Origin of the sequence: Escherichia sp. E14S1 (assembly GCF_004211995.1) — a bacterium.
Lineage (GTDB): Bacteria > Pseudomonadota > Gammaproteobacteria > Enterobacterales > Enterobacteriaceae > Escherichia.
The window spans coordinates 57,672-115,342 of record NZ_RHJQ01000008.1; the positions used below are offsets into that span (position 1 = coordinate 57,672).

Here is a 57,671-nt window from a genome sequence, read left to right on the forward strand (position 1 = left end):
CCTCGGAAAAAATGTTCGACAGGATAATCGCCGCCTATGGACGTGGACTGGCGAAAGTGCTGAATCATCCGTGGCTGACCTTAAGCGTGGCGCTCAGCACGCTGCTGCTTAGCGTTCTATTGTGGGTGTTCATTCCGAAAGGCTTCTTCCCGGTGCAGGACAACGGCATTATTCAGGGCACCCTGCAGGCGCCGCAATCCAGCTCCTTTGCCAATATGGCCCAGCGGCAACGCCAGGTCGCGGATGTGATTTTGCAGGATCCGGCAGTGCAAAGTTTGACCTCATTTGTTGGCGTTGATGGCACTAACCCGTCGCTGAACAGTGCGCGTTTACAGATCAACCTCAAACCGTTGGATGAACGTGATGATCGGGTGCAAAAAGTCATCGCCCGTCTGCAAACGGCGGTAGATAAAGTGCCGGGCGTCGATCTCTTCCTGCAACCAACGCAGGACCTGACCATCGATACTCAGGTCAGCCGCACCCAGTACCAGTTTACCTTGCAGGCCACGTCACTGGATGCGCTCAGTACCTGGGGGCCGCAGCTCATGGAAAAACTCCAGCAGCTGCCACAGCTTTCTGATGTCTCCAGCGACTGGCAGGACAAAGGGCTGGTGGCGTATGTCAATGTTGATCGCGACAGCGCCAGCCGTCTGGGGATCAGCATGGCGGACGTCGATAACGCCTTGTATAACGCGTTTGGTCAGCGACTGATTTCCACTATTTATACTCAGGCTAACCAGTATCGCGTGGTGCTGGAGCACAACACCGAAAATACTCCTGGGCTTGCGGCGCTGGATACTATTCGCCTGACCAGCAGCGACGGTGGCGTAGTGCCGCTAAGCTCAATTGCCAAAATTGAGCAGCGTTTTGCCCCGCTCTCCATCAACCATCTGGATCAGTTCCCGGTAACGACCATCTCCTTTAACGTGCCGGATAACTATTCGTTGGGCGATGCGGTGCAGGCGATTACGGACACCGAAAAGACGCTGAATCTGCCAGTGGATATCACCACGCAGTTCCAGGGCAGCACCCTCGCCTTCCAGTCGGCGCTGGGCAGCACTGTCTGGCTGATTGTCGCAGCGGTGGTGGCGATGTATATCGTGCTCGGCATTCTGTACGAGAGCTTTATTCACCCCATCACTATTCTCTCGACGCTACCCACCGCAGGGGTCGGCGCATTGCTGGCGTTAATGATTGCCGGTAGCGAACTGGATGTGATTGCGATTATCGGCATTATTTTGCTGATCGGTATCGTGAAGAAGAACGCCATCATGATGATCGACTTCGCGCTGGCTGCCGAGCGCGAGCAAGGCATGTCGCCGCGCGATGCTATTTACCAGGCTTGTCTGTTGCGTTTTCGTCCGATCCTGATGACCACCCTGGCGGCACTGCTTGGCGCGTTGCCGCTGATGTTGAGTACCGGGGTCGGCGCGGAACTGCGTCGTCCGTTAGGCATCGGTATGGTCGGCGGTCTGGTTGTCAGCCAGGTGCTGACGCTGTTTACCACGCCGGTGATTTATCTGCTGTTCGACCGCCTGGCATTGTGGACCAAAAGCCGCTTTGCCCATCATGAAGAGGAGGCGTAAGTGAAGTTTTTTGCCCTCTTCATTTACCGCCCGGTGGCGACGATTTTACTGTCGGTTGCCATTACCCTGTGCGGCATTCTGGGCTTCCGTATGCTGCCGGTCGCCCCGCTGCCGCAGGTTGATTTTCCGGTGATTATGGTCAGCGCCTCGCTGCCCGGTGCATCGCCAGAGACAATGGCGTCTTCCATTGCCACGCCGCTGGAACGTTCGCTTGGGCGCATTGCCGGAGTCAGTGAAATGACCTCCAGCAGTTCGCTCGGCAGCACACGCATTATTTTGCAGTTTGATTTTGACCGGGATATCAACGGCGCGGCGCGTGATGTGCAGGCGGCGATCAACGCCGCGCAAAGTTTGCTGCCCAGCGGGATGCCAAGCCGTCCGACCTATCGCAAAGCGAACCCGTCGGATGCGCCAATTATGATCCTGACGCTAACCTCCGATACTTATTCGCAAGGTGAACTGTACGATTTCGCCTCAACACAGCTTGCCCCGACGATTGCGCAAATCGACGGTGTCGGTGATGTCGATGTCGGTGGCAGCTCGCTGCCCGCCGTGCGCGTCGGGCTGAATCCGCAGGCGCTGTTTAATCAGGGCGTCTCGCTGGACGATGTACGCTCCGCCATCAGCAATGCCAACGTGCGTAAACCGCAGGGGGCGCTGGAAGATGGGACTCACCGCTGGCAGATCCAGACCAATGATGAACTGAAAACCGCCGCTGAATATCAGCCGCTGATTATTCATTACAACAACGGCGGCGCGGTTCGTCTGGGCGATGTGGCGACGGTGACGGATTCAGTGCAGGATGTGCGCAACGCCGGGATGACCAACGCCAAACCGGCTATTTTGCTGATGATCCGCAAACTGCCAGAAGCCAATATTATCCAGACGGTAGACAGTATCCGGGCGAAATTACCGGAGTTGCAGGAAACCATTCCGGCGGCAATTGATCTGCAAATTGCCCAGGATCGCTCCCCCACCATTCGCGCCTCGCTGGAAGAAGTCGAGCAAACGCTAATTATCTCGGTGGCGCTGGTGATTCTGGTGGTGTTTTTATTCCTGCGCTCGGGTCGCGCCACTATTATTCCCGCCGTTGCGGTGCCGGTTTCGCTGATTGGTACGTTTGCGGCGATGTACCTGTGCGGATTCAGTCTCAATAACCTTTCGTTAATGGCGCTCACCATTGCTACTGGTTTCGTGGTGGATGACGCCATCGTGGTGCTGGAAAACATTGCCCGTCATCTGGAAGCGGGGATGAAACCGCTACAGGCCGCGCTACAAGGTACTCGCGAAGTCGGTTTTACGGTGCTGTCGATGAGTCTGTCACTGGTGGCGGTGTTCCTGCCGCTGCTGTTGATGGGCGGATTGCCGGGTCGCCTGTTACGCGAGTTTGCCGTGACGCTTTCTGTCGCCATTGGTATTTCGTTGCTGGTTTCCCTGACGCTAACGCCGATGATGTGCGGCTGGATGCTGAAAGCGAGCAAGCCGCGTGAGCAAAAGCGACTGCGTGGTTTTGGTCGCATGTTGGTAGCCCTGCAACAAGGCTACGGCAAGTCGCTGAAATGGGTGCTCAATCATACCCGTCTGGTGGGCGTGGTGCTGCTTGGCACCATTGCGCTGAATATCTGGCTATATATCTCGATTCCGAAAACCTTCTTCCCTGAGCAGGACACCGGCGTGTTGATGGGCGGGATTCAGGCGGATCAGAGTATTTCGTTTCAGGCGATGCGCGGCAAATTGCAGGATTTCATGAAAATTATCCGTGACGATCCGGCAGTGGATAATGTCACCGGATTTACCGGCGGTTCGCGAGTGAACAGCGGGATGATGTTTATCACCCTCAAGCCACGCGACGAACGCAGCGAAACGGCGCAGCAAATTATCGACCGTTTGCGCGTGAAGCTTGCAAAAGAGCCAGGAGCGAATCTGTTCCTGATGGCGGTACAGGATATTCGCGTTGGCGGACGTCAGTCGAACGCCAGTTACCAGTACACGTTGCTGTCCGACGACCTGGCGGCACTGCGCGAATGGGAGCCGAAAATTCGCAAAAAACTGGCAACGTTGCCGGAACTGGCGGACGTGAACTCCGACCAGCAGGACAACGGCGCGGAGATGAATCTGGTTTACGACCGCGACACCATGGCGCGGCTGGGAATCGACGTGCAGGCTGCCAACAGCCTGCTGAATAACGCCTTCGGTCAGCGACAAATCTCGACCATTTACCAGCCGATGAACCAGTATAAAGTGGTTATGGAAGTTGATCCGCGCTATACCCAGGACATCAGTGCGCTGGAAAAAATGTTCGTCATTAATAACGAAGGCAAAGCGATCCCGCTGTCGTATTTCGCTAAATGGCAACCGGCGAACGCGCCATTGTCGGTGAATCATCAGGGATTATCGGCAGCCTCGACCATCTCATTCAACCTGCCGACCGGGAAATCGCTCTCGGACGCCAGTGCGGCAATCGACCGCGCAATGACCCAGCTTGGTGTGCCTTCGACGGTGCGCGGCAGTTTTGCCGGAACAGCGCAGGTGTTCCAGGAGACGATGAACTCGCAAGTGATCCTGATTATCGCAGCGATCGCCACGGTGTATATCGTACTAGGGATGCTGTATGAGAGTTACGTACATCCGCTGACGATTCTCTCCACATTGCCTTCGGCGGGCGTCGGGGCGCTGCTGGCGCTGGAGCTGTTCAATGCCCCGTTCAGCCTAATCGCCCTGATAGGGATCATGCTATTAATCGGCATCGTGAAGAAAAACGCCATTATGATGGTCGATTTTGCGCTTGAAGCCCAACGCCACGGTAACCTGACGCCGCAGGAAGCTATTTTCCAGGCCTGTCTGCTGCGTTTTCGCCCGATTATGATGACCACCCTGGCAGCACTGTTTGGCGCGCTGCCGCTGGTATTGTCGGGCGGTGACGGCTCGGAGCTGCGTCAACCCCTGGGGATCACCATTGTCGGCGGTCTGGTAATGAGTCAGCTCCTGACGCTGTATACCACGCCGGTGGTATATCTCTTTTTCGACCGTCTGCGGCTGCGTTTTTCGCGTAAACCTAAACAAACGGTAACCGAGTAAATGACAGATCTTCCCGACAGCACCCGCTGGCAATTGTGGATTGTGGCTTTCGGCTTCTTTATGCAGTCGCTGGACACCACCATCGTTAACACCGCCCTTCCCTCAATGGCGCAAAGCCTCGGGGAAAGCCCGCTGCATATGCACATGGTCATTGTCTCTTATGTGCTGACCGTGGCGGTGATGCTACCCGCCAGCGGCTGGCTGGCGGATAAAATCGGCGTGCGCAATATTTTCTTTACCGCCATCGTGCTGTTTACTCTCGGTTCACTGTTTTGCGCGCTTTCCGGCACGCTGAACGAACTGTTGCTGGCACGCGCGTTACAGGGCGTTGGCGGTGCGATGATGGTGCCGGTCGGCAGGTTGACGGTGATGAAAATCGTACCGCGCGAGCAATATATGGCGGCGATGACCTTTGTCACATTGCCCGGTCAGGTCGGTCCGCTGCTCGGTCCGGCGCTCGGCGGTCTGCTGGTGGAGTACGCGTCGTGGCACTGGATCTTTTTGATCAACATTCCGGTGGGGATTATCGGCGCGATCGCCACACTGATGTTAATGCCGAACTATACCATGCAGACGCGGCGCTTCGATCTCTCCGGCTTTTTATTGCTGGCGGTTGGCATGGCGGTATTAACCCTGGCGCTGGACGGCAGTAAAGGTACAGGTTTATCGCCGCTGGCGATTGCTGGCCTGGTCGCAATTGGCATGGTGGCACTGGTGCTTTATCTGCTGCACGCCAGAAATAACCACCGCGCCCTGTTCAGTCTGAAACTGTTCCGCACTCGTACCTTTTCGCTGGGCCTGGCGGGGAGCTTTGCCGGACGTATTGGCAGTGGCATGTTGCCCTTTATGACACCGGTTTTCCTGCAAATTGGCCTCGGTTTCTCGCCGTTTCATGCCGGACTGATGATGATCCCGATGGTGCTTGGCAGCATGGGAATGAAGCGAATTGTGGTACAGGTGGTGAATCGCTTTGGTTATCGTCGGGTACTGGTAGCGACCACGCTGGGTCTGTCGCTGGTCACCCTGTTGTTTATGACTACCGCTCTGTTGGGCTGGTACTACGTTTTGCCGTTCGTCCTGTTTTTACAAGGGATGGTCAACTCGACCCGTTTCTCCTCCATGAACACCCTGACGCTGAAAGATCTCCCGGACAATCTGGCGAGCAGCGGCAACAGTCTGCTGTCGATGATTATGCAATTGTCGATGAGTATCGGCGTCACCATCGCCGGGCTGTTGCTGGGACTTTTTGGTTCGCAGCATGTCAGCGTCGACAGCGGCACCACACAAACTGTCTTTATGTACACCTGGCTTAGTATGGCGTTTCTTATCGCCCTTCCGGCGTTCATCTTTGCCAGAGTGCCGAACGATACGCATCAAAATATAGCTATTTCGCGGCGCAAAAGGAGCACTGAATGAAGTTCTGGCGGCCCGGCATTACCGGCAAACTGTTTCTGGCGATCTTCGCCACCTGCATCGTCTTGCTGATCACGATGCACTGGGCGGTACGTATTAGTTTTGAGCGTGGTTTTATTGATTACATCAAGCATGGCAATGAGCAACGGCTGCAAATGCTTGGCGACGCGCTTGGCGAGCAATACGCCCAGCACGGTAACTGGCGTTTTCTGCGTAATAACGATCGCTTCGTATTTCAGATCCTGCGTTCGCTTGAACACGATAGCAACGACGATAAGCCCGGCCCCGGTATACCACCACACGGCTGGCGTACCCAGTTCTGGGTGGTCGATCAAAATAACAAAGTGCTGGTTGGCCCACGCGCACCCATTCCACCGGACGGTCCACGGCGGCCCATTCTGGTCAATGGTGTGGAAGTCGGCGCGGTGATCGCTTCCCCCGTTGAACGCCTGACGCGCAATACCGATATCAATTTTGATAAGCAACAGCGGCAAACCAGCTGGCTGATTGTGGCTTTATCTACTTTATTGGCGGCGCTGGCGACATTTCCACTGGCACGCGGTTTGCTGGCACCGGTAAAACGGTTAGTTGACGGCACGCACAAACTGGCGGCGGGCGATTTCACCACTCGCGTGACGCCCACCAGCGAAGATGAACTGGGGAAACTGGCACAAGACTTCAACCAGCTTGCCAGCACGCTGGAGAAAAACCAGCAAATGCGCCGCGATTTTATGGCCGATATTTCTCACGAACTGCGTACGCCATTAGCGGTGCTGCGCGGTGAACTGGAAGCCATTCAGGATGGCGTGCGTAAATTCACGCCGGAGACGGTGGCGTCTTTACAGGCGGAGGTCGGCACACTGACCAAACTGGTTGACGATCTCCATCAGTTGTCGATGTCTGATGAGGGCGCTCTCGCCTACCAAAAAGCACCGGTAGATTTGATCCCACTGCTGGAAGTGGCGGGCGGCGCATTTCGCGAACGATTCGCCAGCCGTGGCCTGAAACTGCAATTTTCCCTGCCAGACAGCATTACCGTATTTGGCGATCGCGACCGTTTAATGCAGTTGTTCAATAATTTACTGGAAAACAGCCTGCGCTACACCGACAGCGGCGGCAGCCTGCAAATCTCCGCAGAACAGCACGATAAAACGGTGCGCCTGACCTTTGCCGACAGCGCGCCGGGCGTCAGTGATGATCAGCTGCAAAAACTGTTTGAGCGTTTTTATCGCACCGAAGGTTCCCGCAACCGTGCCAGCGGCGGTTCCGGGCTGGGGCTGGCGATTTGCCTGAACATTGTTGAAGCGCATAATGGTCGCATTGTTGCCGCCCATTCGCCTTTTGGCGGGGTAAGCATTACAGTAGAGTTACCGCTGGAACGGGATTTACAGAGAGAAGTATGACCGAGTTACCTATCGACGAAAACACGCCGCGTATTTTGATCGTGGAAGATGAACCCAAGCTGGGGCAGTTGCTCATTGATTATCTGCGTGCCGCGAGCTACGCGCCAATACTTATCAGCCACGGCGATCAGGTACTGCCGTACGTGCGCCAGACGCCGCCGGATCTGATCCTGTTGGATCTGATGCTCCCAGGCACCGATGGTCTGACGCTGTGCCGGGAAATTCGTCGTTTTTCCGATGTCCCAATTGTGATGGTGACGGCGAAAATCGAAGAGATCGATCGCCTGCTGGGGCTGGAAATTGGTGCTGATGACTATATCTGCAAGCCGTACAGCCCGCGTGAAGTAGTGGCGCGCGTCAAAACCATTTTGCGCCGCTGCAAACCGCAGCGCGAGTTGCAGCAACAGGATGCCGAAAATCCGTTGATTATCGACGAAGGTCGTTTTCAGGCTTCATGGCGTGGCAAAATGCTTGACCTGACGCCTGCGGAATTTCGTCTGCTGAAAACGCTCTCCCATGAACCGGGTAAAGTATTCTCCCGCGAGCAATTGCTCAATCATCTTTACGACGACTACCGCGTGGTAACCGACCGAACTATCGACAGCCACATTAAAAACCTGCGCCGCAAACTGGAGTCTCTCGACGCCGAACAGTCATTTATCCGCGCCGTTTACGGCGTCGGTTACCGTTGGGAAGCTGACGCCTGCCGTATTGTTTAGCCTGTTCCTTTTAATGGCAGTCTCAAACTACAACGCGTACCGTTCCGTCGCCCACTGAGTATTATTACCCTCTCTGAAAAAGAGAGGGATAAAGCCGTGCTCGTATTCAGATTTCAGCATATTTATCAGTAATCTCCCCCATGCATTAGAGGGTATTCCCCTGATTGGCAACCACCTGAATATCACCCATACTTAAATCGTTACATACTGTTTTCGATACGCAATTTCAAGCAAGGAGTCAATATGGCTGGTTGGTTTGAACTTAATAAGAGCAGTGATAATCAGTTCCGTTTTGTGTTAAAAGCGGGAAACGGAGAAATCATTCTCACAAGCGAATTGTATGCCTCAAAAGCCTCTGCGGAAAAGGGCATCGCCTCGGTACAAAGCAACAGTCCGCAGGATGAACGCTATGAGAAAAAGACGGCGAGCAACGGCAAGTTTTATTTCAATCTGAAAGCGGCCAATCATCAGATAATTGGCTCCAGCCAGATGTATGCTACCGCTCAATCACGCGAAGTCGGAATTGCCTCTGTAAAAACCAATGGCGTAAGCCAGACGGTGAAAGATAAGACTTAATCATTGTGCCGGGCGCGGATGGCGCGCCCGGCTTTATTTCTAATAAACACTGACTTATTGATACTAAGGATCAATCCTCGCCATTAAAATAATGGGAGGATAAGTTTCATATTAGGTGAAAGAATTTTTGTTCTTCTTTTTGAACGCCACGTTATTTATTTCCTGCAAGTGCCGAAGAAATTATCATTATTCGCATCCTTACCAAAACCAGGACACGACCAGACATTTACACTGGAGCCAACCCCACCGATTGCGCTACAATGCCCGCCCTTAAAGTGGGGACACTCCCCTAACCGCTTCATCAGGTGAAGCGGATCTGACCTGTCATCAGAACGAGAGAATTATGTTTAAACCGGAACTCCTTTCCCCGGCGGGAACGCTGAAAAATATGCGTTACGCTTTCGCTTATGGCGCAGATGCTGTTTATGCGGGCCAGCCGCGTTACTCCCTGCGTGTGCGCAACAACGAATTCAACCACGAAAATCTTCAGCTCGGCATCAATGAAGCCCATGCGCTGGGGAAAAAGTTTTATGTCGTGGTCAACATTGCGCCGCACAACGCTAAGCTGAAAACCTTTATCCGTGACCTGAAACCGGTAGTGGAAATGGGGCCGGATGCGCTGATTATGTCCGATCCTGGGCTGATTATGCTGGTGCGTGAGCACTTCCCTGAAATGCCGATCCACCTTTCCGTGCAGGCTAACGCCGTAAACTGGGCGACGGTAAAATTCTGGCAGCAAATGGGCCTGACCCGCGTGATCCTCTCCCGTGAACTATCACTGGAAGAGATTGAAGAGATCCGCAATCAGGTGCCGAATATGGAGCTCGAAATCTTCGTTCACGGCGCACTGTGCATGGCCTACTCCGGTCGCTGCCTGCTCTCTGGCTATATCAACAAACGCGACCCGAACCAGGGCACCTGCACCAACGCCTGCCGCTGGGAGTACAACGTCCAGGAAGGTAAAGAAGATGACGTCGGCAACATCGTACACAAATACGAGCCGATTCCGGTGCAAAACGTTGAACCGACGCTGGGTATCGGCGCGCCAACCGACAAAGTGTTTATGATCGAAGAGGCCCAGCGTCCGGGCGAGTATATGACCGCGTTTGAAGACGAACACGGCACTTACATCATGAACTCGAAAGATCTGCGCGCTATCGCACACGTTGAACGCCTGACCAAAATGGGCGTGCATTCGCTGAAAATCGAAGGCCGCACCAAATCTTTCTACTATTGTGCACGCACCGCGCAGGTTTATCGTAAAGCTATCGATGATGCCGCTGCGGGCAAACCGTTCGACACCAGCCTGCTGGAGACGCTGGAAGGTCTGGCGCATCGCGGCTATACCGAAGGTTTCCTGCGTCGCCATACGCATGATGATTATCAGAACTACGAATACGGTTATTCCGTTTCTGACCGCCAGCAGTTTGTTGGTGAGTTTACCGGTGAGCGTAAAGGTGACCTCGCGGCGGTAGCGGTTAAAAACAAATTCTCCGTTGGCGACAGCCTTGAGCTGATGACTCCACAGGGCAATATCAACTTTACCCTTGAGCATATGGAAAACGCCAAAGGCGAAGCGATGCCGGTTGCGCCGGGCGATGGTTATACTGTGTGGATCCCAGTCCCGCAGGATCTCGAACTGAACTACGCGCTGCTGATGCGTAATTTCTCTGGGGAAACCACGCGTAACCCGCACGGCAAGTGATTAATTTCAAGTATTTTTCCCAGATAGAAAATTCTTAGAAACCGATCACATACAGCTGCATTTATTAAGGTTATCATCCGTTTCGCTGAAAAACATAACCCATAAAATGCTAGCTGTACCAGGAACCACCTCCTTAGCCTGTGTAATCTCCCTTACGCAGGCTTATTTTTTTGCACCACGACTTTCATCCTGTTCTGACTCCACCTTCTCTTTTCTGCTCTACACTTTCTAAAGATCAATAATAAAGGCATACGACGATGGCCGATTTTCCCGCCAGTTTGCTGATTCTTAACGGCAAAAGTGCTGACAATGAAACATTGCGCGAGGCGATTATGCTGTTGCGTGAGGAGGGAATAACGATCTATATACGGGTCACCTGGGAGAAAGGTGATGCCGCGCGTTTTGTGACTGAAGCGCGCCAACTCGGCGTCGCGACAGTGATAGCAGGCGGTGGTGATGGCACCATTAATGAAGTCTCCACGGCGTTGATTCAGTGTGAAGGCGATGACATTCCTGCTTTGGGGATTTTGCCGCTAGGTACAGCGAATGATTTCGCCACCAGCGTGGGGATCCCTGAGGCGCTGGATAAGGCGTTGAAACTGGCGATTGCCGGTAACGCTATTGCAATTGATATGGCGCAGGTTAACAGGCACACCTGTTTTATCAATATGGCAACGGGCGGGTTTGGTACGCGTATCACCACCGAAACACCGGAAAAATTAAAAGCCGCGCTGGGGGGAGTCTCTTACATCATTCATGGCTTAATGCGCATGGATACATTGCAACCGGACCGTTGTGAAATCCGCGGTGAAAACTTTCACTGGCAAGGTGACGCCCTGGTCATTGGTATTGGTAACGGGCGTCAGGCCGGTGGCGGTCAACAATTGTGTCCGAACGCGTTAATTAACGATGGCTTGCTGCAACTGCGCATTTTTACCGGAGATGAAATTCTTCCGGCCCTCGTATCAACATTAAAATCTGACGAAGATAACCCGAATGTTATCGAAGCCGCTTCGGCGTGGTTCGATATACAAGCACCACACGAAATTACGTTTAATCTTGATGGCGAACCGTTGAGTGGACAAAACTTTCATATTGAAACACTTCCGGCGGCGCTGCGTTGTCGATTACCACCGGATTGTCCGTTATTGCGTTAATCAAATTATTCTCTCTTGAATTAGGGAGTGTTAGTTATGCCGGATGCGGTGTGAGCGCCTTTGCTGTGCGTAGGCATGATAAGACGCTTCAGCGTCGCATCAGGCATAGGTTGCCGGATGCGGCGAGAACGCCTTATCCGTCCTACGGGGCTGTGCTGTTCGTATGAGGCGTATCAGGCGATAGTAATTTTGCTATCGAGATAAACGTCCTGCACGGCGTTAATCAGTTTCACGCCATCGGCCATCGATTTCTTGAACGCTTTACGTCCAAGAATCAGCCCCATTCCGCCTGCGCGTTTGTTGATAACCGCAGTACGCACCGCATCACTAAGGTCGGTTTCACCGCCTGCAGCACCGCCGGAGTTAATCAGCCCTGCACGCCCCATATAGCAGTTAGCTAACTGATAACGCACCAGATCAATAGGGTTTTCACTGGTCAGCTTGCTGTACACGCGATCGTCGGTATAACCGTAATTAATCGCTTTATAGCCGCCGTTATTTTCCGCCATTTTTTGTTTGACGATATCTGCACCGATGGTCGCCGCCAGATGGTTCGCCTGACCAGTCAGGTCGGCGGAAACATGGTAATCAACGCCATCTTTCTTAAAGGCGGAGTTACGCAAATAGGCCCACAGCACTGTCACCATGCCCAGCTCGTGCGCACGTTCAAAGGCCGCAGAAATTTCTTCAATCTGGCGACGTGACTCTTCCGAGCCAAAATAGATAGTCGCACCAACCGCCACCGCGCCCATGTTGAACGCCTGCTCCACGCTGGCATACAGCGTTTGATCGTAGGTGTTCGGGTAACTTAGTGTCTCGTTGTGATTAAGTTTGACGAGGAATGGAATGCGGTGCGCATAACGCCGCGATACCGACGCCAGCACGCCGTAAGTTGACGCCACACAGTTACAGCCCGCTTCGATCGCCAACTCCACAATGTTCTTCGGATCAAAGTAGAGCGGGTTAGCGGCAAATGAAGCTCCGGCAGAGTGCTCGACGCCCTGGTCAACCGGCAGAATAGAAAGGTATCCTGTGCCGGCCAGACGCCCGGTGTTGTAGAGCGTCTGCATATTACGTAACACCGCTGGCGGACGATTATTGTCAATCATCACGCGGTCTACGTAATCATGTCCGGGGAGATAAAGCTGGTCAGAAGGAATAGTCATACAACGGTGCTGTAAAAGGTTGTCGGCGTCTTTGCCAAGCAACTGCGCAATATCTGTCATTACTATGCTCCCGTAAATTCCGATTGGATATCGGCTATGGATTGTCCTGGCCCACCTTTTGCGGGCAATCATAATCCTGGTCGTTACGGGCTGGTTTTGCCATCTTTTGGATGTTTTTTCAGCGTTTTCTGTTGGCACGATTCATCAGAAAAAATGTTACAGCGGTCAAGCTTTCACCGCAAAGGTATTTAAAAGGTATTGTTAAGTGGTATTGTCAGCGCGTACCTTACATTACCTGTCATGAAGGAATTAAAAGATGAAAACAACAGCAAAGCTGTCGTTCATGATGTTTGTTGAATGGTTTATCTGGGGCGCGTGGTTTGTGCCATTGTGGCTGTGGCTAAGTAAAAGCGGTTTCAGTGCCGGAGAAATTGGCTGGTCCTATGCATGTACCGCCATTGCGGCGATCCTGTCGCCTATTCTGGTTGGCTCCATCACTGACCGCTTTTTCTCGGCGCAGAAAGTGCTGGCGGTATTGATGTTCGCCGGTGCGGTGCTGATGTATTTCGCCGCGCAACAGACCACCTTTGCCGGGTTCTTCCCGTTACTGCTGGCCTACTCGCTAACTTATATGCCGACCATTGCGCTGACTAACAGCATCGCGTTTGCCAACGTGCCGGATGTGGAGCGTGATTTTCCGCGCATTCGCGTACTGGGGACTATCGGCTGGATTGCCTCTGGCCTGGTCTGCGGATTCTTGCCTCAGATGCTGGGATATGACGATATCTCACCGACCAATATTCCGCTGTTAATTACCGCAGGAAGCTCCGCATTGCTCGGTGCGTTTGCCTTATTCCTGCCAGACACGCCGCCAAAAAGCACCGGCAAAATGGACATTAAAGTCATGCTCGGCCTGGATGCGCTGATTCTGCTGCGCGATAAAAATTTCCTCGTCTTTTTCTTCTGCTCATTCCTGTTTGCGATGCCACTGGCGTTCTATTACATCTTTGCCAACGGTTATCTGACTGAAGTCGGCATGAAAAACGCCACTGGCTGGATGACGCTCGGCCAGTTCTCTGAAATCTTCTTTATGCTGGCATTGCCGTTTTTCACCAAACGCTTTGGTATCAAAAAGGTATTATTGCTTGGTCTGGTCACCGCCGCGATCCGCTATGGCTTCTTTATTTATGGCAGCGCGGATGAATATTTTACCTACGCGTTACTGTTCCTCGGCATTTTGCTGCACGGCGTAAGCTACGATTTTTACTACGTTACCGCCTACATCTATGTCGATAAAAAAGCGCCCGTGCATATGCGTACCGCCGCGCAGGGGCTGATTACACTCTGCTGCCAGGGCTTCGGCAGTTTGCTCGGTTATCGTCTTGGCGGCGTGATGATGGAGAAGATGTTTGCTTATCAGGAACCGGTAAACGGGCTGACCTTCAACTGGGCCGGGATGTGGACTTTTGGCGCGGTGATGATTGCCATTATCGCCGTGCTGTTCATGATTTTTTTCCGCGAATCCGACAGCGAAATTACGGCTATCAAGGTCGATGATCGCGATATTGCGTTGACACAAGGGGAAGTTAAATGAAAACAGAACGTATTCTCGGTGCTCTTTACGGGCAGGCGTTAGGGGATGCGATGGGGATGCCCTCTGAGCTTTGGCCACGCAGCCGCGTTAAAGCACACTTTGGCTGGATTGACCGTTTTCTGCCTGGACCAAAGGAGAATAACGCGGCCTGTTATTTTAACCGCGCCGAATTCACCGACGATACCTCGATGGCGCTGTGTCTGGCGGATGCGTTGCTGGAACGTGAAGGCAAGATCGATCCGGATCTGATTGGGCGTAATATTCTCGACTGGGCGCTGCGTTTCGACGCCTTTAACAAAAACGTGCTTGGCCCAACCTCGAAGATTGCGCTTAACGCCATTCGCGACGGTAAACCCGTTGCTGAACTGGAAAACAACGGCGTGACTAACGGTGCGGCGATGCGCGTCTCACCATTGGGGTGTTTACTTCCGGCGCGTGATGTTGATTCCTTTATTGATGATGTGGCGCTAGCGTCCAGCCCGACCCATAAATCCGATCTGGCGATTGCGGGGGCGGTGGTTATTGCATGGGCGATTTCTCGTGCCATTGACGGCGAAAGCTGGTCAGCGATTGTTGATTCTCTACCCTCGATTGCGCGACATGCTCAACAAAAACGCATCACTACCTTCAGCGCCTCACTGGCGGCACGTCTGGAGATTGCGCTGAAAATTGTGCGCAATGCCGACGGCACCGAATCCGCCAGCGAACAGCTTTACCAGGTCGTTGGCGCAGGCACCAGCACCATTGAGTCCGTGCCATGCGCCATTGCGCTGGTTGAACTGGCACAAACCGACCCGAACCGTTGCGCCGTCCTGTGCGCTAACCTTGGCGGCGACACAGACACCATCGGTGCTATGGCGACGGCAATTTGCGGCGCGTTGCATGGCGTTAACGCTATCGATCCTGCATTAAAGGCGGAACTGGATGCGGTAAATCAGCTTGATTTCAACCGCTATGCCACAGCGCTGGCGAAATATCGTCAACAACGGGAGGCGGTATGAGCGGCGCTCGATTACACACGCTGCTGCCTGAATTAACCACGCGTCAGCCGGTTATGGTGATTGGCGCGGCGGTCATTGATGTGATCGCCGACGCTTACGCCCTGCCCTGGCGTGGGTGCGATATCGAACTGAAACAGCAGAGCGTTAACGTTGGCGGCTGCGCACTGAATATTGCCGTGGCGTTAAAGCGCCTCGGCATCGAAGCGGGTAATGCCCTGCCGCTCGGTCAGGGGGTGTGGGCGGAGATTATTCGCAACCGGATGGCGAAAGAGGGGTTAATCAGCCTGATCGATAACGCCGAAGGCGATAACGGATGGTGTCTGGCGCTGGTTGAGCCGGATGGCGAACGCACGTTTATGTCGTTCAGTGGTGTGGAAAATCAGTGGAATCGCCAATGGCTGGCGCGATTAACCGTTGCGCCTGGCAGCCTGCTCTATTTTTCCGGTTATCAACTGGCCTCGCCCTGCGGCGAATTGTTAGTGGAATGGCTGGAAGGGCTGAAAAACGTGACGCCGTTTATCGATTTTGGCCCACGTATTGGCGATATCCCGGATGCATTACTTGCGCGGATCATGGCCTGTCGACCTTTAGTGTCACTCAATCGTCAAGAGGCTGAGATTGCCGCCGAACGTTTTGCTTTATCCGCAGAGATAACAACGCTTGGCAAGCAATGGCAGGAGAAATTTGTCGCGCCGTTGATCGTCCGTCTCGATAAAGAAGGTGCTTGGTATTTCAGCAACAACGCTTCTGTCTGCGTTCCGGCATATCCAACGCAAGTTGTAGACACCATTGGCGCAGGTGATAGCCATGCAGGTGGCGTACTTGCCGGGCTGGCCTCTGGTCTGCCACTGGCGGATGCCGTATTACTGGGCAATGCAGTGGCGTCGTGGGTTGTCGGGCATCGGGGCGGTGATTGCGCGCCGACGCGCGAGGAACTACTCCTCGCACACAAAAACGTATAGATCGCTGCGACAGTGGCTGATGCTGTACTCAATAGGCCGTTGCTGTTGGTCAAGCGCCACTTGCTTGATCACCAGCACCGGTATTTTGCTATCTAACTGAATATGTGACTGAAACTCGGCATCCGGCATCCGGGCGCTAACGCGGGAACGCGTACGCTGTGGAAAAATATGCTGACTGCGGAAGTAGTCATAAAGAGAAATCCCGATGGCATCAACATCATGAATTAAATGCGCCGGAACCCACGATTCCTCAATGGATACCGCGTCTTCATCGACATAACGAATACGCTTCAATAAAAAGACATCACTGCCCGCTTCGACCGCCAGTTGCTGTGCGACTTCTTCAGGACATTTCACGACACGCTTGTTAACCCATAGCGTATCGGGCTTTTTCCCGCGCAGCACCACCTGTTGAGAAAATCCTCGCGCTTCTTTCAACGAGTATTCAAAGATGTTGTTGATCTGCGTGCCGTAGCCACGCGAACGCGTCACCACGCCCTCTTCTTCCAGCGCCTGCATCGCCTTGCGCACCGTAATACGTGAAACGCCGGTTAACTGACTTAAATCACGCTCGCCGGGTAAAATATTGCCATGTTCCAGCACCCCGCTGCGCACGGCATTTTTTACCGTTTCGGCAAACTTAATATAAAGCGGCGTGTTGTCCGCCGCTAAAATACGCTCATTCAGTTGAGCGATAAGCTGGGTATGCGCTTGTTCCATTTGTCTTTTTCCTGCCGGGGAGTCTGGTAGGAGTATATCACTGCTGGTTATTTAAGGCGTTTCTTTAATGCCATCAACGAAAGCCTGCAACTCCTCCGCCTTGCCATTAAACACATTAAAATCCACCGGACCATTAATGCCATCTACCTGTCCACGGTCGGAATGCTGCCAGAAGCGCCAGGCCATGCCGTCATTGTCCGGGCGACGTTGGTAGTAGTGCGCTACCCACCACGGATACTCATTGAAATACCCCGCCAGGTTCGTGTGATAAAACACGGCTCCGGAGTAAATAATCGGCTTTTTTCCCGTGCTTTTTTCGACCATTTTTAGCCACTGACTTACCCGCTTGCGTAATTCTTTTGCCGATAATTTTCCTCGCTCTTCTACGTCCAGCACGGCAGGGAAATCGCCGTGGGCAAAATCCACCGTTTGCAGAAATAATCTTGCCTGAACTGAAGCGGATACCGACGGAGAAAAATAGTGATACGCCCCACGCAGCAGGCCATTTTCACGGCTTCTTTGCCAGTTGCGCGAAAAATACGGGTCAACCAGCTTTTCACCTTCCGTAGCCTTAATAAAAGCAAACTGTAAGCGGATACCGTTGTCGCGCATTTTTGCGACACGCTGCCAGTCGATCCGCTCCTGCCAGCGTGAAACATCAATACCATGAATGGTGTAATTGGCAGGAATGCGAATAGCAAAAGATTTGACCGGGCGATAACCATAAAAGTGGATGTAGTCTTTAATCTGAATTGCTGTCGAATAGAAAAAATTCACCGTCTGACGGGGATGAATCGCAACGATGGAAATTAGCCCCAGAGCGCATATCAAAGCGGTGAATTTTTTTCGACTGGCGATTCTTAGCTGCATTGGTTTCATCCCTGAATTTCAGCGCGAAAAAGCTGAAAAATGCCAAAGCAGCTATACTACGGTGCTCACCACCAGGCGTGAAAGTGGTGAACCGGACCAATCCCGTGGCCAACTTCCAGCGTGTCTGCCTGCGCTAACGCCGCAGAAAGCCAGCTTTTTGCCTCCAGTACGGTGTCAGCCCAGTTTGTATGGCGCGGGCTTAGTGCAGCCAGCGCCGCAGAGAGCGTACAACCGGTGCCGTGGGTGTTTTTGGTCATAATACGCGGTGCGGTAAACCGTTGTTCACCTTCGCGGGTAAACAGCCAGTCCGGGCTTTGCTCGTCATCCAGATGACCGCCTTTCATCAGCACTGCACCGCAGCCCATCGCCAATAATTCACGTCCCTGTTCCAGCATTTCCTGTTCGTTACGCGCGTGTGGCGCATCGAGCAAGGCGGCAGCTTCGGGCAAGTTTGGCGTTATTAATGAAACCAGTGGCAATAATCGACCGCGCAGCGTGGCAACCGCCGAAGGTGAAAGCAGCGGATCGCCACTTTTTGCCAGCATAACGGTGTCGAGTACCACGTTTTGGATCTGATAACGTTGCAGCCGTTCTGCCACCGCTTCAACAATATCGGTTTCCGCCAACATACCAATTTTAGTGGTGTCGATTCGCACATCGCTGAACACCGAATCGAGCTGGGCGGCGACAAAATCAGGCTCAATGCGATACACCGACTGTACGCCACGGGTATTTTGCGCCACCAGTGCAGTAATAACTGAGCAACCATAAGCGCCAAGTGCCGAGAAGGTTTTAAGATCGGCCTGAATCCCCGCACCACCACTCGGATCAGTACCGGCAATCGTCAGAGCGTTAATTCGTTTCATGCCTGCACCTCCTGCGTCAGCTGCCAGAGCGCGTCAAGGAAATGTGGAACAAAACTACCCGGCCCCTCGCTTCTGGCGACTGCGCGTTCTCCCGCTTGTTTCATCCAGTGACAGGTAGATGCGACATTTTCCAGCGTATCACCCGGTAATGCACAACTGGCGGCGACGACTGCCGATAATGCACAGCCAGTTCCTACCACTTTGGTCATTAACGGATCGCCGCCGTGAATGCCAACGGTGCGACGACCATCGGTAACATAATCTACTTCGCCAGTGACCACGACGACTGCGCCAGTTTCCCGTGCCAGAGTTTGTGCGGCGGGCAACGCGTTAGCTGCGGCGTCAGTGGTATCCACTCCCCGTCCGCCATTAGCAATGCCAGCTAATGCCATGATTTCCGAAGCATTACCGCGTATCGCTGCCGGTTTAAAAGATAAAAGTTCATGACAAAAATGGCGGCGATAATCGAGCGCACCAACCGCAACCGGATCAAGCGTCCAGGGCGTTTGTGATCGTGTTGCCTGCTCAACGGCGGCACGCATCGCCTGCGCGCGTGGCTGCGTCAGTGTGCCAACGTTAATCAACAAGGCACTGGCGATGGCCGCAAACTGACTGGCCTCTTCGGCTTCGATAACCATCGCTGGCGATGCACCGAGTGCCAGCAAGGTATTGGCAGTAAAGGTTTGCACCACATCATTGGTCATGCAGTGTACAAGGGGGGAATGTTGGTAAAAGAGGTGTAACGCGTGCGCAGATTGCGCGGAACTCAGCAGGTCGACTTGCATAGTTTGCTCCTGCCATAACGTGAAGAAGCAATGACCTGATGGTCTGTGACTTCCCTACGCTGGCATTATCCAGATCAGGTGATACGGGTATTTCTCAGCCTTCACGCAGAAGGGCACCCCGAGTCGTTTGGTTGCGATGATAAATCGCAGAGGAGGATGGTAATGTCCAGCGCACGTGTTGTAAACGAGGAAAAACCGCAGTTTTACAATCGCGTTAATAAATTATTTGATATAAGAATCTAGCACCTTCAGAACGACATCCAGATCTTCTTCACGTTTTAGCTCATCCCCCTGGTGAACGATGTGTTCCGTCAGATGACCTTTAATCACTTCCCGCATCAGACCGTTTACCGCGCCACGGATAGCAGCAATCTGTTGTAAAACTGCAGCGCATTCATGCGGTTCGTCGAGCATTTTCTTGAGCGCCACGACCTGGCCCTGAATCTTACTGGCACGCGCTTTCAGTTTCTGTTTATCACGGATTGTATGAGACATGGCAACACCTGGTTAACAAGAACATGAAAAATCATAGCACTATTAATCTACTGGGGGGTAGTATCAGGTACTGGGGGGGAGTAGAATCAGATTGCCGAATTAATACTAAGAATTATTATCATGACCGAATTTACCACTCTTCTTCAGCAAGGAAACGCCTGGTTCTTCATCCCTAGCGCCATCTTACTTGGTGCGCTTCATGGCCTGGAACCAGGGCACTCAAAAACGATGATGGCGGCGTTTATCATCGCCATTAAAGGCACCATTAAACAGGCGGTGATGCTTGGACTGGCGGCAACCATTTCGCATACGGCAGTAGTCTGGTTGATTGCTTTTGGTGGGATGGTGATCAGCAAACGCTTTACTGCACAGTCAGCGGAGCCGTGGCTTCAGTTGATTTCCGCGGTGATCATTATTGGCACCGCTTTCTGGATGTTCTGGCGTACCTGGCGCGGCGAACGCAACTGGCTTGAGGATATGCACGGGCATGATCATGAGCATCATCGCGACCACGAACATCACCACGACCACGAACATCATCATCACGAACATGGTCAGAGTGACGAGTATCAGGATGCTCATGCGCTGGCCCATGCCAGTGACATTAAACGACGCTTTGATGGTAGAGAGGTCACCAACTGGCAAATTTTGCTGTTTGGCTTAACCGGCGGGCTTATCCCCTGCCCTGCGGCAATAACAGTGTTGTTGATTTGCATTCAGTTGAAAGCCCTCACATTGGGGGCAACTCTAGTCGTCAGTTTCAGCATCGGCCTGGCATTAACGCTGGTCACCGTAGGCGTTGGCGCAGCAATCAGTGTTCAGCAGGTTGCAAAACGCTGGAGCGGATTTAACACTCTCGCTAAACGCGCCCCCTATTTTTCCAGTCTGTTAATTGGTTTAGTCGGGTTGTATATGGGAGTGCATGGCTTTATGGGTATTATGAGATAAAACAAACACCTGGGCTTCGTTATCCCTTTAGCCCAGGATGATTCTTAAATCAGCTTATTCCGCTCACTTCTCGCTCAATGAGGATGCTTTTGCTGCATCCTTTCATTTACACTTTTTACGAAATCATGGGATCACTAACAAAATATCTCTTGTCGGTTATATTGTATGGCAGGAAAGATATGCGACTGATTTTACTGATCCCCAAAGTGGAGAGTATATGACCATAAAAAATAAGATGTTGCTGGGTGCGTTTTTGCTGGTAACCAGCGCAGCATGGGCCGCACCAGCCACCGCGGGTTCGACCAATGCCTCGGGAATTTCGAAATATGAGTTAAGCAGTTTCATTGCTGACTTCAAGCATTTCAAACCAGGTGACACCGTACCAGAAATGTACCGTACCGATGAGTACAACATTAAGCAGTGGCAGTTGCGTAACCTGCCCGCACCTGACGCCGGAACCCACTGGACCTATATGGGCGGTGCATATGTGCTGATCAATGATACCGACGGAAAAATCATTAAAGCCTACGACGGTGAGATTTTTTATCATCGCTAAAAAAAGCCCCCTCGGAGAGAGGGGGAAATGCAGACACCTTATTATTTTTTATTATTAGCCACTTGCTCGTCTTTCTTGTTATTAGTCGTATTTCACGTTGATTAATGCGGTTGCCTGCAGTGCGCCAGATTTAACTTTATTTTTATCATAAACATAGTAGCTGGCAGTTACCGGAATTGAGACCGTTGTATCTGTAATTTTTGACTTCGCCGCAATTTCTTTTAAATTTGTGTATCCTTTACTGCTGTCAGTGATATTTAAAAATGTGACTGGCGAACCATTACTTTCAAGAACAAATCCTACGCCATTATCTTTCGCACCTTTCAGTATCGTGTTGCTGCTGGTTAACAAGTCAGAACTTGATAAATACACCTGCATTTTCCGTGATGTTTGATTCTGTTGGCCTAATAAATTTTTACAACGCAGAACAATATTCCCTTTGTTACTGTTAATTGATGTTTTATTGCCAGCTGCTGGTAGTTGTGAAACAGGTATACTCTCTAAAGCAATTAATAAATCATCAGGTTTGCAGGTTGTGTTTAACGGGTTGTATGACAATGTCAGATTAAAGGAATAGACACCTGCATTTTGGGCCAAGGCATTTCTGTAGCTATTTACACATGCATCCCATGACTTCCCACCTAATAAACACAGTAAAAATTGTACTGCGGCACTCCCACGCGTTGTTGAGGAAGCACTGGATAATGTCGCGACTCCATTAATCATCACTGAACCGCCGCCCCCCGCAGAAACATTCACTTTTGCATTACTGGTCGCAGGTGTCACCGTTACCGAATAACCACTGGTGAAACTGGTCTGGTTATTTGACAACGTGATGTTGTTTTTGTTGGTCCATTCAAAATGTAAATTTAATTTAATGGTATCGTTATAAAGCGCAACAATAATATCCGACGGACTCATGGGAGTGATAGTATTTGTACTCACGCATGACGAATCATTAAAATTATGCTCATATGTCGCCGTTTGTGTTTGAGTAAGTGCAAAATCCCCCTGAACAACCAAATTGTGCTGCACGGATAGTTCACCATAACATGCCGCATAGCTCACGGGGATAACCATCATCATTAATATAAATAGCATTATACGAATTTTCATAGAACCACCTGACTATTACTGGCAAATATAATTTCTACTTTCATCAATCTCTTTACCGAAGGTGATTGTGCATGAAAGCCCTTGTTGCTTATCAATTGCCACATTAACCGATGGCGGTACGTCATTAGTGCGAATAAATATCTGACTTCCCTGGCCGACAACACCAATATTGTGACCGTGGATATCATTGACTTCATAACCAAACGTTAATGGTTGCCCATCCGCTCTTGACGCTTTTATAAACCAGGGCTTGCGCTGATCGGTATCAAAATTAACCAATACAACCGCGCCGCGATAAGGTGCGGCAATTTTCCGGTTACCGCGCAATTCTGCTTCGCTATCGCTTTGCGACACATCCAGCATCAGGTGATTTTCCCGATAAGGTGTCATTCCGTCGTATACCACCACTCCATTACGGTTTGTTGTGCGATATTTTTGCCCATTGACATAAGCATCTTTAATTCCTGGCGCCTTCATCACAGCAAACGTTTCGGAAAGACAGTTCGCCAGATTAACGCCACCCGACCAGGCGACAATGCCCCCTGAAACACTGGCTCCAGCCTGTCGATAAGTACTCGACTGACTATAGCTGCCATTCACTGTTGCCACCGGCGCGTTCCAGGTTAAATTCGCTCCAGCTGTCGTTTCATTTCCCTGGTGTTGATGGCTCAAGTTGATCCCATAGTTAAACTGATCGCGATTACCAACGGTTCCCGATAATCCGGTATTATTTGAGGAAAAACCCTGATCATCAAAGGTCGTTGAGTTAGACATATATATTTGCCGCCGCGACGTCGTAACGTCATCACCCCAGTCAAAGGGAATCGATATAAAAATATTAAAACGTTTCTCTTCGGCGTGGTTCTCGTCATACGCCTGACTTGCCGCGAGGGTATAGCTTATCCGCCGCCAGTTATTGGAATAACTCAGTTGATAATCTTTACTACTGCCACTGCGCCCCCAGTAATCACGCCATAAAGTACTTAATGACACAGATCCCCAGCCTTCTGGCAATGACTGACTCATATTGGCGGAAAAACTATTTTTGCGACCAAAATCATTCTGGTAATAATCGGCAATGTCATAGACATCGTTTTTATCACGACGATAATTATCTTTATTATTTGCCCACACATAATCGTTAAACGTGCGGTAATCACGCGACGAATAACGCCAGGCCGCCAGACCAAAACGCGTCGACGTTTGGCTCACAAATTTGTTGTAGGCAATTTGATAACTTTGCCCGTCAAACACATCACCATTGTCTTGTTTACTGTGCGATTTAGTTGCATCGACTGAAATTGCGCCAATGCGCGTGTTCCAACCTGTTCCGAGGGTAAACGCATAGTAATTATTAGCAACCATCGTGCCGCCATACAGCGTCAATAAATTATTAAAACCATACTGATAACCTGCCTGGACAAAATCACTTTGCTTGCTCGCACCTTCAATATGACTACGGCCCGCCGCAAAATCATATTTTGATACGCCAGGTTGCAGCATATTAGGTACTGCCGCATAAGGCACCAGATACGTAGTCACAGAACCATCGGCTTCCTTAACACTCACATCAAGATCCGCACCTCCGCCCGCTAACTGCAAATCACTAATCGAAAACGGGCCAGGTGGAACCTCTTTCTGATAAACGACAAAACCGTTCTGTTCAATAGTTACCAACGCGTTACTCTGGGCAATCCCCTGTACCCGAGGGGTAAAATTTTGCCTCGAGTTTGGCAACATCTGCATATCACGAAATAACCGAACCCCGCTGAAGCGAACGGAATCAAATATATCGGCTGACGTGTACATATCACCAATACGCAACGTACCGAGAATTTGAGAAAATCCACGTTCCAGATACAGTGTGTTGCTCTTCCACTCCCCTGGATTATTATCCGTTTTGCTAAAACTGGCATCAGAATGCAACTGCCATCCCAGCAAATTTAGCCCACTGTTAAAACGCACATAGGTACTCTTACTATTACCCGAGGCTTTATAGTCACTGTAATACTGACTTACGTAATAAGACGTATAAAACGCATTAATTCCCCGTTCCCAGTTTTCTGGCGGAACGTAACCATTTTCCAGTTCTTCGACCCAGGCTTGCGGGACAGCAAGATCCAAACGAAAAATTCCAATATCCCAGGCGTAGCTTCCACCCTGTACAAGTTGCTCAAATGTTAAACATTGTTTGTCGCGTGCGAAATTATCGCTATTTATACCTAACCGCTTTACAATTTCACGCGTCAGGCAAGTTTCATCTGGATTATCTTTTACGATAATCTCATATTTTCCACGCCATTGCTTATTGACATAAATATCAATGTCATACTGGCCGGGTAAAGGCTGATTATCATCAAGACGCAAATTTGTTACTTGCTCACCTTTCATTCCTCCCATCATAAAATGGGTGTCAAAGGTTTCTTCTGTTGCATGTGCTTCAATGCCGAGCAATAACGCGACTATTGCTGATGCAAGCGGGGTCATTCTCAACATAGGAAGCTCCTGCAATTAAATTTTGTCACTAATATAGTTGCCGTGATCATCGATAATGGTCAGTTGCCAACTATCCGTATTATTATTTTTTACACTGACATTCTGACTTTCTAGTGGTGCAATCATGATAGTTTCATAATTCACTTTGACGTTATTAGCTTTAACGTCAGAAATCGTTACCCAATTTGGCGAGTCATTTTTTATGACTACGTTATTACCGCTACGACTCACTCGCAGTTTTTTAAAAGTCGTTTTATTTACTGGGGCAACACCTGCAGGTCGGTAAAACAACTTGATTCTGTTTTGCATGGCAAATTTTAACGCATTCTTTCCTTCATCTTCTGGGCTATTCGGTGGAATATCCAGAACGTTTAGATAGAAAATACTCTCCTTATTAACAGGTAATTTATTAGGCATGATTTTAATTTTTATTTGTTGCCCAGAATTGGCCGCTACTTTCACTACTGGTGGCGTTAACATGAAAGGAACCTGGATCTTTTCTGGCGGCAGAGACGTGTCACCATCATCAATCCACGTCTGCACCAGCGAAGAGCGGTTTCCCTGATTCATCAGTTGTACCATGACTTCTTTCTGCTCTGCCGGGTAAATGATACGTGTCCCGAAAATAACCATTCCGGCATGCGCAGGAAATAACATAGAAGAGATGAGTAAAGATAATAATCCTTTCATCTTAATGCCTCTTATATTTATGCTGACCGCCATGAACATGGCGGCCATTTTAATTTGCTGAAAAAATAAGATGATTATTTTAAATGTTTAATCCTGGGCAACACGCATAACCAATGAAGAGTTAACAGTACCAGATGCAACACTACTGTCAGTCAACTTCAGATATTTTGCCTTAAACGGTATGGCATATTGTCCATCAGCAGTTTTATAACTTTCAATATTAAACGGTGCGGAAATATCCAGTACGTCACTACTATCACCCAAATAGAGATAGTATCCAACGGTGTCATTACTACTGGATATCGCCTTATCATTACCAAGAATTTTCTCGTTGGTGATCAGTGAAAGTTTTACGCCATCAATAGTCTTCGGACAAGAAATTTTCAGCATACTGCTGGTTACACCAACCGCGTTATCATAAGTTGAATATTTCGCTTTACCATCAAATACAGTGGTTGGTACAGTCGGCATATTAATACTGACTGAATCACCACCAGCGACAAATGTACATGGAGATTCAGCAATATTACCTTTAATGGTTAAAGTTCCGGTATCTACTTCAGCAGCGAAAATACCAGCACTCATAAATACAGAGGATAAGACAGCGGCAGCAATAATTGAATTTTTCATGATGCATTCCTTAATAAGTTTATTTTGTTTTGTTAAGAGTCTGTATCTCTTGGAAACAAATTTCTCACACCCAAAAGGTTGCCGCAATGTAAACATATTGTTTTGTTGATTTAAAACAAATTAACCAATGCAATATAATTACAACAAACAATTCGCTATAATAAACATTTTTGAAACTGATTAATTACCGCAAATAACATTTATTAAATAAATAAAAAAGCCAAAATCATTCACGGAAATGATTTTGGCTTTCTAAATATGCTTAACGCGGTGTTGCCAAATTAATCGTAACGATTTAACACGATTTTGCGTTTGTCATTATTACCCACTGCAACCACTTCTGTCGTAACGCCTTTTGCAGTAGAAGATGCACGATAGTTGGCTTCAACTCGTTGTAACAACCGCCCACAACGTTGCTGAAGATGATTATTAACAACATCCATACTGCATGTAGGGGAACTAATCCTGCCATTGATGGTTAATGTTGCAGTATCAGAAGAGAACGCGGGTGATGCTAGTCCATAAGCAAGAAAAAAAACTCCTGACAACCAATACTTATTCATTGAACGTTATCCCTGTAGTAAAGGTTATGCCGGGTAGATTGAGTGCATAACAAACTATAGCTGTACATCCGCTACACAGCCACGAGGGATGATAAAGAGACAGTGCTTGCACAATCAATCGCCTTTGTACAGTTTCGGACTAAGATCCACTGAATATTCGCAGCATTAAAAAAGGGGTTATTAAGGCTGCAAAAAAATTCACCGCATCAATTTAACATTGATGCGGTGAATGAAGAATAACCAGAAAGGTTAATACGCGTTATACGGCGCGAAAGGCAATCTCGCCAGGGATGACTTCGCCCTGCCAGTAGAGCTGGGCTGCAACACGGTCTGCCAGCTGGCGGTAGATAGCGGTAAATTCGCTCTCCGGACGGCTGATAACCGTTGGCGTGCCTTTATCGAGATCTTCACGTAAGGAGATGTGTAAAGGCATCTGCCCCAGCAGTTGCGTGTGGTATTTCTCTGCCAGTTTCTCTGCGCCGCCAGTGCCGAAAATCGGCTCGTGGTGACCACAGTTACTGCAAATATGTACACTCATGTTCTCGACAATACCGAGCACCGGAACTTCGACCTTTTCAAACATCACGATGCCTTTTTTGGCATCAATCAACGCGATATCCTGCGGCGTTGTTACCACTACTGCACCCGTCACCGGAATGTTCTGCGCCAGCGTCAGCTGAATGTCACCGGTTCCTGGCGGCATGTCGAGTACCAGATAGTCGAGATCCGGCCACAAGGTTTCCTGCAACATTTGCATTAAGGCCTTGCTCGCCATTGGGCCGCGCCACACCATCGCGTTATCGTCAGTGACCAGATAACCAATTGAATTGGTTGCCAGGCCATGAGACATAATCGGTGCCATGTGAGTACCATCCGGCGAGGTTGGACGCTGATTTTCCGCCCCCAGCATGGTTGGGATTGATGGGCCGTAGATATCGGCATCCAGAATACCCACTTTCGCCCCTTCTGCCGCCAGTGCCAGCGCCAGGTTTACCGCCGTGGAGGATTTACCCACGCCGCCCTTACCGGAACTGACTGCAATAATGTTCTTCACGCCATTAATACCCGGCTGATTCTTCACGCGTTTCAGAGTGGCGATGTTATGCGACAATTTCCAGTCGATAGCTTTCGCCCCGGTGATACGCAGCAATTCGGCGCTACATTGCTCTTTTAACTCTTCAAACGCACTATGCCAGACAAACGGCATAACCAGTTCCACATGCAACGTGTCGTCCATCCAGGCAACATGGTGCAACGCTTTTAGCGTAGTGAGGTTATGCTTGAGGGTTGGGTGCTGAAAATTGGCCAGTGTCCCGGCGACCATTGCGCGCAGGGCTTCTGGTGATTTGGCCTGGGATTGTTCGTTCATCCCGACTCCTTATTTATAAAGATAACTTATCGCTATTAGTTTACCTGAAGTTAACAGCTAAGTACTTACCTAATAATGCATCATAAGATGCTTGCACAGGACTTACGTAACCATGCCCCATTTGGTACTATCTAAGCCCTTTTCACTACAAAGAAGTAATGCCTACTATGACTCAAGTCGCGAAGAAAATTCTGGTAACGTGCGCACTGCCGTACGCCAACGGCTCAATCCACCTCGGCCATATGCTGGAGCACATCCAGGCTGATGTCTGGGTCCGTTACCAGCGAATGCGCGGCCACGAGGTCAACTTCATCTGCGCCGACGATGCCCACGGTACGCCAATCATGCTGAAAGCCCAGCAGCTTGGTATCACACCGGAGCAGATGATTGGCGAAATGAGTCAGGAGCATCAGACTGATTTCGCAGGCTTTAACATCAGCTATGACAACTATCACTCGACGCACAGCGAAGAGAACCGCCAGCTGTCAGAACTTATCTACTCTCGCCTGAAAGAAAACGGTTTTATTAAAAACCGCACCATCTCTCAGCTGTACGATCCGGAAAAAGGCATGTTCCTGCCGGACCGTTTTGTAAAAGGCACCTGCCCGAAATGTAAATCACCGGATCAATACGGCGATAACTGCGAAGTCTGCGGCGCAACATATAGCCCGACTGAATTGATCGAACCGAAATCGGTGGTTTCTGGCGCTACGCCGGTAATGCGTGATTCTGAACACTTCTTCTTTGATCTGCCCTCTTTCAGCGAAATGTTGCAGGCATGGACCCGCAGCGGCGCATTGCAGGAGCAGGTGGCAAACAAAATGCAGGAGTGGTTTGAATCCGGCCTGCAACAATGGGATATCTCTCGCGATGCGCCTTACTTCGGTTTTGAAATTCCGAACGCACCGGGCAAATACTTCTACGTCTGGCTGGACGCGCCGATTGGCTACATGGGTTCCTTCAAGAATCTGTGCGACAAACGCGGCGATACCGTAAGCTTCGATGAATACTGGAAGAAAGACTCCACCGCCGAGCTGTACCACTTCATCGGTAAAGATATCGTTTACTTCCACAGCCTGTTCTGGCCAGCCATGCTGGAAGGCAGCAACTTCCGTAAGCCGACCAACCTGTTTGTTCACGGCTATGTGACGGTGAACGGCGCGAAGATGTCCAAGTCTCGCGGCACCTTTATTAAAGCCAGCACCTGGCTGAATCATTTTGACGCTGACAGCCTGCGTTACTACTACACGGCAAAACTCTCTTCGCGCATTGATGATATCGACCTGAATCTGGAAGATTTTGTTCAGCGTGTGAATGCCGATATCGTGAACAAAGTGGTTAACCTGGCATCCCGTAACGCTGGCTTTATCAACAAGCGTTTTGACGGTGTGCTGGCAAGCGAACTGGCTGACCCGCAGCTGTATAAAACCTTCACTGATGCCGCTGAAGTGATTGGTGAAGCGTGGGAAAGCCGCGAATTTGGTAAAGCAGTGCGCGAAATCATGGCGCTGGCTGACCTGGCTAACCGCTATGTCGATGAACAGGCTCCGTGGGTAGTCGCAAAACAGGAAGGTCGCGATGCTGACCTGCAGGCGATTTGCTCAATGGGCATTAACCTGTTCCGTGTGCTGATGACATATCTGAAGCCGGTTCTGCCGAAACTGACTGAACGTGCAGAAGCATTCCTGAATACGGAACTGACCTGGGATGGTATCCAGCAACCGCTGCTGGGCCATAAAGTGAATCCGTTCAAGGCGCTGTATAACCGCATCGACATGAAACAGGTTGAAGCACTGGTGGAAGCATCCAAAGAGGAAGTAAAAGCCACTGCTGCACCAGTTACTGGCCCGCTGGCAGACGATCCGATTCAGGAAACCATCACCTTTGACGACTTCGCCAAAGTTGACCTGCGCGTGGCGCTGATTGAAAACGCAGAGTTTGTTGAAGGTTCTGACAAACTGCTGCGCCTGACGCTGGATCTCGGCGGCGAAAAACGTAATGTCTTCTCCGGCATTCGTTCTGCTTACCCGGATCCGCAGGCACTGATCGGGCGTCACACCATTATGGTGGCCAACCTGGCACCACGTAAAATGCGCTTTGGTATCTCAGAAGGCATGGTAATGGCTGCTGGTCCTGGCGGGAAAGATATCTTCCTGTTAAGCCCGGATGCTGGTGCTAAACCAGGCCATCAGGTGAAATAATCCCCCTTCAAGGCGCTGCATCGACAGCGCCTTTTCTTTATAAATTCCTAAAGTTGTTTTCTTGCGATTTTGTCTCTCTCTAACCCGCATAAATACTGGTAGCATCTGCATTCAACTGGATAAAATTACAGGGATGCAGAATGAGACACTTTATCTATCAGGACGAAAAATCACATAAATTTTGGGCGGTGGAGCAGCAAGGCAACGAGTTGCATATCAGTTGGGGCAAAGTCGGCACCAACGGGCAAAGCCAGGTAAAAAGTTTTGCTGATGCTGCTGCGGCGGCAAAAGCGGAACAGAAGCTGATCGCAGAGAAAACGAAAAAAGGCTATGTGGAAGGCGATTCGGCAAACGTATATATCCCTCCAGTCACCAAAGCCACTCCTGAAGTTAAAACTCCCCCTGTGAGTCAAAATAAACGCCCATGGCTGGCTGATGATGCAGTCATTCCGGTAACTGACGATATTAATCGATTTGCTTTTCCTCATCGCCGCAGGCCAAGAGAAATTAATTATCCGCGCAATAAAGGAGAGATATGGAAGCGTATTGCAGATAACACCAATGCATATGATTTAAAACAATACTACAGTTCTTATCCGGAAAACTGGAAGCAGGCGTTTGCCGAATTACAGTTGCGAATCCGGGATAATCTACAGACAGGGAGTGCGCAGTCTGACGCAGCATTACTCTGGCACTTTAGGAACTCTTACTCTGCAGATGAACTGGTCGATGACTTAGTCATTCGCTGTGGTCTGGAAAGTGCCGTTGAAATTGCCCTTCTCGCTCTTCAACTAAAATATAAATCAGTAAAAGGCGTCGTCACGACCATTATTCCTCCAGCTCACGAAGCAGAATCACTACCGAATTGGCACCAACGACTTTGTCATCATCTTTCACTCGCCTCAGAAGATGAGTGGCAACGCTGTGTAGATAAAGTACTCACCGCCATTCCAACGCTATCCCCGGCACGGCAACCTTTTGCGGCGTTACTGCTCCCTGAACGCCCAGATATTGCCAATGCTATGGCTCTACGCTATGCAGACCAAAACGTTCCGGCGATGACCTGGTTAAGACTGGTGGTAACCGATGACGCCGCTCTGACTACAGCAGAAAAATACGATTCCCCACCGTTATATCGTGATTTTCGCGCTTATCTGGCAATGTTGCTGGCAAATAATGGGGTGCGCGGTGTAAGTCGGATACTTCTTGAGTTAACAGAAGACCATTCTGACAATCCCACTTATCTCTTCGAGCGCATCAGCGAGACTGAAGATCTTGTCAAATGGCTATGGAAAACGAATCACCCGGATGCGATTCAAATTCTGATCCTCGGTGTAATTGGCAAGAAAAAGCACCTGGAATACTTAAGCAAAGCCTGTCAAAAGCATCCCGCTGCGGCTATTGCGGCTTATGCTACTTTGCTGGCAATACATGAAGATGCACAGTGGCGTAACGCACTTGTCAAACTGATTACCGCCACGCCAGAGTTAGTATGCGACGTCATTCCCTGGGTTAATGCTAAGGCGGCAGGCATCTTATCTGAATGTCGTCCTCAGTCAGTAGCTGAAGAATGTGAATATGCCACTGCGGATATGTTGCCACAATTGCTTGTTTCGCCCCCCTGGATGACCAAAGAGAAAAAGAAAAATACGCCGGGGTTTGATCTTCCTGTGCTCCCAGTTCCTTCTGTTTCGGATATCACTCCCGAGATTGCCAAAAGACTAACCCGTACATACCTTGTCACCCGCTTCCAGCAAATAGCCCAACAGCAGGCAACAAAACAAACATTGTTTACTGACCTGCCGCCGATGGAAAAAGCAAGCTGGGAGACTCACTTAGTCCCCCTTACGCCAGAACAGCAAATTCTGTGGCATCTTGGTTTTGACAAATGGCGGGAGAGCGGAGAAAAAACATACGAAAAAATTCCGGCGCTACAAAGTGCCGTTGATGCCCTGCTACGCTTCGATTTTCCAGCACTCAATGCTGAATTTGCGCAATACCATAACAGTGCTTACAAAAGCTGGAATCTCATTGCCCTCTGTTATCTACCTGGTCAACAGGCCATTTCTTTTCTTAACCAGATAGTCAAAGAAGATAACTACTCTGGTGAGGGAAATATTCTGGCAATTTTTGGTAGTGCCGCCATTCCTGCATTTATGACCTGCCTGCAACGTGATCCACGACGCCTGTGCTTCTTCACCTTTTTCCTTGGTGTCAATGACCTGGCCTTACCGATGGCGCAACAGCTACAGAAAAAAATGTCTTATGAAGATGCGCGAAACTGGCTAACTGATTACCCACGCCATGCCGCCGCCGGGCTACTGCCTGTGGCACTGGGCAAACAGGGAAAAGATCGTGATTGTGCTCGCCAGGCGCTCCGCCTGCTAGTGAAATTAAACCAGCGAGAAACGATTGAGGAAATCGCCCAGGGGTATAACCAACCTGATGTTTTAGCTACGCTGGCAACATTATTTGATAGCGACCCGCTGGAAGAATATCCCGCAAAAATCGCCCCACTGCCCGGCTTTTATCAGTTCACCTTATGGCGCAGACCTCGGCTTAAAAGTAACAACCTGCCTCTGCCAGATGACGCTATGCGCCACCTCGGCACAATGTTGAGCTTTCCACGCGACATTACCTCCTACGCTGGGCTGGCGATCATCAAAGAGACCTTCACCCGCGAATCACTGGCTGACTTTGGCTGGGATCTGTATACCGCCTGGACGGAGGCTGGCGCTCCCGCAAAAGAAAACTGGGCATTTACTTCGCTTGGGATTTTAGGCAATGACGACACCGCGCGTAAATTAACCCCGCTTATCCGTGCCTGGCCTGGGGAATCCCAGCATAAACGGGCGGTTTACGGGCTGGATGTGTTAGCCAGTATCGGTAGCGACATTGCGCTAATGTTGCTTAATGGCATTGCGCAAAAGATTAAATTCGTTGCATTACAGGAACATGCCCGCGAGAAAATCAACATAGTTGCTGAAAACCGTGGGCTGACTATGGCTGAACTGGAAGACCGCCTGGCACCGGATTTAGGGCTTGATATCAACGGCTCGCTGATACTGGATTTCGGCCCCCGCAAATTCACCATTGGTTTTGACGAAACCTTAAAACCTGTAGTGCGCGATGCAAACGGCAACGTCCTGAAAGATTTACCCAAACCAATTCAGAGCGATGATAAAACACTGGCAACTGACGCCGTTAACCTCTTTAAACAATTGAAGAAAGATGTGCGCGCCATTGCCAGCCAGCAGATTGATCGTCTGGAGCAGGCTATGTGCCAGCGCAGACGCTGGACGGCAGAGCAGTTCCGCCTGTTTCTGGTGGAGCATCCGCTGGTACGTCACTTAACCCGACGGCTGTTATGGGGGGTATATAGCGATGAAAACGCCCTTATGACATGTTTCCGCGTGGCAGAAGACAGCACTTACAGCGATGCGCAGGATGAGCTATTCACGCTGCCAGCAGGAAACATCGGTATTCCGCATGTGCTGGAAATCTCCCCTGAATCCGCCGCTGCATTCAGGCAAATATACATTGATTACGAACTGCTTCCCCCTTTCCAACAGCTTGATCGTGGTTGTTACCACCTTGCGGATAACGAGCGTGATGCCCATGAATTGTCACGCTGGGACGGACGTCTCTGCCAGGCCGGACGCATTGTCGGGCTGGAACGCAGAGGCTGGCAACGTCTGGAAGAAAGCGGCAGCATCTATGCGATGCGCAAATCTACCCCTTATGGCGCTCTCGAACTTGAAACAGAACCTTTTTCATTAATTTATGGCGAAACGGGGTATAGCGACCTGCTGCCTGTCGAAAGCGTAAAAATCACTGCCCCTTATGATCGCTATGGTAAACAATCCTCACCCACTTTCTCCGTGCTCGACGACATCACCGCCAGCGAGCTAATTAACGACATCGAATCACTGTTTGATTAAAAGGATTTAGCAATGAAAACCTATATTTATCAGGACGAAAAATCACATAAATTCTGGGCGGTGGAGCAGCAGGGAAACGAGCTGCATATTAGCTGGGGTAAAGTCGGCACCAACGGGCAAAGTCAGGTAAAAAGCTTTGCTGATGCTGCGGCGGCGGAAAAAGCGGAACTGAAGCTGATTGCGGAGAAGGTGAAGAAGGGATATGTAGAGCAAGTAGACTCTAACGCTCACTCACATGACGCCTCAGCAAAGAAAATCCTCGTCACAGAGGAAAAAACCTTAATAAATCATCAGGCTGCGACTAACGGTTTACCATGGCTGGCAGACAACGATCCCATTATTCTTCCCCCGAATATTGCCCGCTATGCACTCAGCCACCGCCTTTGGCCTGGGGAACCAGTAAAAGAACCGACCAAACCCGAGAAACAAAATTTAATTTCCCGGCTGGCAAATCGTACTTATCACTATTATAAAAATCTGACTTTCGATTACAGCTCATGCTCTGATGAATGGGCTGATGCGATTAACCAGGCAATTAGCTTAATTAATGCTCAAAAGCTGGAGGTACCTGCACGTGCTATGGCGGTGCTGACCTTACTGGAAATTTGTTTTTGTCAGAGCTGGAATGATGAAACCTCATCCGAGTTGCTGGATGAAATTGTAAGTACGTTCGGTATTGAATACGCGACTGAAACAGTCATCTTCTGGTGGCAAATTGATTTCGATTTTGACTATAAAGATGAACATTTAACTTTCTTTATTAATCATGCAGATAACAGCAAGGACAGTTATAGAAGGAATAGAGACAAGTTTAGTTTCCGTCTACGTAAACATTTATCGCTGGCTGATGAGGAAGTCTGGAATAACTGTATTGCAAAATTACTCGTTGCGTTACCAGATATATCACTCTATCGCCAGCCGTTAATTGCCATTTTAATGCCAGAAATACCCGAAGTGGCCCATGAGATCGTACACCGATTGCACCAGGTCGCAGATGTTCCACAACTGGAAATGTTGAAACTGGTTGCGACAGATGCCTTCACGCTCGAAATACTGGAAAACTATCAACATATTGATGTATTTAACATCTATGGTACCAGTTGGTCAGCTACAGTATTACGGGAACAAGGCATAGCGGCATTAGCTCGCCTGGTTCCCTATGCTCAACATGACAGTTGCGGCGATGTACTTACATGGGTCAATCATCCCCTGGCTGTTTCTGCCCTTATAGAAGCCGCCGATAATAATAAACGTTGTTATGAACGACTGATAAAAAGTGCCGAAAATTTTCCTTCTGCCACAATAGCAGCATTAGCCGAAGCATTAGTAAAAAAAGATGATAAACGCAAACATACATTGCTGGTTTCATTACTCAATGCAAATCCTTTATTGGCCGAAAAATTAGTCATGAGGTTATCGCCATACGCTGCGGACTTAGTGCAACAATGCCAGCAATTGCTGAATAGTCGCAATGAAGATTTTGCAAACTCAGAAATGCTACCAATGATATTAGTCTCGCCGCCCTGGGCAACGCCAAATAAAAATAACGACAACAGTCCTATGGGTAAATACCCGGCGAAAATACCCGCTTTGCCGTTGTTTTATCAACCCTCATTATGGACACGCCCGAAACTCAAAAATAGCAGCAAGGTACTTCCAGATAACGCCCTCCTCCACCTCGGTGAAATGCTCCGCTTCCCTCAGGAAGAGGCGCTGTATCCGGGATTATTGCAGGTGAAAGACGCCTGCACCGCCGACTCACTGGCGGGATTTTCCTGGGATATGTTTACCGCCTGGCAAGCCGCTGGCTCACCGTCGAAAGAGAGCTGGGCGTTCACTGCGTTAGGTGTTCTCGGCAACGATGACACCGCCCGCAGACTGACGCCATTAATCCGCGCCTGGCCTGGCGAATCCCAGCACAAACGCGCCACCGTTGGGTTGGATATTCTCGCAGCTATCGGCAGCGATATCGCCCTGATGCAGCTTAACGGCATCGCCCAGAAACTGAAATTCAAAGCATTACAGGAGCGGGCAAAAGAGAAAATTGCCGATATTGCCGAGAGCCGCGAGCTCACGGTCGCGGAGCTTGAAGATCGCTTAGCGCCCGATCTCGGTCTGGATGATAACGGTTCGCTGCTGCTGGATTTTGGCCCACGTCAGTTCACCGTCAGCTTTGATGAAACCTTAAAACCGTTTGTGCGCGATGTTTCCGGCAGCCGCCTGAAAGACTTACCTAAACCGAACAAAAGCGATGATGAAACGCGGGCGAACGAGACAGTTAACCGCTATAAGCTGCTGAAAAAAGACGCGCGTACCGTTGCTGCCCAGCAGGTGGCAAGGCTGGAATCCGCCATGTGCCTGCGCCGCCGCTGGTCGGCTGAAAACTTTCAGCTCTTCCTGGTTGAGCATCCACTGGTACGCCACTTAACCCGGCGTCTGATTTGGGGCGTTTATAGCACCGACAACCAGCTACTGGCTTGCTTTCGCGTGGCTGAAGATAACAGCTACAGCACCGCTGACGATGACCTTTTCACTTTGCCGGAAGGCGATATCTCTATTGGTATTCCTCACATTCTGGAGATATCACCGACGGATGCCGCCGCCTTTGGGCAGCTTTTTGCCGACTATGAACTGTTACCGCCGTTCCGCCAGCTTGACCGTAACAGTTACGCGCTGACAGAAGCCGAGCGCGATGCCAGCGAACTGACCCGCTGGGCAGGCAGAAAATGCCCGAGTGGTCGGGTCATGGGGCTGGCGAACAAAGGCTGGATAAAGGGCGAGCCGCAGGATGCTGGCTGGATCGGCTGGATGATCAAACCTCTGGGCCGCTGGTCGTTAATCATGGAAATCGATGAAGGTTTTGCGGTAGGCATGTCACCAGCCGAACTCAGTGCGGAGCAACTCTTAAGCAAACTGTGGCTATGGGATGGAAAAGCAGAGAATTATGGCTGGGGAAGTAATTCAACTCAGGAAGCGCAGTTCTCCGTACTCGATGACATCACCGCCAGCGAGTTCATTAACGATATTGAAGCTCTGTTTGAATAAGGAAAGCACATGAGCAAGGAACTACCGTGGCTGGCGGATAACGCACAACTGGAACTGAAATATAAAAAAGGCAAAACACCACTCAGCCATCGTCGCTGGCCGGGAGAACCGGTGCCTGTTATCACTGAAAGCCTCATCCAGACACTGGGTGATGAACTTCTGCTACGTGGAGGCAGCAAAGAAAATATTAACTGGCAATATGAGCACTGTTCAGCTGAGTGGCACGCCCCCATCAGACAAGCGATCGCGCTGCTCGGCGAGCATAAGCCGTCAGTATCTCCCTTTACAATGGCGGCACTTATCTGTATCGCAAACAATGACAGTGAGCAGTTGCTGGATGAAATCGTCCAAAAAGAAGGGCTGGAATATGCGACGGATGTGGTGATAGCCCATCAGAGTATTGCGCAGGGCTACCGTACTGATCCATCAATAGTGCATTTAATGACGGTGACTGATGACCAGAGTTATGGCTATCGCTCAGAAACCTATAACGAATTCGATCTGCGACTGCGTAAACACCTTTCCCTGGCGGAAGAAAGCTGCTGGCAACGTTGCGCGGATAAACTCATTGCCGCACTGCCAGGAATACCCAAAGTTCGCCGTCCTTTTATTGCGCTGGTGTTGCCGGAAAAACCAGAAATTGCTAATGAACTCGTAAGTGTTGAAAGCCAGTGGACTCATTTTCATTCTAAGGAATGGTTAAAAGTCGTAGCGACTGACCCTAAAGCGATAACGAAACTTGAACGTTTCTGGGTCCTGGACATCTTTTGCGATCGCGAAGCCAGCTACATGTCGCATGAAAACCGCTTCGGCTACGCGGCCTGCGCCGCCCTTTTGCGCGAACAAGGATTGGCAGCCGTTCCGCGCCTCGCGATGTATGCGCATAAAGAAGATTGCGGCAGCTTGCTGGTGCAAATTAACCATCCGCAGGTCATCCGCACTTTGCTACTAGTTGCCGATAAAAATAAACCCAGCCTGCAACGTGTTGCTAAATTTAGTAAAAATTTCCCCCATGCAACACTCGCCGCACTGGCAGAACTGCTGGCGTTAAAAGAACCACCTGCGCGCCCTGGTTATCCCACCATCGAAGACAAAAAGCTGCCTGCACAGCAAAAAGCTCGAGATGAATTCTGGCATACGCTGTTACAAACGCTGATGGCATCGCTGCCACAACTGGCAGAAGACGTCATGCCATGGTTAAGTATTCAAGCCCGGACAGTGCTGAATAGTTATTTATCGGCACAGCCCAAACCGGTTATTGATAGCACCGATAACAGCAATCTGCCTGAAATCCTCGTTTCACCACCGTGGCGTGGGAGGAAGAAAAAGACTTCCATAACTCACTTTTCGCTGCCTGATCTTACGCTTGCACCGCAAACGTACAGGTCGCCGAATAAACACTGGACGCCGGAACAGCAAGCTGCAATTGACCATTTTAGCGCCATGTCTTTTGACGAACGTCTTGCTAACAGAGGGGCGGATACCTTCTTGCGGGAATTAGGTTTTGACGTTCATAGCCTGAAATTTAATAAGTGTCTTCTTAAAGGACAGTTGGATGCCTTTGATGCTCAGCAACTGCAAGAATACACATCAATAGGACTATTGCGTACTTATCACGCGCATCAGGCCAAATCTAAACAGTACCGGGAAGAAGCCACCAAATCATTACTTGCACAAGATAGCATTGCATTGATGGGAGGGTGGCGAACTTTTCAGCACGGATTTTACTATGGTAATGAAAAGCGTTGGGGGATTTGGAATCTGTACCTTATCGCGCAGATGCCGCGCGAAATGACGGTATCGTGCTGGCAACAAATTGTTGAGGCTGATTTTCATTACACCGGGGTGGAATATCTGTTAAGTGTGCTGGGTACCGATGCTTTGCCTGGATTAAACACCGCCTTTGCACGACATCCAAAAGAGATATTTCCGCTGCTGATTCATTTCGGCGCAACAGAACTGGCGCTGCCCGTTGCCCGCGTCTGGCACCGTTTTGCGGGCCAGCGTAATCTGGCACGCCAGTGGATTTTACAATGGCCAGAGCATACGGCTACTGCACTCATCCCTCTTGTCTTCACCAAATCCAGCGACAACAGTGAAGCCGCATTACTTGCCCTGCGTTTACTTTACGAACAAGGATATGGCGAATTGCTGCAAACCGTGGCAAACCGCTGGCAGCGTACAGATGTATGGCCTGCCCTGGAGCAATTACTTAGACAGAGTCCAATAGAGATTTACCCGGCACGCATTCCAAAAGCTCCTGATTTCTGGCATCCGACAATGTGGTCCAGGCCACGACTTATCAAGAATAATCAGCCTGTTACTAATGACGCTCTGGAAATTATCGGCGAAATGCTGCGCTTTACCCAGGGTGGACGTTTTTATAGCGGGCTGGAACAACTGAAAACGTTCTGCCAGCCGCAAACGCTGGCCACTTTTGCCTGGGATCTCTTCACCGCATGGCAACAAGCGGGCGCCCCCGCAAAAGACAACTGGGCATTTCTGACGTTAAGTCTCTTTGGCGACGAAAGCACGGCACGAGATCTGACGACACAGATCCTCGCCTGGCCACAGGAAGGCAAATCTGCCCGTGCTATCAGTGGTCTGAATATACTTACCCTGATGAATAATGATATGGCGCTGATACAGCTACATCATATATCACAACGGGCGAAATCCCGCCCCTTACGTGATAACGCGGCGGAGTTCCTTCAGGTGGTCGCAGAAAATCGCGGGCTAAGCCAGGAAGAGTTAGCGGACAGATTAGTCCCATCACTGGGCCTTGATGATCCGCAGGCGTTGATTTTTGATTTTGGTCCCCGGCAGTTTACCGTTCGCTTCGATGAAAACCTCAACCCAGTTATCTACGATCAACAAAACGTTCGCCAGAAAAGTGTTCCCCGGTTGCGCGCCGATGACGACCAACTAAAAGCATCCGATGCACTGGCCCGACTAAAAGGACTAAAAAAAGATGCCACTCAGGTGAGCAAAAACCTGCTCCCACGTCTTGAAACGGCACTACGTACTACCCGACGCTGGTCGCTGACAGATTTTCATTCTCTCTTTGTTAATCATCCATTTACTCGCCTGGTTACCCAGCGACTGATATGGGGCGTTTATCTGGCAAATGAACCGCGTCGTTTACTCAACGCCTTTCGTGTGGCCGCAGAGGGGGAATTCTGCAATGCACAAGATGAGCCAATTGACCTGCCTGCCGATGCTCTGATTGGCATTGCCCACCCGTTAGAAATGACAGCAGAAATGCGCAGTGAATTTGCACAGCTTTTTGCCGATTACGAAATTATGCCGCCTTTTCGCCAGTTGGCGCGGCGCACGGTACTGCTCACACCTGACGAGTCAACCAGTAACAGCCTGACTCGCTGGGAAGGTAAATCCGCTACCGTTGGGCAACTTATGGGAATGCGATACAAAGGCTGGGAGTCAGGCTATGAGGACGCATTTGTCTATGACCTGGGCGCGTACCGGCTGGTCCTTAAGTTTTCACCCGGTTTTAACCACTACAATGTTGATAGCAAAGCGCTGATGAGCTTCCATTCTCTTCGGGTGTACCGTGACAATAAATCCGTCACTTTTGCCGAACTTGATGTGTTTGATTTGAGTGAGGCGTTAAGCGCACCCGACGTCATTTTCCATTAAAACACAGCGGGCAGTGATGCAGCTGCTCGTTATCGACACGACTTACCACCAGGAAAAGCGATGATCGTGCAAAAAGAGCTGGTCGCAATTTACGATTATGAGGTCCCTGTACCTGAAGATCCGTTTTCCTTCAGACTTGAGATCCATAAGTGCTCTGAATTATTTACAGGTTCCGTCTACCGGCAGGAGCGATTCGGGCTACGTCCAACATTTAATGATGCCGACCCGCTAATAAATGATGCGCTGATCTATATAAGAGATAAGTGTATTGGTGAGCGAAAATTACGGGGCGAATCACCAGAAACGGTAATAGCAATTTTTAATCGCGAACTACAGAATATATTCAAACAAGAAATAGAATAATATACTCTAAATAATTCGAGTTGCAGGAAGGCGATAAGCGAGTAAATCCCCAGGAGCTTACTAAAGTAAGTGACTGGAGTGAACGACAAATCCGCATGGAGCGGATTTGAACGCTACTTGTAGCGGCCCCGTAAGGGGTGAGGTCCATGGATGGGCCGAATAACCCGCAGTCGCAGCACATGCAACTTGAAGTATGACGAGTATAGCTTTATTAAAGGGGGAAACGGTATTCCCCCTTAAATGCGTTTCAATTTGCCCGTTACTTCAACAAATCAATCAACCGTAACAGAGCCACTAATAACTCCAGTACGGCAATGAGCACGGTTAACTTTTGTGTCAGCGTGTCCATCCGCTCTCCTTATTAAGGAGCGCAACACCAGTACCTTACCCTTACACTGCCTGTCGATACTGGTTTACGTATGTTGAGTCGCCATGTTGCACTCCGGATCAGGGCACCACCTGCGGCACCACTCGTCCGGTAGCCAGGACTTGAAATTGGTTCGATCCGGCGCAACTTCCCAACAGTCAGGATTATAAATCTCATTATCTTAATTGCAACACGGTCCAGAGGTGGTTATAATTCGTTCGTTGAGATGCCATGTTGCACTATCAGTAACTTAACATCAAAGTAGTAAATAAAAGAACCTGCCTCACCAGCAGGTTTTTTTATTTACTGTGATCTGCTTTCCAGATATTTTCCGCTCAAACAACTAATGCGGCAAACATTTATTTCGCGTAAAATATCGTTTATTTCATTAATACATTTCAGGGATGAATACATGTCACCGCAGAATAATCATCTGCAGCGTCCGCCTGCTGCTGTGTTATACGCCGTTGAACTGGCAAAATTAAAGCAAAATGATAACGCACCTTGCCCGCCCGGTTGGCAGTTAAGTTTGCCTGCAGCCCGTGCTTTTATCCTTGGCGACGAAGCGCAAAATATTAGCCGTAAAGTCGTGATTAGTCCCTCCGCTGTCGAACGTATGTTAGTCACTCTTGCCACCGGACGCGGTTTGATGTTGGTGGGAGAACCTGGCACCGCAAAATCGCTCCTGTCTGAATTACTGGCAACCGCTATTAGCGGCGATGCCGGGTTAACTATTCAGGGCGGCGCATCTACCACCGAAGATCAAATCAAGTACGGCTGGAACTACGCCCTGCTTATCAACCATGGCCCGTCAACGGAAGCGCTGGTCCCTGCCCCGCTTTACCAGGGAATGCGCGACGGCAAAATTGTCCGTTTTGAAGAGATAACGCGTACACCGCTGGAAGTACAAGACTGTCTGTTAGGTATGCTTTCTGACAGGGTGATGACGGTGCCGGAACTCACTGGTGAAGCCAGTCAGCTCTATGCGCGAGAAGGCTTTAATATTATTGCCACTGCCAATACCCGCGATCGCGGCGTCAATGAAATGAGTGCCGCGCTAAAGCGTCGCTTCGATTTTGAAACGGTTTTTCCGATTATGGATTTCGCCCAGGAGCTGGAGCTGGTCGCCAGTGCTTCGGCGCGTTTGCTGGCCCATAGCGGTATTCCGCATAAAGTGCCTGACGCGGTACTGGAGTTACTGGTACGCACTTTCCGCGACTTGCGTGCCAACGGCGAAAAGAAAACGTCAATGGATACACTAACAGCGATTATGTCCACTGCTGAAGCCGTGAACGTGGCCCACGCTGTGGGCGTCCGCGCCTGGTTTTTAGCGAATCGCGCGGGGGAGCCAGCCGACCTGGTGGACTGTATTGCCGGAACCATCGTCAAAGATAACGAAGAAGATCGCGCTCGTCTGCGCCGTTACTTCGAACAGCGTGTCGCCACACATAAAGAAGCTCACTGGCAGGCTTATTATCAAGCCCGCCACCGCCTGCCGTGAGGAAAGAGCATGAGCGAGCCGTTAATTGCCGGCATCCGGCATCATAGTCCGGCCTGCGCCCGGCTGGTGAAATCGTTAATCGAAAGCCAGCGCCCGAGATACGTGTTGATTGAAGGCCCGGCTGATTTTAATGACCGGGTAGACGAACTGTTTTTAGCCCACCAGCTTCCGGTAGCTATTTACAGTTATTGCCAGTATCAGGACGGTGCGGCCCCCGGGCGTGGTGCCTGGACGCCATTTGCTGAATTTTCGCCGGAGTGGCAGGCGCTACAAGCCGCACGTCGTATTCAGGCACAAACTTACTTCATTGATTTGCCTTGCTGGGCGCAAGGTGAAGAAGAGGACGATTCGCCTGATACGCAAGAGGAAAGCCAGACCTTGCTGCTGCGTGCCACCCGCATGGATAACAGCGACACCCTGTGGGATCGCTTGTTCGAAGATGAAAGCCAGCAAACTGCATTACCCTCTGCACTGGCGCGCTATTTTGCCCAACTGCGGGGCGACGCCTCCGGCGATGTGCTCAATCGTCAGCGCGAAGCCTTTATGGCCCGCTGGATTGGATGGGCGATGCAGCAAAACAATGGCGACGTGTTAGTCGTCTGCGGCGGCTGGCACGCTCCTGCACTGGCAAAAATGTGGCGAGAATGTCCGCAGGAAATTAACAAGCCAGAATTGCCCTCGCTGGCAGATGCCGTTACAGGTTGCTATCTCACGCCATACAGTGAAAAGCGCCTTGATGTGCTGGCTGGATACCTTTCCGGTATGCCTGCCCCGGTCTGGCAAAACTGGTGCTGGCAGTGGGGCTTGCGGCAGGCGGGAGAACAACTGCTAAAAACGGTTCTTACCCGTTTGCGCCAGCACCACTTGCCTGCTTCAACCGCTGATATGGCTGCCGCTCATCTGCATGCGATGGCACTGGCACAGTTGCGGGGTCATACACTACCGTTACGCACTGACTGGCTGGATGCTATAGCAGGATCGCTGATTAAAGAAGCCTTGAACGCGCCGTTGCCGTGGAGCTATCGCGGCGTTATTCATCCCGATACCGATCCGATTCTGGTTACGTTGATAGACATATTAGCGGGTGACGGATTCGGTAAACTGGCCCCCTCCACGCCACAACCGCCTCTGCCAAAAGATGTCACCTGCGAACTGGAACGTACCGGAATCACTCTTCCGACTGAGCTTACCTTAAATCGCTTTACCTCCGATGGGCTGGCACAAAGTCAGGTGTTACATCGGCTGGCAATACTGGAGATTCCCGGCATTGTGCGCCAGCAGGGAAGTACACTGACACTTGCAGGCAACGGTGAAGAACACTGGAAATTAACCCGCCCGCTTAGCCAACATGCGGCATTGATTGAGGCCGCCTGTTTTGGTGCCACACTCCAGGAAGCCGCACGCAATAAATTAGAAGCCAATATGCTGGAGGCGGGTGGAATCGGCAGTATCACCACATGTCTTAGCCAGGCGGCGTTAGCGGGTCTGGCGTCCTTCAGTCAACAATTACTGGAGCAACTCACATTATTAATCGCCCAGGAAAATCAATTTGCCGAAATGGGCCAGGCGCTGGAAGTGCTATATGCCTTATGGCGGCTGGATGAAATTAGCGGTATGCAAGGCGCGCAGATATTACAAACGACGTTATGCGCGGCTATCGATCGCACGCTGTGGCTGTGTGAATCTAACGGAAGACCGGATGAAAAGGAGTTTCACGCTCACCTGCATAGCTGGCAAGCGTTGTGTCATATCCTGCGCGATCTACATAGCGGTGTGCAACTCCCCGGCGTTTCTCTTTCTGCGGCGGTGACCTTACTGGAGCGCCGCAGTCAGGCGATTCATGCCCCGGCACTGGATCGCGGTGCGGCTCTTGGCGCACTGATTCGTCTGGAACATCCCAACGCCAGTGCCGAAGCGGCGTTGACGATGCTGACGCAGTTATCTCCGGCACAATCCGGCGAGGCGCTGCACGGTTTGCTGGCGCTGGCCCGCCATCAACTGGCCTGTCAGCCTGCATTTATCGCCGGTTTCAGCAGTCATTTAAATCAACTAAGTGACGCCGATTTTATCAACGCCCTGCCCGATTTACGCGCGGCGATGGCCTGGCTACCGCCACGAGAACGCGGGACGCTGGCGCATCAGGTGCTTGAGCATTATCAACTGGCGCAACTTCCCGTTTCGGCGCTGCAAATGCCGTTGCATTGCCCACCGCAAGCCATTGCACATCATCAACAACTCGAACAGCAGGCACTGGCATCGCTGCAACACTGGGGAGTTTTCCATGTCTGAACTGAACGATCTTCTGACCACCCGTGAGCTACAACGCTGGCGATTGATTCTTGGCGAAGCGGCAGAAACGACGCTTTGTGGACTGGATGACAACGCCCGACAAATAGACCACGCGCTGGAGTGGCTGTACGGGCGCGATCCTGAACGGATCCAGCGTGGTGAACGTTCCGGCGGATTAGGTGGCTCAAATCTCACCACGCCTGAGTGGATCAACAGTATTCACACGCTGTTTCCGCAACAGGTAATTGAGCGGCTGGAAAGCGATGCCGTGCTGCGCTACGGCATTGAAGATGTGGTGACGAATCTCGACGTGCTGGAACGTATGCAGCCTTCTGAAAGCCTGCTACGCGCCGTTTTGCACACCAAACATCTGATGAATCCTGAAGTGCTGGTTGCCGCCCGCCGGATAGTGCGCCAGGTTGTTGAAGAAATTATGGCGCGACTGGCAAAGGAAGTTCGTCAGGCTTTTTCTGGTGTCCGCGATCGCCGTCGCCGTTCATTTATTCCACTGGCGCGTAATTTCGATTTCAGAAGTACTCTGCGCGCCAACCTGCAACACTGGCACCCGCAACATGGCAAGTTGTATATCGAATCCCCCCGCTTTAACAGCCGTATTAAGCGCCACAGTGAACAATGGCAATTGGTCTTACTGGTTGATCAAAGCGGATCGATGGTCGATTCGGTGATCCACTCTGCGGTGATGGCGGCCTGTTTATGGCAGTTACCCGGCATTCGTACCCATCTGGTCGCTTTTGACACCAGCGTGGTTGATCTCACGGCAGACGTTGCCGATCCGGTAGAGTTATTAATGAAAGTACAATTAGGCGGTGGGACCAATATCGCCAGTGCCGTGGAGTATGGTCGGCAACTTATTGAACAACCAGCAAAAAGCGTCATTATTCTCGTGAGCGATTTTTATGAAGGGGGTTCATCATCATTGCTGACGCATCAGGTGAAAAAGTGTGTCCAGAGCGGCATCAAAGTGCTGGGACTGGCAGCGCTCGATAGCACCGCAACACCTTGCTATGACCGCGATATGGCCCAGGCGCTGGTTAATGTCGGCGCACAAATAGCCGCGATGACGCCGGGCGAGCTGGCTACCTGGCTGGCGGAGAATCTTCAATCATGAATTCACTACGCCCGGAATTATTAGAACTGACACCACAGGCACTGACGGCGTTAAGCAATGCCGGTTTTGTTAAGCGCAGCCTTAAGGAACTGGAAAATGGCAATGTTCCAGAAATCAGTCATGAGAACGGCGCTTTAATCGCCACCTTCAGTGACGGTGTCCGTACCCAGCTGACGAACGGTCAGGCACTGAAAGAGGCTCAGTGCACCTGCGGGGCCAGCGGCATGTGCCGCCATCGCGTGATGCTGGTGTTAAGTTATCAACGACTTTGCGCTACCGCCCAGCCCACGGAAAAAGAAGAAGAGTGGGATCCAGCAATCTGGCTGGGAGAGCTGGCAACCCTACCCGATGCCACCCGTAAACGCGCACAGGCGCTGGTCGCTAAAGGCATCACCATTGAGTTGTTCTGTTCGCCAGGAGAGATTCCCTCTGCTCGCTTACCAATGAGTGACGTACGTTTTTATTCCCGCAGCAGTATTCGCTTCGCACGCTGTGATTGCATTGAAGGAACACTTTGCGAACATGTCGTGCTGGCGGTACAGGCCTTTGTCCAGGCCAAAGCGCAGCAAACAGAATTTACCCATTTGATCTGGCAGATGCGCAGCGAGCAAGTTGCCGCGAATGATGACCCATTTGCCAGCAACGAGGGCAACGCGTGTCGTCAATATGTTCAGCAATTAAGCCAGGCATTATGGCTTGGCGGTATCAGCCAGCCGCTCATCCATTACGAGGCAGCATTCAACCGCGCATTGCAGGCGGCAGAGACCTGCAACTGGCGCTGGGTGAGTGAATCAATACGACAGCTACGGGCAAGCGTTGATGCCTTCCACGCCCGCGCCAGCCACTACCACGCCGGAGAATGCTTGCGTCAGCTTGCGGCGTTAACCAGTCGCTTGAACAGTGCACAAGAAATGGCACGCCGCGACAGTGTTGGTGAAATTCCTCCCATGCCGTGGCGCACGGTGGTTGGCGCAGGCATTGCCGGAGAAGCAAAGCTTGATCATCTGCGGCTGGTGTCGCTAGGTATGCGTTGCTGGCAGGATATTGAGCAGTATGGTTTACGCATCTGGTTCACCGATCCCGACACCGGCAGTATTTTGCACCTTTCGCGCAGTTGGCCGAGAAGCGAACAGGAAAACTCACCGGCAGCCACACGTCGGCTGTTTAGTTTTCAGGCTGGCGCACTGGCAGGTGGGCAAATTGTTTCACAAGCCGCGCGTCGCAGTGCCGAAGGCGAGCTGCTGTTAGCTACTCGCAACCGCTTAAGCAGTGTTGTCCCACTGTCGCCTGATGCCTGGCAAATGCTGGGGGCGCCGTTGCGCCAGCCCGGCATTGAAGCTTTGCGGGAATACTTACACTTGCGCCAGCCAGTCTGCGTCCGGCCGCTTAATCAGGTGGATAATTTATTTATTCTGCCGGTGGCGGAGTGTATTTCGCTGGGATGGGACAGCAGCCGCCAGACGCTGGATGCGCAGGTGATTAGCGGCGAAGGTGAAAATAATGTGCTGACGTTATCGCTGCCAGCCTCTGCCTGTGCCCCCTTTGCGGTTGAACGCATGGCGGCGCTTTTGCAGCAGACGGATGATCCCGTGAATCTGGTTTCTGGGTTTGTCCGTTTTGTCGACGGGCAGTTAACGCTGGAGCCGCGGGTAATGATGACGCTAACCCGCGCCTGGGCGCTGGACGCTGAAACTGCGCCTGTTGCAGCACTACCTTCTGCCAACGTTCTTCCTGCGCCATCCACCGCGCATCAGTTGCTGATGCGCTGCCAGACATTGCTCATTCAACTGCTACATAACGGTTGGCACTATCAGGAACAAAGCGCTATTGGTCAGGCCGAATTGCTGGCGAATGAACTTACCGCAGTGGGTTTTTATCGGCTGGCGCATGTGTTGGCACAATTGCGTAACCCGGAATGCGATTCAAGGGTAGAAGCATTGAATAACTGTGTTTTACTTTGCGAGCAGTTATTACTGATGCTTGAGTAACAAGGAGGGCAAGATGCTTTTTATTAAGAGTTCTACTCCATTTCCGGACTGCTCAAAACAAGGTATAAAGCATATTCTATAGCGCCCTGGTGAGAGTCACCAGTTTCCTGATTTTGATAAAATGGAGTTTTACATGAAGGCTTTCAACAAGCTGTTTTCCCTCGTTGTTGCATCTGTTCTGGTTTTCTCTCTCGCAGGCTGCGGTGACAAAGAAGAATCTAAGAAATTTAGCGCTAACCTGAACGGTACTGAAATTGCCATTACTTATGTCTACAAAGGCGACAAAGTGATTAAGCAATCTTCAGAAACCAAAATTCAGTTTGCAACCATTGGTGCAACCACCAAAGAAGATGCAGCTAAGAAACTTGAGCCATTAAGCGCCAAATACAAAAACATTCCGGGCGTTGAAGAAAAATTAACCTATACCGATACTTACGCGCAGGAAAATGTAAATATCGATATGGAAAAAGTTGATCTGAAAGCCCTGCAGGGCATTTCCGGTATCAAGATGGGTGATGAAGATACCAGCAAAGGTGTCAGCATGAAGCAGATTGAACTGGTCATGGCTGCTGCTGGTTTTAAAGAAGTGAAATAATCTGTCGGCGGCCATGTTCTTGCATGGCCGCCATCTCGCCTTAGCTTTTCTTCACATGCTGGCGCGCTGCCAGTCCACGCAGAAAATAACGCAAGAATTGATCGCCGCATTCGCGGAAGTTTTTATGATCCGGGGCACGCATCATTGCAGTAATTTCCGGCATGGAAACGCGGAACTGCTGTTCGGTCAGGATCGCCAGAATGTCATCGGTTTTAAGCGAAAACGCGATGCGTAATTTTTTCAGCACGATGTTGTTATTAATGCGACGTTCCGGCTCCAGTGCCGGTGCGGACTCATCCCTGCCGCGTTTTTCGTAAATCAAACCATTCAGGAATGAAGACAAAACAATGTCCGGACAACGCTGAAAACCCTCTTCGTCTTCTTTACGTAGCCAGACGGCGATCTGTTCCGCGGTGGCTTCAACATTAGCCAGCGCCAGGATACGCACCAGGTCATTATTGTTGGCTTTCAAAATGTAGCGCACGCTGCGCAGAATATCGTTACTTAGCATGAGGCCTTCGGGTGTTAATGAGGCAAAAAGCCATTTTAGCAGTCTTTTACAGGCCAATCGCCTCTTTTAAACTTTTCAGATAACGGCGGCTGACAGGGACGGTTAATCCATTACGCAAAATCAACTCAGCCTGACCGTTATCTTCCAGGCGAATCTCCTGTAAATGCGCGAGGTTAACCAGATACTGTCGATGGCAGCGCAGTAGCGGTGTGCGGCTCTCCAGCGTGCGCAAAGTTAATTCTGTGAAGCCCTCTTTCCCTTCCTGGCTGATAACGTAAACACCGCTCATTCGACTACTAACAAACGCCACGTCTTTCATTTGCAGCAAATAAATACGACTATGACCGGTACAAGGGATAAATTTCAGCGCCTGCTGATTTTCCGGTAACAGTGAAACATCCTGCTTGCTGCGCTCCTGTCGCAAACGCACCAGTGTTTTCTCCAGCCGCGCTTCATCAATCGGCTTCAATAGATAATCAAAGGCATGTTCTTCAAAGGCTTTAATAGCGTATTCGTCAAACGCGGTGAGAAAAACGATATATGGGCGATGTTCCGGGTCAAGCATGCCCACCATTTCCAGACCGCTGATACGCGGCATCTGGATATCGAGAAACAGCACATCCGGGCGCAGTTTATGCACCGCGCCGATCCCTTCTACGGCGTTTGAACATTCGCCGACAATTTCAATATCACTCTGCTCCTGCAGAAACACACGCAGGTTTTCCCGTGCTAACGGTTCATCATCGACAATTAAGACTTTAATCATGCCTCATCCCTCCATGGCAGTCGTAACGTTATTCGGGTGTAACTATCAGGCTCACAGGCGACGCTTATCCCATAGTCATCGCCAAACCGTTCACGTAAACGCTTATCCACCAGATTCATCCCCAGCCCGCTGGCATTGGTTGCCGGTTGATACAAACCGGCATTGTCTTCGATCTCCAGCATTAAATGTTGCCCCTCACGTCGGGCGCTAATTGCCACTCTCCCCGTATCCAGGAGTTGTGATGTCCCATGTTTAATGGCGTTTTCCACTATCGGTTGTAGGGTAAACGCGGGCAATTGCTGCTGAGATAACGCCTCCGGAATAGAAATGTTGACCTGCAACCGAGACTGGAAGCGCGCCTTTTCAATTTGCAGATAAGCATTCACATGTTCAATTTCGTCGGCGAGAGTAACAAACTCCGAGGGCCGCTTTAAGTTTTTGCGGAAAAAAGTGGAAAGATACTGCACCAGCTGACTGGCCTGTTCGCTGTCACGGCGGATCACGGCTTTGATGGTGTTAAGCGCATTAAACAAAAAATGGGGATTGACCTGGGCGTGAAGCAGTTTGATCTCTGACTGGGTGAGCATCGCTTTTTGCCGCTCATACTGCCCGGCGAGGATCTGCGCCGAAAGCAGTTGTGCAATCCCCTCCCCCAGCGTGCGGTTGATCGAGCTGAACAGCCGATTTTTAGCTTCATACAATTTGATGGTACCCATCACCCGCTGATTTTCACCACGCAGAGGGATCACCAGCGTTGAGCCTAACTTGCACTGTGGATGCAAAGAGCAACGATAGGGCACTTCGTTGCCATCGGCGTAAACCACTTCTCCGGTTTCAATGGCTTTTAAGGTATAAGCCGAAGAAATCGGTTTGCCGGGTAAATGATGGTCGTCGCCAATACCAGTAAAAGCCAACAGTTTCTCGCGATCGGTAATCGCTACCGCGCCAATATCCAGCTCCTGATACAGCACCTGGGCCACCTTCATGCTGTTCACTTCGTTAAAGCCCTGGCGCAAAATGCCTTCCGTCGAGGCCGCAACTTTCAGCGCGGTAGCGGAAAAAGCCGAGGTGTATTTTTCAAACATCGCGCGCTTATCGAGCAAAATGCGCATAAACAGCGCCGCGCCCACGGTGTTGGTTACCATCATCGGCGCAGCGATATTACTCACCAGACGCACCGCATCTTCATAAGGCCGGGCAATCGCTAGGATGATCAGCATTTGCACCATTTCCGCGACGAACGTGACGGCACCAGCGGTAATGGGGTTAAAGACTTTATCGGTACGCCCGCGGCGGATCAGGATGCTATGTACCAGCCCGCCGAGCAATCCTTCGACGATCGTCGAGATCATGCAACTCAGCGCGGTCATGCCCCCCATTGAGTATCGATGTAATCCTCCGGTCAACCCAACCAACCCGCCTACGACTGGGCCGCCGAGTAAGCCGCCCATCACCGCGCCAATCGCTCGCGTATTAGCAATCGAGTCGTCGATGTGTAACCCGAACCAGGTGCCCATGATGCAGAAGATGGAAAAGACGATATAGCAGAGAAATTTATGCGGCAGACGAACAGTGACCTGCATTAACGGTATGAATAATGGCGTTTTACTCATCAACCACGCAATAACCAGAAAAACGCACATCTGCTGAAGCAGCAGCAACACCAGATTAAAATCGTACATACCCGCAAACCACACGTCCCTTTAAAACGCGTAACATACATTGCTCACGTTCAACTTTCTTTGAACTGTTGCAGAAAAATGAAAAATCGTGAGTACGATCACTCAAAACAACTTGGCAAAAACAAAATCATCCTAATCGAGATCAAAAAACGGCCAAAACTACCTGGTTCATAAAAGAACGTCTACAGTTATGCTGGGACCTCGCAAGCAAGGGTGGGACGATGGCGCTTTACACGATTGGTGAAGTGGCGTTGCTTTGTGATATCAACCCTGTCACGTTACGCGCGTGGCAGAGGCGTTATGGGCTGTTAAAACCGCAGCGCACAGACGGCGGTCATCGCCTGTTCAACGATGCCGATATCGACCGGATCCGGGAGATCAAACGCTGGATCGACAACGGTGTGCAGGTCAGCAAAGTTAAAATGCTACTCAGTAATGAGAATGTTGATGTGCAGAACGGCTGGCGCGATCAGCAAGAAACTCTGCTTAGTTACCTGCAAAGTGGCAACCTGCAAAGTCTGCGAATGTGGATCAAAGAGCGTGGTCAGGATTATCCCGCCCAGACGCTCACCACACATCTGTTCATTCCTCTGCGCCGACGGCTTCAGTGCCAACAACCGACTCTCCAGGCACTGCTGGCGATTCTGGACGGCGTACTGATCAACTACATCGCCATTTGCCTGGCTTCGGCACGTAAAAAACAGGGCAAAGATGCGCTGGTGGTTGGCTGGAATATTCAGGATACCACTCGTCTGTGGCTGGAGGGCTGGATTGCCAGTCAACAAGGATGGCGCATTGATGTCCTCGCCCACTCGCTCAATCAACTACGCCCTGAACTGTTCGAAGGCCGTACATTGCTGGTGTGGTGCGGCGAAAATCGAACCTCCGCCCAACAGCAGCAACTCACCAGTTGGCAGGAACAAGGGCATGATATTTTCTCACTCGGCATTTAATGATTCGTTAACAAATGCGCTTTACTGTACAATCCTTTCGTTAACATAAGGAGTGCATTATGCGCATAGCTAAAATTGGGGTTATCGCCCTGTTCCTGTTTATGGCGTTAGGCGGTATCGGTGGCGTAATGCTCGCAGGTTATACCTTTATTTTGCGTGCTGGCTAAGCGCCTGCACCAGCCGTTCAAACAGGCGGTCTACGATGATCGCCGCCAGTGCCACCAGTAACGCCCCCTGAATCACATACGCGGTATTAAATCCGCTAAGCCCGATGATGATGGGCGTACCCAGCGTACTGGCCCCAACCGTTGAGGCAATGGTCGCCGTGCCAATGTTGATAATTACTGAAGTCCGCACGCCTGCCAGAATCACCGGCGAAGCCAGCGGTAACTCGACTTTGCGCAGTCGCTGACTACGGCTCATTCCCATGCCTTTGGCAACTTCGGTCACGCTGGCATCAATCGATCCCAACCCGGCAAGTGTCGCCTGCAAGATGGGTAGCACGCCGTAAAGGATCAGCGCGATAATCGCCGGTTGCTGACCAAAGCCGATTACCGGAACGGCAATCGCCAGCACCGCGACGGGCGGAAAAGTCTGCCCAACGGCGGCAATAGTTTCCACCAGTGGGCGAAATTCCGCGCCCCACGGGCGAGTGACAGCAATTCCGGCACCAGTGCCAATGATCACCGCAAACAAACTCGAAATTCCCACCAACCAGAAATGGGCCAGCGCCAGGGCTGCAAAGCTTTCTTGCTGATAAACGGGCCTCGGCAGTTGCGGAAATAAAGCACCGAACAGCGGCTGGCTGTAAGGCAGCCAGAAGATCAGTGCCACAAACAGAGCAATGAGCCAGAACAGCGGATCGCGCAATATCTTCATTCGATTACGCCTCCACCAGCAGATCCTGAAAATGCAGCGTGCCGCAAGGCTGGCCCTGCGTGTTGACCACCGGCAGCACTTCGCATCCCCGCGCAACAAACAGGGAGAGCGCATCGCGTAGCGTCATCTCTTCTGCCAGCGCCTCACCTTCAGCCCGTTCTTCGCGGCGCACGTAATCCGCTACGCTACGCAATGACAACAGACGCACACCCAGTTCGCTGCGCCCAAAAAACTGGCGGACAAAATCGTTTGCCGGACGAGTCAGCATCGCCAGCGGATTGCCCTGCTGCACCACTTCACCGTGATCCATTAACACCAGATGTTCTGCCAGCCGTAGTGCTTCATCAATATCATGAGTGACCAGCACAATGGTGCGCCCCAGCAAACGGTGAATGCGCGTCATCTCTTGTTGCAACGCGCCGCGCGTTACCGGGTCCAGCGCGCCAAAGGGTTCATCCATCAGTAAGACTTGCGGATCGGCAGCCAACGCGCGCGCCACTCCCACACGTTGCTGCTGACCGCCGGAAAGCTGATGCGGATAACGCTCACGCAAATTCGGTTCCAGCCCCAGTAACGCCATTAGTTCGTCGATACGATCGTCAATCCGCGCCCGCGACCATTTTTGTAATTGCGGCACGGTGGCGATGTTTTGCGCCACGCTCCAGTGGGGAAACAGGCCAATAGATTGAATGGCATAGCCCATCCGGCGGCGCAACTCCAGCACTGGCAGCGAACGAATTTCTTCTCCGGCAAAGCGGATCACTCCGCTGTCATGCTCCACCAGGCGGTTAATCATTTTCAGGGTGGTGGATTTACCGGAGCCAGATGTACCGATCAGCACCGAAAAACTCCCTTCCTGAAAATTGAGATTGAGATCGTTAACGGCTTTTTGTGCGCCGAACAGTTTGCTTACATGGCTAAATTCAATCATTACGTTTCACCTTCAGCAGTGCGATAAGCAAATCGAACAGCGCGTCGATCAGCACCGCCAGTACAATTACCGGGCTCACCCCCAGCAACACTAAATCAATGGCACTGCTTAACAGCCCCTGGAAAACCAACGCCCCAAAGCCACCCGCACCAATTAACGCCGCAATCACCGCCATACCGACGGTCTGCACCATCACCACCCGCAGGCTGCGCAGAAATACTGGCAGCGCCAGCGGTAACTGGACATGCAGGAAACGCTGCGCCCCGCTCATACCCATCGCTGTGGCGCTCTCCAGCACATCACGCGGGATCTGGTTCAAGCCGACTACCACGCCGCGCACCAGAGGCAGCAAAGCATAGAGCACCAGCGCTATCAGTGCTGGCGTCATGCCTGTTCCTGCCACACCAAGCGTACCCAGCAACGGAAAGGCAGTAACCAGCGCGGCAAGCGGCGCAATCAACAGGCCAAAAAGCGCCACCGAAGGCACGGTCTGAATGACATTGAGCAGAGAAAAAATCGCCCCCTGCCGCGCAGTGGAAAAGTAGCACCAGACGCCCAGCGGCACGCCAATCACTAACGCAGGCAGCACCGCACCAAACAGCAACATCAGATGTTGTGTCAGCGCGTCGTCAAACACATCCTGACGGTTGGCGTATTCTTTCATTAGCGAGAGATCGTTAAGCGCGCCGGAGTACAGCAACCACAGCGGAATGATGGCAATCTGCATATGCAACAACCAGCGCCACAGCGGATGCGTGGAGATTCGGCGGATGGCATCGCTACAGGCCAGCAATGCCAGCGCCGCAGCCAGCCAGAAACCACTGCCGAGGCTGGTACGCGCCAGCGCACTGCCATTTTGCGCCAGTTGTGTCGCCGCCTTTCCAGCTCCCCACACCAGCAATACGAAGACGAATTGCGCCAGAATGAGTGCAAAAATGCTGCCTTTTCTACCGGGAATAAAACAGGCAGTCAGCCAGGCGCAACCAACGCCCACCAGCATCCAGATCGTTTGTGACCACAGTTGCCAGAGATAACGTCCCTCACCAGAGACTAACCTGTTAGGTGCATAGCTGATAAACGGCAGCGCCGCTGCGATTGCCGTCAGCAACAGCAGCAGCGCCAGAACAGGATTAATACGTAGATAAGACACGGGAAATTACTTCGTCCACCCTTTTTGTTTCAGATAGTCGGCAGCCACTTTTTTGGCATCCAGTCCTTCCACAGCAATGCTGGCATTCAGTTTTTGTAACGTTTTTTCATCGAGGCTGGCGAAGACTGGCTGTAGCCACTGTGCCATTTGCGGATACTCTTTCAACACCGACTCACGCACCACTGGTGCAGGTGCGTAGATCGGTTGAACACCCTGCGGATCGCTTAAGGTTTGCAGCCCCAGCGCCGCGACCGGGCCGTCAGTGCCGTAAGCCATCGCCGCATTAACGCCAGAGGTTTGCTGGGCAGCGGCTTTGATCGTCACCGCCGTGTCGCCACCGGCCAGTGACAGCAACTGATCCTGATCGAGTTTAAAGCCATAGGCTTTTTCAAAAGCGGGTAACGCATCGGCGCGTTCGATAAACTCTGCCGAGGCTGCCAGTTTGAAGGTGCCGCCCTCTTTCAGATAACGGCTCAGGTCGGCAAGCGAAGTGAGTTTGTTTTTCTCTGCCACATCCTGGCGCACGGCGATGGTCCAGGTGTTATTCGCAGGTGCGGGCGTCAGCCAGATTAACTTGTTTTGCTCCGCATCGAGCTTTTTGACTTTCTCGTAGCCCTGCCCGGCATTTTTCCACGCTGCATCGTTTTCATCTTTAAAGAAGAAAGCACCATTGCCGGTATATTCCGGATAGATATCCAGTTCGCCGGAAGTAATTGCCCCGCGCACCACGGGTGTCGTTCCTAACTGGACTTTATTCACCGTCGGTACGCCGTGGCTTTCGAGTACCTGCAAGATGATGTTGCCGAGTAGTGCGCCTTCAGTATCGATTTTCGAACCGACTTTAACGGGGGAAGCCGCCTGTAGCGGCAGGCTCACGGCTGCCAACATAACCAGTGAACCCGCCCAGAGCTTTGAGAGTGGCATGATGCTTTCCTCATTCTTTTACTGTTGTTTTCAGCGAATTAAGAGAAAAGCATAGTTGATAATGGCGGGGTTAGCCTGAGCGGAAGGATTCAGTTGCAGAATCAGATAAATACTTAAAGGGCATATCTTGCCCGGTGTATCTTGCCGGATGCGGCGCTACAAAGGGTGAAAATTAAACAAGTTGCAAACACACCCTGTAGGCCTGATAAGCGCAGCGCATCAGGCAAAGGGCGCAAATTTCGCGCCCTTACTAAAGCATTACAGCAACTCAAACTCGCCTTTCTTAACGCGTGCGGAATCAGTGCCGATAAAGACATTGAACTTACCAGGCTCGG

At 51.0% G+C, this 57,671-nt stretch carries 44 protein-coding genes, 3 pseudogenes and 1 riboswitch (2 of these 48 cut by a window edge); of the genes and pseudogenes, 27 read left to right on the forward strand and 20 right to left on the reverse strand.

Translation table 11 applies throughout. From position 1 onward, the window contains the following. The 8 genes from mdtB to yegS form a co-directional block, all read left to right on the forward strand. Nucleotides 1-1,586 carry the 3' portion of a multidrug efflux RND transporter permease subunit MdtB gene (mdtB, locus tag D9734_RS09260; protein ID WP_130206960.1) on the forward strand. Its footprint begins 1,537 nt before the window's first position, so only the last 1,586 of its 3,123 coding nucleotides appear in the window; its start codon lies beyond the left edge, outside the window; it ends in the stop codon at nucleotides 1,584-1,586. Continuing rightward, entirely contained in the window at nucleotides 1,587-4,664 is a 3,078-nt protein-coding gene (gene mdtC, locus D9734_RS09265) for a multidrug efflux RND transporter permease subunit MdtC (RefSeq protein ID WP_130206962.1), read from the forward strand. Continuing rightward, on the forward strand, nucleotides 4,665-6,080 hold the full coding sequence (locus D9734_RS09270; protein WP_130206964.1) for an MFS transporter: 1,416 nt from the start codon (nucleotides 4,665-4,667) through the stop codon (nucleotides 6,078-6,080). Further along, nucleotides 6,077-7,480, forward strand: a complete 1,404-nt coding sequence (gene baeS / locus D9734_RS09275; RefSeq protein WP_130206966.1) for a two-component system sensor histidine kinase BaeS — start codon at nucleotides 6,077-6,079, stop codon at nucleotides 7,478-7,480. The genes D9734_RS09270 and baeS overlap by 4 nt, the downstream gene beginning before the upstream one ends. After that, nucleotides 7,477-8,199, forward strand: coding sequence for a two-component system response regulator BaeR (gene baeR, locus D9734_RS09280; RefSeq protein ID WP_130206968.1), 723 nt, complete (start codon nucleotides 7,477-7,479; stop codon nucleotides 8,197-8,199). The genes baeS and baeR overlap by 4 nt, the downstream gene beginning before the upstream one ends. Before the next feature lie 243 nt (nucleotides 8,200-8,442). After that, nucleotides 8,443-8,775, forward strand: a complete 333-nt coding sequence (locus D9734_RS09285; RefSeq protein WP_130206970.1) for a YegP family protein — start codon at nucleotides 8,443-8,445, stop codon at nucleotides 8,773-8,775. Between the two features lie 343 nt (nucleotides 8,776-9,118). Further along, nucleotides 9,119-10,480 (forward strand): tRNA 5-hydroxyuridine modification protein YegQ, encoded by a 1,362-nt coding sequence (gene yegQ / locus D9734_RS09290; RefSeq protein ID WP_130206972.1) that lies wholly within the window; start codon nucleotides 9,119-9,121, stop codon nucleotides 10,478-10,480. Between the two features lie 257 nt (nucleotides 10,481-10,737). Next, nucleotides 10,738-11,637 (forward strand): lipid kinase YegS, encoded by a 900-nt coding sequence (gene yegS, locus D9734_RS09295; RefSeq protein ID WP_130206974.1) that lies wholly within the window; start codon nucleotides 10,738-10,740, stop codon nucleotides 11,635-11,637. Between the two features lie 173 nt (nucleotides 11,638-11,810). Here yegS and fbaB read toward each other — a convergent pair whose 3' ends face one another. Continuing rightward, on the reverse strand, nucleotides 11,811-12,863 hold the full coding sequence (gene fbaB, locus D9734_RS09300; protein ID WP_000129551.1) for a class I fructose-bisphosphate aldolase: 1,053 nt from the start codon (nucleotides 12,861-12,863) through the stop codon (nucleotides 11,811-11,813). Between the two features lie 256 nt (nucleotides 12,864-13,119). On the opposite strand from fbaB, the gene D9734_RS09305 reads away from it, so the two are divergent. Genes D9734_RS09305 through D9734_RS09315 form a run of 3 tightly spaced genes read left to right on the forward strand, consistent with a single transcriptional unit; the run spans nucleotide 13,120 to nucleotide 16,360 of the window. Then, nucleotides 13,120-14,397 (forward strand): nucleoside permease, encoded by a 1,278-nt coding sequence (locus D9734_RS09305; protein ID WP_130206976.1) that lies wholly within the window; start codon nucleotides 13,120-13,122, stop codon nucleotides 14,395-14,397. Further along, complete coding sequence (locus D9734_RS09310; protein WP_089637400.1) at nucleotides 14,394-15,398, forward strand: ADP-ribosylglycohydrolase family protein; 1,005 nt, start codon at nucleotides 14,394-14,396, stop codon at nucleotides 15,396-15,398. The genes D9734_RS09305 and D9734_RS09310 overlap by 4 nt, the downstream gene beginning before the upstream one ends. Beyond that, the gene (locus D9734_RS09315; RefSeq protein WP_130206978.1) at nucleotides 15,395-16,360 is read left to right on the forward strand and encodes a carbohydrate kinase family protein; all 966 of its coding nucleotides are present in this window, start codon (nucleotides 15,395-15,397) and stop codon (nucleotides 16,358-16,360) included. Before D9734_RS09310 ends, D9734_RS09315 begins: the two co-directional genes overlap by 4 nt. On the opposite strand, the gene D9734_RS09320 is transcribed toward D9734_RS09315, so the two are convergent. The 5 genes from D9734_RS09320 to rcnR all read right to left on the reverse strand — a co-directional run bounded on the left by D9734_RS09320 (nucleotide 16,334) and on the right by rcnR (nucleotide 20,096). Next, a complete protein-coding gene (locus tag D9734_RS09320; RefSeq protein WP_130206980.1) occupies nucleotides 16,334-17,080 on the reverse strand; it encodes a GntR family transcriptional regulator in 747 nt (248 codons plus the stop codon). The two genes, D9734_RS09315 and D9734_RS09320, sit on opposite strands and share 27 nt — an antisense overlap. 51 nt (nucleotides 17,081-17,131) lie before the next feature. Further along, nucleotides 17,132-17,950 (reverse strand): glycoside hydrolase family 25 protein, encoded by an 819-nt coding sequence (locus D9734_RS09325; RefSeq protein ID WP_130206982.1) that lies wholly within the window; start codon nucleotides 17,948-17,950, stop codon nucleotides 17,132-17,134. Nucleotides 17,951-18,015: 65 nt separating this feature from the next. Next, entirely contained in the window at nucleotides 18,016-18,816 is an 801-nt protein-coding gene (gene thiD / locus D9734_RS09330) for a bifunctional hydroxymethylpyrimidine kinase/phosphomethylpyrimidine kinase (RefSeq protein WP_130206984.1), read from the reverse strand. After that, entirely contained in the window at nucleotides 18,813-19,601 is a 789-nt protein-coding gene (thiM, locus tag D9734_RS09335; RefSeq protein WP_130206986.1) for a hydroxyethylthiazole kinase, read from the reverse strand. Before thiM ends, thiD begins: the two co-directional genes overlap by 4 nt. A 34-nt stretch (nucleotides 19,602-19,635) precedes the next feature. Further along, a riboswitch (TPP riboswitch) is annotated at nucleotides 19,636-19,732 on the reverse strand. A gap of 91 nt (nucleotides 19,733-19,823) precedes the next feature. Continuing rightward, on the reverse strand, nucleotides 19,824-20,096 hold the full coding sequence (gene rcnR, locus D9734_RS09340) for a Ni(II)/Co(II)-binding transcriptional repressor RcnR (RefSeq protein WP_000019944.1): 273 nt from the start codon (nucleotides 20,094-20,096) through the stop codon (nucleotides 19,824-19,826). A 120-nt stretch (nucleotides 20,097-20,216) separates the two neighbouring features. On the opposite strand from rcnR, the gene rcnA reads away from it, so the two are divergent. Further along, nucleotides 20,217-21,044, forward strand: a complete 828-nt coding sequence (rcnA, locus tag D9734_RS09345) for a nickel/cobalt efflux protein RcnA (RefSeq protein ID WP_130206988.1) — start codon at nucleotides 20,217-20,219, stop codon at nucleotides 21,042-21,044. Between the two features lie 217 nt (nucleotides 21,045-21,261). Next, nucleotides 21,262-21,600: a Ni(II)/Co(II) efflux transporter accessory subunit RcnB gene (rcnB, locus tag D9734_RS09350; RefSeq protein ID WP_130206990.1), complete on the forward strand. Its 339-nt coding sequence runs from the start codon at nucleotides 21,262-21,264 to the stop codon at nucleotides 21,598-21,600. An 81-nt stretch (nucleotides 21,601-21,681) separates the two neighbouring features. On the opposite strand, the gene D9734_RS09355 is transcribed toward rcnB, so the two are convergent. The 6 genes from D9734_RS09355 to apbC all read right to left on the reverse strand — a co-directional run bounded on the left by D9734_RS09355 (nucleotide 21,682) and on the right by apbC (nucleotide 28,464). After that, complete coding sequence (locus tag D9734_RS09355) at nucleotides 21,682-22,716, reverse strand: putative fimbrial-like adhesin protein (protein ID WP_130206992.1); 1,035 nt, start codon at nucleotides 22,714-22,716, stop codon at nucleotides 21,682-21,684. Nucleotides 22,717-22,731: 15 nt separating this feature from the next. Further along, nucleotides 22,732-25,212, reverse strand: coding sequence for a fimbrial biogenesis outer membrane usher protein (locus D9734_RS09360; protein ID WP_130206994.1), 2,481 nt, complete (start codon nucleotides 25,210-25,212; stop codon nucleotides 22,732-22,734). A gap of 15 nt (nucleotides 25,213-25,227) precedes the next feature. Continuing rightward, nucleotides 25,228-25,902, reverse strand: a complete 675-nt coding sequence (locus tag D9734_RS09365) for a fimbria/pilus periplasmic chaperone (protein WP_130206996.1) — start codon at nucleotides 25,900-25,902, stop codon at nucleotides 25,228-25,230. Nucleotides 25,903-25,989: 87 nt separating this feature from the next. Next, entirely contained in the window at nucleotides 25,990-26,532 is a 543-nt protein-coding gene (locus D9734_RS09370) for a fimbrial protein (RefSeq protein ID WP_130206998.1), read from the reverse strand. A 281-nt stretch (nucleotides 26,533-26,813) separates the two neighbouring features. Beyond that, nucleotides 26,814-27,095: a DUF2574 family protein gene (locus D9734_RS09375; protein ID WP_130207000.1), complete on the reverse strand. Its 282-nt coding sequence runs from the start codon at nucleotides 27,093-27,095 to the stop codon at nucleotides 26,814-26,816. Nucleotides 27,096-27,354: 259 nt separating this feature from the next. Then, the gene (gene apbC / locus D9734_RS09380; RefSeq protein ID WP_130207002.1) at nucleotides 27,355-28,464 is read right to left on the reverse strand and encodes an iron-sulfur cluster carrier protein ApbC; all 1,110 of its coding nucleotides are present in this window, start codon (nucleotides 28,462-28,464) and stop codon (nucleotides 27,355-27,357) included. A 167-nt stretch (nucleotides 28,465-28,631) separates the two neighbouring features. Between apbC and metG the strand changes: the two genes are divergently transcribed. The 12 genes and pseudogenes from metG (at nucleotide 28,632) to D9734_RS09430 (ending at nucleotide 49,540) form a co-directional block, all read left to right on the forward strand. Next, nucleotides 28,632-30,665, forward strand: a complete 2,034-nt coding sequence (gene metG / locus D9734_RS09385) for a methionine--tRNA ligase (RefSeq protein ID WP_130207004.1) — start codon at nucleotides 28,632-28,634, stop codon at nucleotides 30,663-30,665. Nucleotides 30,666-30,805: 140 nt separating this feature from the next. Then, nucleotides 30,806-30,997, forward strand: a pseudogene (locus D9734_RS23790) (WGR domain-containing protein); the annotation flags it as partial. Nucleotides 30,998-33,529: 2,532 nt separating this feature from the next. Further along, nucleotides 33,530-34,606 (forward strand): annotated as a pseudogene (locus D9734_RS23795) (DUF4132 domain-containing protein); the annotation flags it as partial. 12 nt (nucleotides 34,607-34,618) lie between these two features. After that, nucleotides 34,619-37,651 carry a WGR and DUF4132 domain-containing protein gene (locus tag D9734_RS09395; protein ID WP_130207008.1) on the forward strand — a complete coding sequence of 1,011 codons (3,033 nt, stop codon included), beginning with the start codon at nucleotides 34,619-34,621 and terminating at the stop codon, nucleotides 37,649-37,651. Nucleotides 37,652-37,660: 9 nt separating this feature from the next. Next, the gene (locus tag D9734_RS09400) at nucleotides 37,661-41,308 is read left to right on the forward strand and encodes a DUF4132 domain-containing protein (RefSeq protein WP_130207010.1); all 3,648 of its coding nucleotides are present in this window, start codon (nucleotides 37,661-37,663) and stop codon (nucleotides 41,306-41,308) included. A 60-nt stretch (nucleotides 41,309-41,368) separates the two neighbouring features. Continuing rightward, the gene (locus tag D9734_RS09405) at nucleotides 41,369-41,671 is read left to right on the forward strand and encodes a hypothetical protein (protein WP_130207012.1); all 303 of its coding nucleotides are present in this window, start codon (nucleotides 41,369-41,371) and stop codon (nucleotides 41,669-41,671) included. Between the two features lie 168 nt (nucleotides 41,672-41,839). After that, a pseudogene (locus tag D9734_RS23520) lies at nucleotides 41,840-41,911 on the forward strand (hypothetical protein); the annotation flags it as partial. Nucleotides 41,912-42,450: 539 nt separating this feature from the next. Next, on the forward strand, nucleotides 42,451-43,539 hold the full coding sequence (locus D9734_RS09410; protein ID WP_001313986.1) for a MoxR family ATPase: 1,089 nt from the start codon (nucleotides 42,451-42,453) through the stop codon (nucleotides 43,537-43,539). Between the two features lie 9 nt (nucleotides 43,540-43,548). Further along, entirely contained in the window at nucleotides 43,549-45,828 is a 2,280-nt protein-coding gene (locus D9734_RS09415; protein WP_130207014.1) for a DUF5682 family protein, read from the forward strand. Then, complete coding sequence (locus D9734_RS09420) at nucleotides 45,821-46,957, forward strand: VWA domain-containing protein (RefSeq protein WP_130207016.1); 1,137 nt, start codon at nucleotides 45,821-45,823, stop codon at nucleotides 46,955-46,957. The genes D9734_RS09415 and D9734_RS09420 overlap by 8 nt, the downstream gene beginning before the upstream one ends. Beyond that, a complete protein-coding gene (locus D9734_RS09425) occupies nucleotides 46,954-48,945 on the forward strand; it encodes an SWIM zinc finger family protein (RefSeq protein WP_130207018.1) in 1,992 nt (663 codons plus the stop codon). Before D9734_RS09420 ends, D9734_RS09425 begins: the two co-directional genes overlap by 4 nt. Nucleotides 48,946-49,078: 133 nt before the next feature. Further along, a complete protein-coding gene (locus D9734_RS09430; protein WP_130207020.1) occupies nucleotides 49,079-49,540 on the forward strand; it encodes a YehR family lipoprotein in 462 nt (153 codons plus the stop codon). A 40-nt stretch (nucleotides 49,541-49,580) separates the two neighbouring features. On the opposite strand, the gene D9734_RS09435 is transcribed toward D9734_RS09430, so the two are convergent. From D9734_RS09435 to btsS, 3 genes are read right to left on the reverse strand one after another with little or no spacing between them, the layout of a single operon-like run. Further along, nucleotides 49,581-50,051, reverse strand: a complete 471-nt coding sequence (locus D9734_RS09435) for a DUF1456 family protein (RefSeq protein ID WP_130207022.1) — start codon at nucleotides 50,049-50,051, stop codon at nucleotides 49,581-49,583. A gap of 46 nt (nucleotides 50,052-50,097) precedes the next feature. Continuing rightward, nucleotides 50,098-50,817 (reverse strand): two-component system response regulator BtsR, encoded by a 720-nt coding sequence (gene btsR / locus D9734_RS09440; protein ID WP_130207024.1) that lies wholly within the window; start codon nucleotides 50,815-50,817, stop codon nucleotides 50,098-50,100. Next, nucleotides 50,814-52,499, reverse strand: a complete 1,686-nt coding sequence (gene btsS, locus D9734_RS09445; protein WP_130207026.1) for a two-component regulatory system sensor histidine kinase BtsS — start codon at nucleotides 52,497-52,499, stop codon at nucleotides 50,814-50,816. Before btsS ends, btsR begins: the two co-directional genes overlap by 4 nt. A gap of 221 nt (nucleotides 52,500-52,720) precedes the next feature. Here btsS and mlrA point away from each other — a divergent pair, with 221 nt between their 5' ends. Together mlrA and D9734_RS09455 are read left to right on the forward strand one after the other, a co-directional pair. Further along, the gene (gene mlrA / locus D9734_RS09450; protein WP_130207028.1) at nucleotides 52,721-53,452 is read left to right on the forward strand and encodes an HTH-type transcriptional regulator MlrA; all 732 of its coding nucleotides are present in this window, start codon (nucleotides 52,721-52,723) and stop codon (nucleotides 53,450-53,452) included. Between the two features lie 59 nt (nucleotides 53,453-53,511). Beyond that, entirely contained in the window at nucleotides 53,512-53,619 is a 108-nt protein-coding gene (locus D9734_RS09455) for a protein YohO (protein WP_001216963.1), read from the forward strand. Here D9734_RS09455 and yehW read toward each other — a convergent pair. The 5 genes from yehW to bglX form a co-directional block, all read right to left on the reverse strand. Beyond that, complete coding sequence (yehW, locus tag D9734_RS09460) at nucleotides 53,600-54,331, reverse strand: glycine betaine ABC transporter permease YehW (RefSeq protein WP_130207030.1); 732 nt, start codon at nucleotides 54,329-54,331, stop codon at nucleotides 53,600-53,602. The genes D9734_RS09455 and yehW overlap by 20 nt on opposite strands. Nucleotides 54,332-54,335: 4 nt before the next feature. Further along, the gene (yehX, locus tag D9734_RS09465; protein WP_130207032.1) at nucleotides 54,336-55,262 is read right to left on the reverse strand and encodes a glycine betaine ABC transporter ATP binding protein YehX; all 927 of its coding nucleotides are present in this window, start codon (nucleotides 55,260-55,262) and stop codon (nucleotides 54,336-54,338) included. Beyond that, entirely contained in the window at nucleotides 55,255-56,412 is a 1,158-nt protein-coding gene (gene yehY / locus D9734_RS09470; RefSeq protein ID WP_130207034.1) for a glycine betaine ABC transporter permease YehY, read from the reverse strand. Before yehY ends, yehX begins: the two co-directional genes overlap by 8 nt. Nucleotides 56,413-56,418: 6 nt before the next feature. Next, nucleotides 56,419-57,336, reverse strand: a complete 918-nt coding sequence (gene osmF / locus D9734_RS09475; RefSeq protein ID WP_130207036.1) for a glycine betaine ABC transporter substrate-binding protein OsmF — start codon at nucleotides 57,334-57,336, stop codon at nucleotides 56,419-56,421. Between the two features lie 258 nt (nucleotides 57,337-57,594). Continuing rightward, nucleotides 57,595-57,671: the 3' portion of a beta-glucosidase BglX gene (bglX, locus tag D9734_RS09480; protein WP_130207038.1), read on the reverse strand. Its footprint extends 2,221 nt past the window's final position; the window shows 77 of its 2,298 coding nt (coding positions 2,222-2,298); its start codon lies beyond the right edge, outside the window; its stop codon occupies nucleotides 57,595-57,597.

Coding starts and splice junctions, on each gene's coding strand:
- D9734_RS09270 (WP_130206964.1), top strand. CDS start 4,665: ATGACAGATCTTCCCGACAGCACCCGCTGGCAATTGTGGATTGTGGCT.
- baeS (WP_130206966.1), top strand. CDS start 6,077: ATGAAGTTCTGGCGGCCCGGCATTACCGGCAAACTGTTTCTGGCGATC.
- baeR (WP_130206968.1), top strand. CDS start 7,477: ATGACCGAGTTACCTATCGACGAAAACACGCCGCGTATTTTGATCGTG.
- D9734_RS09285 (WP_130206970.1), top strand. CDS start 8,443: ATGGCTGGTTGGTTTGAACTTAATAAGAGCAGTGATAATCAGTTCCGT.
- yegQ (WP_130206972.1), top strand. CDS start 9,119: ATGTTTAAACCGGAACTCCTTTCCCCGGCGGGAACGCTGAAAAATATG.
- yegS (WP_130206974.1), top strand. CDS start 10,738: ATGGCCGATTTTCCCGCCAGTTTGCTGATTCTTAACGGCAAAAGTGCT.
- fbaB (WP_000129551.1), bottom strand. CDS start 12,863: ATGACAGATATTGCGCAGTTGCTTGGCAAAGACGCCGACAACCTTTTA.
- D9734_RS09305 (WP_130206976.1), top strand. CDS start 13,120: ATGAAAACAACAGCAAAGCTGTCGTTCATGATGTTTGTTGAATGGTTT.
- D9734_RS09310 (WP_089637400.1), top strand. CDS start 14,394: ATGAAAACAGAACGTATTCTCGGTGCTCTTTACGGGCAGGCGTTAGGG.
- D9734_RS09315 (WP_130206978.1), top strand. CDS start 15,395: ATGAGCGGCGCTCGATTACACACGCTGCTGCCTGAATTAACCACGCGT.
- D9734_RS09320 (WP_130206980.1), bottom strand. CDS start 17,080: ATGGAACAAGCGCATACCCAGCTTATCGCTCAACTGAATGAGCGTATT.
- D9734_RS09325 (WP_130206982.1), bottom strand. CDS start 17,950: ATGCAGCTAAGAATCGCCAGTCGAAAAAAATTCACCGCTTTGATATGC.
- thiD (WP_130206984.1), bottom strand. CDS start 18,816: ATGAAACGAATTAACGCTCTGACGATTGCCGGTACTGATCCGAGTGGT.
- thiM (WP_130206986.1), bottom strand. CDS start 19,601: ATGCAAGTCGACCTGCTGAGTTCCGCGCAATCTGCGCACGCGTTACAC.
- rcnR (WP_000019944.1), bottom strand. CDS start 20,096: ATGTCTCATACAATCCGTGATAAACAGAAACTGAAAGCGCGTGCCAGT.
- rcnA (WP_130206988.1), top strand. CDS start 20,217: ATGACCGAATTTACCACTCTTCTTCAGCAAGGAAACGCCTGGTTCTTC.
- rcnB (WP_130206990.1), top strand. CDS start 21,262: ATGACCATAAAAAATAAGATGTTGCTGGGTGCGTTTTTGCTGGTAACC.
- D9734_RS09355 (WP_130206992.1), bottom strand. CDS start 22,716: ATGAAAATTCGTATAATGCTATTTATATTAATGATGATGGTTATCCCC.
- D9734_RS09360 (WP_130206994.1), bottom strand. CDS start 25,212: ATGTTGAGAATGACCCCGCTTGCATCAGCAATAGTCGCGTTATTGCTC.
- D9734_RS09365 (WP_130206996.1), bottom strand. CDS start 25,902: ATGAAAGGATTATTATCTTTACTCATCTCTTCTATGTTATTTCCTGCG.
- D9734_RS09370 (WP_130206998.1), bottom strand. CDS start 26,532: ATGAAAAATTCAATTATTGCTGCCGCTGTCTTATCCTCTGTATTTATG.
- D9734_RS09375 (WP_130207000.1), bottom strand. CDS start 27,095: ATGAATAAGTATTGGTTGTCAGGAGTTTTTTTTCTTGCTTATGGACTA.
- apbC (WP_130207002.1), bottom strand. CDS start 28,464: ATGAACGAACAATCCCAGGCCAAATCACCAGAAGCCCTGCGCGCAATG.
- metG (WP_130207004.1), top strand. CDS start 28,632: ATGACTCAAGTCGCGAAGAAAATTCTGGTAACGTGCGCACTGCCGTAC.
- D9734_RS09395 (WP_130207008.1), top strand. CDS start 34,619: ATGAAAACCTATATTTATCAGGACGAAAAATCACATAAATTCTGGGCG.
- D9734_RS09400 (WP_130207010.1), top strand. CDS start 37,661: ATGAGCAAGGAACTACCGTGGCTGGCGGATAACGCACAACTGGAACTG.
- D9734_RS09405 (WP_130207012.1), top strand. CDS start 41,369: ATGATCGTGCAAAAAGAGCTGGTCGCAATTTACGATTATGAGGTCCCT.
- D9734_RS09410 (WP_001313986.1), top strand. CDS start 42,451: ATGTCACCGCAGAATAATCATCTGCAGCGTCCGCCTGCTGCTGTGTTA.
- D9734_RS09415 (WP_130207014.1), top strand. CDS start 43,549: ATGAGCGAGCCGTTAATTGCCGGCATCCGGCATCATAGTCCGGCCTGC.
- D9734_RS09420 (WP_130207016.1), top strand. CDS start 45,821: ATGTCTGAACTGAACGATCTTCTGACCACCCGTGAGCTACAACGCTGG.
- D9734_RS09425 (WP_130207018.1), top strand. CDS start 46,954: ATGAATTCACTACGCCCGGAATTATTAGAACTGACACCACAGGCACTG.
- D9734_RS09430 (WP_130207020.1), top strand. CDS start 49,079: ATGAAGGCTTTCAACAAGCTGTTTTCCCTCGTTGTTGCATCTGTTCTG.
- D9734_RS09435 (WP_130207022.1), bottom strand. CDS start 50,051: ATGCTAAGTAACGATATTCTGCGCAGCGTGCGCTACATTTTGAAAGCC.
- btsR (WP_130207024.1), bottom strand. CDS start 50,817: ATGATTAAAGTCTTAATTGTCGATGATGAACCGTTAGCACGGGAAAAC.
- btsS (WP_130207026.1), bottom strand. CDS start 52,499: ATGTACGATTTTAATCTGGTGTTGCTGCTGCTTCAGCAGATGTGCGTT.
- mlrA (WP_130207028.1), top strand. CDS start 52,721: ATGGCGCTTTACACGATTGGTGAAGTGGCGTTGCTTTGTGATATCAAC.
- D9734_RS09455 (WP_001216963.1), top strand. CDS start 53,512: ATGCGCATAGCTAAAATTGGGGTTATCGCCCTGTTCCTGTTTATGGCG.
- yehW (WP_130207030.1), bottom strand. CDS start 54,331: ATGAAGATATTGCGCGATCCGCTGTTCTGGCTCATTGCTCTGTTTGTG.
- yehX (WP_130207032.1), bottom strand. CDS start 55,262: ATGATTGAATTTAGCCATGTAAGCAAACTGTTCGGCGCACAAAAAGCC.
- osmF (WP_130207036.1), bottom strand. CDS start 57,336: ATGCCACTCTCAAAGCTCTGGGCGGGTTCACTGGTTATGTTGGCAGCC.